The following is a 53,816-nucleotide window of genomic DNA, read 5'->3' on the forward strand; positions in this document are numbered from 1 at the left end:
GTCGAGTGGGAGATCGATTTGTTCGGCCGGCTCGGCCACCTGGCGCAATCGGCCCAGGCGCGCGCCGACGCGGCCCAGGCCGATCTCGCGCTGGTGCGGTTGACCGTGGCCGCCGATGTCGCGCGCCACTACTACCAGGGCCAGGGCCTGCAGCGCCGCCTGGCGCTGGCCCAGGGCCAGGCCGAGAGCTGGCGCGCCACGCTGGCGCTGCTGCAGTCGCGGCTGGCGGCGGGCAATGGCGCGCTGGACGCGGTGGAAAGCGCGCGCGCGGAACTCGCGCGCAGCGAGGCGGCGCTGGCGCCGCTGGCCACGGCGCGCGACCAGGCGCAGTTCCGGCTGGACGTGCTGACCGGCCAGCGCCCTGGCCACAGCCCGTTCGCGGCGCAGACGCTGGCGCCCGCGCCGCTGGCGCGGCAGCTGCCGCTGGGCGATGTCGATCGGCTGATACGCCAGCGGCCCGATGTGGTGCGCGCCGAGCGCCTGCTCGCGGCCAGCACTGAGGACGTGGGCGCGGCCACGGCCGAACTCTATCCACGCCTGAACCTGGGCGCGTTTGTAGGCTTCTTCGCGCTGCGCGGCGCCGACGCAGGCCTGGGAACGCGCGCCTTTGCGCTGGCGCCGGGGATCACCTGGCCGGCCCTGCGCCTGGGCAGCGCGCGCGCGCGGCTGCGCGGCGCCAGCGCGCTGTCCGAAGGCGCGCTGGCGCGCTACGAGCAGTCGCTGCTGCAGGCCCAGGAAGATGTGGAGAACGCGGTCACGCAGCTGGGTCGCCACCAGCAGCAGCTGGGCGCGCTGCTGGAGTCGGCCGCGCATGCCGAGCGCGCGCTGGCGATCGCCACGCGGCGCTACGCGGCGGGTGCGGGCAGCTATCTCGCGGTGCTGGAAAACCAGCGCACGCTGGCGGCGCTGCGCCAGGAAGCGGCCCAGGCCGAGACCGCCTCGTACCTGCATGTGATCGCGCTCTACAAGGCGCTGGGCTGGGGGCTGGAAACGGCGCGCGGCTGATGGCCGCGGCGCTCACAGCGGCAGGCTGGCGGGCGCCCGGCATTCTCCTGGCGACTGGTTGAACCAGCGCCGGAAAGCGCGGTGGAAGGTGCTCACGTCCTTGAATCCCAGGCCGTCGCTGACCGAGGCCACGGGCAGGCCCTGCTGGATCTGCTTGTAGGCCAGCTCCTTTCTCACGGTCTCCACCAGTTCGGTGAAGCTCGTGCCCTCGCGCTTGAGGCGGCGATAGAGCGTGGGGCGGGTGACATGCAGCGAGGCGCAGATGTCGTCGATGCGCAGTCCCCGGTGCAGATCGGACTGGATGTGCTGGCGGACCTTGCCGGTCAGCGCGTTGGTGACCGCCAACTGCTGGAAGGTCTGCAGCGCCCGCTCCTCGAGAATCTGCTTGAGGTAGGCGTTGGCGCTGTGAATGGGCCGGTGCAGGAATTCGCGCTGCAGGAGAATGCTGTTGCCTTGGGCATCGAAGCGGATGTTTGCGCCAAACACTTCGCGGTAGCGCTCGGCATATGCCGGGCGCGCAAAGGCGAATTCGCAGGCCGTGGGAACAGTCGGCGCGCCGGTCATCTCCGCGGTCCAGCGCAGCAGCGCGCTCATGCTGCGCTCCAGCGCCGCGCGCGGGTAGTTCTTGCCGGGCGCAAAGGAAAAGCCCAGCCGCAGCGTGTCGTCGTCGACGCTGGCCGTCCAGCTTTCCGAAGGGTTCATCAGCGCGATGTGGTCCTGGAACACCTGCAGGGCTTCGCCCAGGTGGTTGCACTGGAACAGCCAGCTGGCCAGCAAGCCGCGCGTCGCGGGGTTGTAGTGCTGGCCGACCAGCAGCCCGATATGCGGCAGCTGCGCGCTGCGCGCGGCCATCTGCCACAGCGCCAGCAGGCGCGACTCGTGCAGGCGCTGCTCGGGCACGGGCAGCGCGGTGCTGCTGCGATCGACCAGGGTCGCGCCGTCCAGTCCCGCGGCCCGCATCTCGGCCGGGGTCACGGCGCCCAGGGCCAGCAGCAGGTCGTGCAGGTCCAGCACGGCAACGGCAGACACTGTGGGGGCTCTGGCCATCTGTCGATCACTCCGGGGGTTGACTTCGAGGAGTGACTATAGCGCGCGGGCGCGCCGCCCGCATGCCGGCCGGCGCCAGGGGGCGGGCGCTCAGTCCGGTGGCGCGATCACCACCTGCAGGTCCTGCATTGCCGCCGTCAGAACCACCTGGCAGGAAAGCCGGGAGTTGTGCTGGAAGTGCGCGGATTCGGCCACCAGTTCCTGCTCGCCGGCGTTGCGCTCGCCCAGGGCCTCGAACCAGCCACCGACGAGGTAGACATGGCAGGTGGAGCACGAGCAGGCACCGCCGCAGATGGCCTCGATGTCGTCGCAGCCGCCGTTTCTCAAGGCCTCCATCAAGGTCTCGCCCTCGATGCCGTGCAAGGTGCTGAGCGCGCCGTCCAAGGCGGTTACTTCGATGCGGGGCATGCAGCTTCTCCGGGGGAAGGTAAGGGCGACACGCCGTCGGTGGTGGCGAATGCGCTGCGAAAGCCAAAGCGCTGCAGATGCTGTTCGAGCGCCTGGCTTCTGGCGGCCAGCGTGAGCGTGGCGAGATAGCCGTGCTGCGGGTCCTGCTCCACCCGGACCTGCAGCAGCGGCGTGGCGTGGGCCTGCGCCGCGCAGCGCACCACGTCCTCGATCTCCTGCATGACCAGCGCGGGCTTGAAGATCTTGCCTATGGCGGTCAGCGGCAGCGCGTCGACCAGCTGCAGCCGCCGGGGCATGGCTGCGGGCTCGGCGATTTCAGCGGCCAGATAGTCGAGCAGCTGCTGCGGCGTGACCGCTGCCGCGGCGCGCAGCTTGACGTAGACCGCGGGCAGCTCGCCGGCATGCGCATCGGGCCGGCCCACGGCCGCGGCCATCTCGACCGCCGGGTGGCGGTACAGCGGGTCCTCGATCAGCTGCGGGTCGATGTTGTGCCCGCCGCGAATGATCAGTTCCTTCTTGCGCCCCGTGAGCCAGAAGTAGCCGTCGCGGTCCTGGCGGCCCATGTCGCCGGTGTTGAACCAGCGCCGGCCGTCGCCCAGCTCGGGCCAGACGCCGCGGTTGTGCGCCTCCTGCAGATAGCCGCGAAAGACGTTCGGGCCGCTGATGGCGATCACGCCGATCTCGTCGGTGGCGCATTCGCCAAGATAGTTGCCCTGTGCGTCCAGGCGCAGCACGCGCATCTGCTGGTAGGGAAACCGCAGGCCTATGGAGCCTATGCGCGAGGCGCCGGCCAGCGGGTTGAGGCTGCTGGCGCAGGCGCCTTCGGTCAGGCCGTAGCCTTCGAGTATGCGCACGCCCGTGCGCGCCTCGAAGCGCCGGAAAAGCTCGACCGGCATAGGCGCGGCGCCGCACATGCCCAGCTCCAGGGAGCTGATGTCGAAGTCTTCGCAGGGCTGCTGCAGCAGGGCCGAATAGACCGTGGGCACGCCGCTGAAGAAGTGGATGCGGTAGTGCTCGACCAGTGCCCAGAAGCCTTCGAGCACGCCCGCGCCGCGGTAGCCCTGCGGCGTGCCGAGCACCACATGCGCGCCCGCCGACCAGGGCGCGAGCCCGGTGACCAGCTGGCCGTTGGCGTGAAACAGCGGCAGGCCGCAGAACAGCGTCTTTCCGGGCCGCAGGCCGTCGGCCATCATGCAGGTCATCGCATAGGCATCGAAGACTTCGTTCAGGTGTTCACGCACCGCAATCTTCGGCAGGCCCGTCGTGCCGCCGGTGCAGAAGTACGAGGACACCGCGTTCGGCTGGATGACGCGCGCGCCAAGCAGGCGGTCGCCTGCGTGCGCGGCCACGAAGGCGTCGTAGCCGGTCACGCTCAGCGCACGGCCCGCGGCATTTCGCAGGCCGGCGCCCGGCGGCGCGCCATCGGCCGCGCTCCAGCCCGGGGCATGGCGCGCGGCATCGACTTCGACCAGCAGCTCGGCGCTGTCCACGCGCTGCAGCGCCTGCCTGAGCTTTTGCGCCAGGTCGCTGCCCGGGGCCGGGGCCAGCGTCACCACCACCTTGGCGCGGGCGACCTGCAGCAGCTGTGCGATGGCATCGGCGCTGAGCAGGGGATTGACGGCCAGCACGATGCCATTGGCCTGCGCGCCCCACAGCACGAAATGGGTCTCGGGCAGGTTGGGCAGCACGTAGGCGACGACGTCGTCGGCCCCGTAGCCGCTGGCGTGCAGGGCATTGGCAAAGCGCCGGATCTCCTGCAGCAGCGCGCTATAGGTCCAGGTGGCGGGCGTGCGCATGGTCTGCATGCTGGGAAAGAACGACAGCGCCGGAAGCGCCGCGTGCCGGCGTTCGCTGCGCGCCAGCATCTCGTAGGTGCTGCTGGGCAAGTCGGCAGCGGCCAACGGACGGCGTTCGAACGCTTCGATGTCTGAAAGGTTTCTTAGAGTCAAGGCGGCCTCGTGTGGGGAATCAAACCGACAGCCAGTCTCGGGCGCCGCGGCGCGCACCGGAAGGGCTTCTGGCGTCATTCGCAGCGCGTTGCGGATCAACCTGCAGCGGCGCGCGCATCTGGCGCGGGCTTGCAACCGAAAGCCATGTGCTTTGACTCCGGCGACCTTGGTTGTCGCCAGCCTCCTGCCTAGCATGCAGACAGTGAAAACTGGCACCACGAAAGGCAAAAGCACATGTCGGAAATCTCGCAATCCCACCGGATCGACTCCCTGAAAAGCCTGCGCAAGCTGATTTCCGAGCCGCCGTCGATGATGAAGAAGCGGTTGCAGTCGCAGGTGGACGACTACTGCCAGACCATCATCGAGAAAGCCGCGGTATGCGCGCTGGGGTTTGCCGAGCCGGCGGCCGACATCGAGTTCCTCAATCTGCGCGACGCGCCGGTGGTGCATTCCCAGGGCGATCGCATTGCCATGAGCTGGCCGGCCGACAAGGCGCTGCCGCCGGTGCTGGCGCCGGGCAGCCGGCCGCGCTGCAGCCTGTACTTCATCATGCCCGGCATAGGCTTTGCGCTGCGCGCCAACGGGCGCTGCGCCGTGGTGCCAAAGGACGGCGCGCCGCTGCTCGAGTTCCAGGCCGACGCGCTGTTCCTGCACTGCTCGCGGGCCAAGGTGCGCGCCGAGTTCTGGCGCGCCCGCGGCGACGACTTCGCCGCCCGCGCCGCGGCCGCCGCTCCCGCTGCGGCCCGGCTGTCCGAAGAGGCATTGGCCTTCATTGCGCGCTCGCCCTACGTGCTGCTGCTCACGCGCAACGCCGACGGGGCGACGGAGCTGTCACCGCGCGGCGATCCCGACGGTTTCGTGCGCGTGCTGGGCGGCAACACATTGGTGATTCCGGAGCGCCCGGGCAACAAGGTGGCCTGCACGCTGAGCAACATTCTTGCGCAGGAGCAGGTGACGGCCAGCTTCGTGATTCCGGGCTGCGCGACGGTGCTGTCGGTGGCCGGCCGCGGCTGGCTCAGCGCCGACCGGCAGGTGCTGGAGCCGCTGGCGGTCAACGGCAAGGTACCCGCTGTCGGCATCGTGCTGCAGGTCGATCGCTTTCGTTTTCAGCACTGCCCCGAGCTGGTTGCCGCGGGCCTGTGGTCCAGCGCAACGCATCTGCGCGAAAGCGACATTCCCTCGTTTCCCAAGATGCTGGCCGAACACATGAACGGCCGCGGCCTGCTGGGCAAGGCCACGACCCTGGTGGTCGATGCCGTGGTCAAGCACGACCTGAAGAACCTTTACTGAAGAGGCAAACGATGACGCTCAGCGTGCAGGAATACCTCAGGGCCGATGCCACCGCCCTGGCGCAGATGGTGAGCGGCGGCGAAGTCAGCGCCGCCGAACTGCTGGAGATCGCCAGCGCGCAATTGCAGCGGCTCAACCCGGTGCTCAACGCCGTCAACCTGACCATGCTGGAGCAGGCGCAGCAAAGGCTGCACGGGCCCCTGCAGGGTCCGCTGGCCGGAGTTCCCCTCCTCATCAAGGACGCCATCCAGGACTATGCGGGCCTGCCCACGTCAAACGGCAGCCGCGCGTTCCGCCATGCACCAGCCCGCCAGCACTCGGCGGTCGTGCAGCGGCTGCTGGATGCGGGCGCGGTGATCATCGGCAAGACCAACACGCCCGAGCTGGCGCTCAAGGGCTTCACCGAGCCCGCGGCGTTCGGCATCACGCGCAATCCCTGGGATCTGTCGCGCACCCCCGGCGGCTCCAGCGGCGGCTCGGCCGCGGCCGTGGCGGCAGGCATCGTGCCCATGGCCGGCGCCAACGATGGCGGCGGCTCCATCCGCATTCCCGCGGCCTGCTGCGGGCTGTTCGGTCTGCGCCCGTCGCGCGGGCGCGTTCCGGCCGGGCCGGCGGTGGGGGAAATCTGGGAAGGGGCGTCCAGCGACCTGGTGGTCTCGCGCAGCGTGCGCGATGCGGCTCTGGCCCTCGATGTGCTGTCGGGGCCGGCCTGCGGCGATGCGTTTGCCATCGCGGCGCCCGCCAGTCCTTTCGCGCAGACGCTGGCGCACGATCCGGGGCGGCTGAGAATCGCCTTCTGCACCGAGTCCCCGCTGGGCACCGACGTGCACCCCGAAGCGGTGGCCGCGGTGCGCCACGCGGCGCAGCTGCTGGCCGCGCTCGGCCATGACGTGGTCGAGGCGCGCCCGCAGTACGACGGCCAGGCGCTGGCGCGCTGCTACCTCGAGATGTATTTCGGCCAGGTGGCGGCCACGCTGGCGGATGCGCGTGCGGCGGGCGCGCGCAGCGCCGATTTCGAGCTCGGCACGCGCCTGCTCGAAGCCCTGGGCAAGGCCGCAAGCGCGGGCGACTATGTGCGCAGCCACCGGCGCTGGAATGTCTTTGCGCGCGCGCTGGGCGAATTCCACACGCGCCATGATCTGTTTCTCACGCCCACGCTGGCCTGTCCTCCCGTGCGCCACGAGCAGACCGTGATGCCCGCAGCGCAGCAGCGCGGGCTGTCGTTCCTGCTGCGCAGCGGCGCGCTGGGCGTGCTGGCGCGGCTGGGAATGATGGAGAAGCCGCTGGCCGATCTGTCCGCGCAGAACCTGAGCTATGTGCCTTTCACGCAGCTGGCCAACCTGACCGGCACGCCCGCGATGAGCGTGCCGCTGCATTGGACGGCCGACGGCCTGCCCCTGGGCGTGCAGTTCATCGGGCCGTTCGGCAGCGAAGCCTTGCTGCTGCAGCTCGCGCACCAGCTCGAAGGCGCCCAGCCCTGGATGCAGCGCCTGCCCGCGCTGGCGCTGCAGGGAGCCGTGCAATGAGCGTCTGCATCATCGTCGGCGCCAGCCACGCCGGCGCCCAGCTGGCCTTCAGCCTGCGGCGCGAAGGCTGGAGCGGCGCCATCGTGCTGATCGGCGACGAGCCGGGCCTGCCCTACCAGCGCCCGCCGCTGTCCAAGGCGGCGCTGCAGGCGGCGCAGCCCTTCGAGCCCGCGCTGATCTACAGCGCGGGCGCCTATGAGAAGGCGGACATCGCCTGCCTGCCGGGCACGCGCGTCATCGCCCTCGATCGGCAGCGCAAGCGCGTGCTGCTTGCCGATGGCCGGGCACTGCATTACGACAAGCTGGCGCTGTGCACCGGCGCCAGCGCGCGCAGTCTGGCCCTGCCCGGCCGGGCGCTGGCGGGCGTGCATGATCTGCGCACGGCCGCCGATGCGCGCGCCATCGGCGCCGCGGTGCGCCCGGGCGGGCGCGCCGTCATTCTGGGCGGCGGCTACATCGGCCTGGAGACGGCCGCGGCATTGCGCGCGCGCGGCATGCAGGTCACCTTGCTGGAGCGGGGCGAACGGCTGCTGGAGCGCGTGGCCGCGCCCGCGACCGCCGCCTACTTCGAGCGCCTGCATGCGGCCCATGGCGTTGCCATCCGCAAGAACGTGCAGGCTGGCGCGCTGCTCGGCACGGCCGGGCGCGTCACGCAATTGCAGTGCAGCGACGGCCAGCTGCTGGCCGCCGACCTGGTGGTGCTGGGCGTGGGCGTGGCGCCCAACATGGCACTGGCGCAGCAGGCGGGTCTGGCCACCGGCGACGGCATCCTGGTCGATGAGTTTGCCCGCACGTCCGACCCCGACATCGTTGCCGCGGGCGACTGCGCCTTCCATCCCAACGCGCTGCTGGGCTTTTCCCTGCGGCTGGAATCTGTGCCCAATGCCGTGGAGCAGGCCGCAAGCGCCGCGGCCAGCGTCTGCGGCCTGCGCCGCGCCTATTGCGCCATGCCCTGGTTCTGGTCCGACCAGTACGACTGCCGGCTGCAGATCGCGGGCCTGCAGCGCGGCCACGAGCGGGTGCTGGTGCAGGCCGACGGCCCGGCCGAGGCACTGGTCGTCTGGTACATCAAGGACGAGCGCATCCTGGCCGCCGACTGCATCAACAGCCCGCGGCAGTTCATGCGGGCCAAAAAGCTGGTTGCCAGCCGCGCGCCGGCGGCGCGGCTGGTGGCTCTGGCCTGACGCCCTCCTGTGGATGGCATCTTTTCCGCACGGCCGGCGATCTTCAGCGCGCTTGCGGCGCCAGCGCGACACCCAGCCGGTTGAACGCGCCCAGCGTCGCCAGCACCGAGGCCGTGGCAATGCTTTCATGTATGCCCACGCCGAAGCGGCTGCCCGCCACATCCGGATGGGCCACTTCCACGATGCTCATTGCGCGCGCCTGGGCGCCGCCCTCCAGGCTGCGCTGCTCGTAGCTGTCCACGCGCAGCGCCGGGTCCAGCGCCGCGACCGTGGCCGCAATCGGGCCGTTGCCGCGGCCGCGGCGCTCGATCCCGCCGGTTCGCGCCATGTCGTCCAGCTGCAGGTTCAGCGTGTCGCCTTCGGCGCCTTCATGCAGGGTGTGGCCGAGGTAGCGGCAGCTGCCGCGCTGCAGCGCATCCAGATAGGTCTGCTGGAACAGCTGCCAGATCTGCGCGCTGGCGATCTCGGTTTCGCTGGCATCGGCGTGCTTTTGCACGATGGCGCTGAACTCGATCTGCATGCGCCGCGGCATCACCACGCCATGGTCGCGCTCGAGCAGGTAGGCAATGCCGCCCTTGCCGGACTGGCTGTTGACCCGCACGATGCTGTCGTAGGTGCGGCCCAGGTCCTTGGGATCTATGGGCAGGTAGGGCACGCGCCAGGGGCCGTCGGGCTGCTGCGCGGCAAAGCCCTTGGCAATCGCGTCCTGGTGCGAGCCCGAGAAAGCGGTGAACACCAGATCGCCGACATAGGGGTGGCGCGGATGGATGGGCAGCGCCGTGCACTCCTCGACGATGCGCGCCACGCCCGCGATGTCGGAGAAGTCCAGGCCGGGCGAAATGCCCTGCGTGTAGAGGTTCAGCGCCAGCGTCACCAGGTCCAGGTTGCCGCTGCGCTCGCCATTGCCGAACAGGCAGCCTTCGACGCGCTGCGCGCCGGCCAGCAGCGCCTGCTCGGCGCAGGCCACGCCGGTGCCGCGGTCGTTGTGCGGGTGCACCGACAGCACGATGTGTTCGCGCCGCTGCAGCCGCCGGTGCATCCACTCGATCTGGTCGGCAAAGACGTTGGCGGTCGACACCTCGACCGTGGTCGGCAGGTTGACGATCATGGGGCGGGCCGGGCCCGCGTCCCAGGCCGCGATGGCCGCGTTGCAGACCGCGAGCGAGACCTCGAGCTCGGCCATGCAGAAGGTTTCGGGCGAATATTGCAGCACCCACTGCGTCTCGGGCGCGGCGTCGGTGAGCTCGCGCAGCAGGCGCACATGCTGCTCCACCATGGCGATGATCTGCACCACGCTCAGGCCGAAGACCAGCTCGCGCCAGGCCGGCGCGATGGCGTTGTACAGGTGAACTATGACCCGGCGCGCGCCGCGCACGCTGCGCACCGTCTCGCGTATCAGGTCCTCGCGCAGCTGGGTCATGACCATAGGCGTCACGTCGTCGGGAATCAGCTGCTGGTCGACCAGCGTGCGCACGATGTCGAAGTCTGTTTTGGAAGCGGCCGGAAAGCCCAGCTCGATTTCCTTGAAACCCAGCCGTACGAGTTCGTTGAACAGCTTGAGCTTGCGCGCCCCGCTCATGGGCTCGAACAGCGCCTGGTTGCCGTCACGCAGGTCGGTGGACAGCCAGATCGGCGCCGCGGTGATGGTGCGCGCCGGCCAGCTGCGCTCGGGCAGATCGACGGGCGGCTGGGGACGGTACTTCTGTTGGGGATGGGAAAGCATGGGAAACCTCGTCAGGACATGAAGGACATGCCTGATTTCCCCTGCTGGCATACGCAGCTGGCTGGAGTCGGGGTCAGGGGAAATCAGGACAGGTCATGGCGCAGGCGGCGGCGCACTGACCCCGACGAGGGGTCAGCAGCGGTAGTCGCAGGGGGCGTTGCAGGTTCATGACGTGGATTTCAAGGAAGAAGCCCAGATTAATCGCCGGCCGCAAGGCGGGCTCCATACAATTGGACGATCCCTATATGCAAATGGACATTCGATCACAGGAGCGCGTTTGCCTTCCCATCCATTGCCCGAGGCCGACCCCCACGACCATTCGGCGTATTCCTCGTGGATGACAGGCGTGGCCGCCGACTATCCGGCCGGCTTTGCCGTCGATTTCCATCGCCATGCGCGCGGCCAGCTGCTGTGCGCGCTGGACGGGGTGATGGTGGTCGAGGCCACGACCGGCCGCTGGATCGTGCCGCCCACCACCGCGGTCTGGCTGCGGCCCCATGTCCGCCACCGCATCCTGATGCGCAGCGCGGCGCGCATCTGCAGCGTGCTGGTGCTGCCCGATGCCGCGCGCGCCCTGCCGGAAACCGACTGCGTGGTCCATGTGTCGCCGCTGCTGCGCGAGCTGATTTGCGCGGCGGCGGCCCTGGGCACGCAGGTCTGCGAGACGCCGCGCGGCGAGCTGCTCGCAGCCCTGCTGCTGCAGGAGCTGCGCGAGCCCGCGGCCCTGCCTTTCCATCTGCCCTGGCCCGACGACGCGCGCATGGCGGCGGTGTGCCGCGCGATCACCGACAACCCGGCCCAGGGGCGTTTGGCGCAGGACTGGGCGCAGTCGCTGGCGATGAGCGCCAAGACCTTCCACCGGCATTTCAGCAAGAGCACGGGAATGAACTTCGGCCAGTGGCAGCTGCAGGCGCGGCTGCTCGGGGCCATGGCGGCCATCGTCTGCGGCCAGCCCTTGATGCGCGTGGCGCTGGACTGCGGCTATGAAAGCCACAGCGCGTTCACGCAGGCGTTCAAGCGCCAGTTCGGCCTCACGCCGTCGAATTTTCTGCCCGCACCGCCGTCGCCACGCGCCTGACGCCCGGGGAGGGGGCCGCTCAAAGGCGTGCGCGATACGCCGCCGGCGTCTCGCCAAAGCTGCGCCGGAACAAGCCGATGAAGGCGCTTGCGGTCGAATAGCCCAGGTCCAGGGCGATGGCCGTCACGGGCATGCCCGCGGCAAGCATTTCCAGCGAGCGCATCAGGCGGGCGCGCTGCCGCCAGGCGGTGAAATTGAAGCCGGTCTCGAGCACGAAACGCCGGCTCAGCGTGCGCGAGCTGACGCCCGCCCAGTCCGCCCAGCGCTGCAGATCCCGGTCGTCGGCGGGGTCGGCGATCAGCGCCTGCGCGATGCGCTGCAGCCGTGGGTCACGCGGCAGCGGCAGGCCGAAGGGCTCGACGGGCAGGCTGCGGATCTCCTCGAGTATCAAGGCCGCAACATGCGAGCGCGCCGTCCCCAAGGGTTCCAGAGAGTCCGGGGCCCAGGAGCAGGCCCGCAGCACGGCCTCGCGCAGCAGGCCGGAGATGCGAATGGTGCAGGCCTGCTGCGGCAGGTCGGCGCAGGCGGCTTCGGCGACATAGACGCTCCAGCCGTTATACGGGCCGTGCGATCGGCCCGAATGGAGGGTGTGTGGCGGCAGCCACACGGCATGGATTGCGGGCACTATCCACATGCCGTTTTCCAGTCCCACCGACAGCAGTCCGCGCAGCGAACCGAACAGCTGACCGCGCGCGTGCCGGTGCGGGCCGGACGCCAGCTCCTCCTCCAGGCTTGCGCCGGCCGCCAGCACGATGGGGCCGGCCGGCATGTCGACGAAGTCGCGCAATTGCAGTATCGGATCGGACATGGTGAATATGGCGGCTGGGAGCTATTGAATGGCCGATGAAGTTTACAGCCGCCACAAGGTTTGTCCTTAGGCTGGAGGCCACATATTCAGGAGAGCCGCCCATGCGCGCACAGGACATCCTTCCAGACGACGTCAACGAAGTTCACATCAACGGCACGACCATACGCAAGGGCACGGTCGGCGCATTTCTCGCCAACGCCGCGGCCCTGGACGATCCCGCCCTCATGGGCCAGGACCGCCTTGCCGTGCTGAGCGCCATCGAAGCGGCGCTTCCCGCGCTGCGCGCGCTCGGGCTGTTCAACGTGCTGGAGATCAGGAATCCACAGCTGCGCGCCTTCGTGGAGGCGCGGCCATGACAGACCAGCCGGACCTGGACCAGCTCTATGCGCCGCCTTCCGAGATGATCCAGAAGGCGGTGCTCGACCGGCTGGTCGATTTCCACATGGAATACCTCAAGGTCGCGACCTTCTTCTGCCTGGCCACGGGCAGCGAGCGCGGCCTGGACGCCTCGCCGCGCGGCGGCCCTGCCGGCTTCGTGCATGTGCTGGATCCCCACACGGTGGCCTTTGCCGACTGGCCCGGCAACAACCGCATCGAGTCGCTGCGCAACCTCGAGCGCGACGAGCGCATCGCCATGCTGTTCCTGTTTCCCGGACTGGAGATCTTCCTGCGCATCAACGGCCGCGGCCGCGTGTCGACAGCCGTGGAACTGCTGGACGAGCTGCGGGAGAAAGAGCGCCGCCCCAAGACCGCGACCGTGGTGCGCATCGATGAGGTACTGCTGCACTGCGGCAAGGCCATCAACCGCGCGGGTCTGTGGAGCGAAGGCGCGAGGAGCGAGCGCGGCGCGCTGCCGACGGTGGGGCGCATGATGGCGGCGCTTGCCCGAATGGGAGACGCCCCGACCGAGATCGGTGAGGCGCAGGTCGAGGAGATCAACGCGCATTACGACCATGCTGTCCGGCATGACCTGTACTGACACCGGCGCCGCCTCTGCCGACGACGGCGCGCGTCTTCAGCCCGCCTTCAGCCGGCCTTCAGCCCAGACCCAGATTCCGTCGCTACCGTGACTCATTGCCTGCCCGGTCTCACCTTTCTGGTGTCAGAGCGCGCGGCGTCGATCTCGGGCTCCGAACATCTGAACGACGGCGGCACCGTGCCCACCGCCTGATGCCCGCGGCGCCTCAGAGCGTGAAGTCGTAATCCACCGTGATGGGCGCGTGGTCCGAGAACTTCACATCCTTGTAGATGTGCTCGGCGCGCGCCAGCGCGGCCGTGGCCGGCGTCGCCAGGTGGTAGTCCAGGCGCCATCCCACGTTGTTGGCATAGGCCTGGCCGCGGTTGCTCCACCAGGTGTAGCAGGCGTCGGTGGTGTCGGGGCAAAGGTGACGGTAAACGTCAATCAGGCCACCAGTAGGCTCGCTTGTGTGCAACAAAGTTGTCATCCAGCTGCGTTCCTCGGGCGTGAAGCCGCTGTTTTTCTGGTTGCTGCGCCAGTTTTTCAAGTCAATGTTCTGGTGGGCGATGTTGATGTCGCCGCACAGGATGAACTCGCGCTCGCCTTTCATGCGCATCAGATGCGTGTGCATTTCGGCGAGGAAGCGGAACTTCGCGCCCTGGCGCAGTTCGCCCGACGAGCCGCTGGGAAAGTACGCGCTGATGATCGACAGCTTGCGCGTGGGCGTGTCGAAGCGCGCCTCGACATAGCGGCCCTCGGCGTCGAACTCGTGCGAGCCGAAGCCTATGACCACGTCGCTGGGCTCGTGCCGGCTGTAGATGCCCACGCCCGAATAGCCCTTTTTCTCGGCAAAATGGAAGTGCCCGCGCAACTCGGCGAGCACTTCGAAGCGCCCGGCTATATCAGCGGCCTGGGCCTTGACTTCCTGCACGCAAATACAATCCGGCGCAGTGGCCGCGATCCAGGACTCGACGCCTTTGGTCGTGGCGGAGCGGATACCGTTGAGGTTGAGGCTGGTTAATTTGAACAAGGATGGATCCAATGGTGATAGGTGACGCGCGTCAGGACGACAAGAATCTTTTGGCGCTGGAATTTGTGCGGTTTGCGGTGGACGCAGGCGTGCTGCGCTTTGGCGAATTCAAGACCAAGGCCGGGCGCATGAGCCCATATTTCTTCAATGCGGGCCTGTTTGACGACGGCGCGAAAATGGGTCGGCTGGCAGAATTCTATGCAAAAGCCATCATTGCCAGCGGCGTCGAGTTCGACATGGTCTTCGGTCCGGCCTACAAGGGCATTCCCTTGGCCGCGACCGTGGCCGTGGAACTCGCGCGCCAGGGCCGCAACGTGCCGTTCGCCTATAACCGCAAGGAAGCCAAGGACCATGGCGAAGGCGGCAGCCTGGTCGGCGCGCCGCTCCAGGGCCGGGTGCTGATCATCGACGACGTGATGTCGGCGGGCACGGCCGCGCGCGAATCGATCGCGCTGATCAAGGCCGCGGGTGCGATTCCCCATGGCGTGGCGATTGCGCTGGACCGCCAGGAGATGGCCACCGAGAATGGCCAGGACGTGGCGCACAGCGCGGTGCAGTATGTGCGCCACCAGCTGGGCATGCAGGTCTGCACCATTGCCAACCTGGCCGACTTATTGCTTTATCTGGACCAGGGCAGTGGTGATGCAGGACAATCCATGCAGGAACACCATGCGCGCGTGCTGGCCTACCGCCAGCGCTATGGAGTCAACGACAAGGGGTAATCCGGTTCATGCATTTGGTGTCCATCATCGCGAGAGTCTGGGGGGCGGCCTTGGCCGCGGCGGCCGCCGTCGTGGCTTCTCCGGCGATGGCGCTGAATGCGCCCGAGGTGGGCATCTACAGCTGCACCGATGCCCAGGGCCGGCGGCTGACCGCCGACCGCCCGATCGCCGCCTGCGTGGACCGAGAACAGCGCCTGCTGGGGCCTTCGGGCGTGGAGCGCACGCGCATAGGCCCGACGCTCACCGAAGCCGAGCGCGAGGCCCAGGCCGCACAGCGCCGCCAGCAACTGCAGGCCGAGCAGCGCGCCAGGGACGAAATCCGGCGCCAGCGCGCGCTGGCCTACCGCTATCCCGACAAGGCCGCGCACGATGCCGAGCGCGCGGCGGCCCTGGCCCAGATCGACGATGTCGCGGCGCTGGCGCAGCGGCGTGTGGACGACCTGCGCACGGAGCGCCGCAGGCTCGATACCGAAATGGAGTTCTACGCCAAGGAGCCGGCGCGCGCGCCCGTGGCCTTGCGCCGCCAGATCGCGCAAAGCGACGAGGGGCTGGCCGAGCAGGCGCGCTATCTCGCGACCCAGGAGCAGGAAAAGCGCCGGCTGCAGCAGCGTTTCGACGCCGAGCTCACCCAGCTGCGCCAGCTGTGGGCTTCGCCCCCCTGAGGCGTTTTCAGCGCTGGCGCTTGCCGCCGCGCTGCTGCTCGGTCCTGAGCAGGCGCAGCACCAACTGCAGCATGAACGCCGCGCCCCAGGCAATCGCGCCTATGAACAGCGCCAGCGATACCAGCGTGTCGGTGCTCATCAACTGTGCCAGCGCCGCGTCGGTCAGAAAGCGTCCATAGCCGGAATAGGCGGCGTAGCCCCACCAGACCAGCGCGCCCACCGCGTAGGCCCAGGCAAGGCGCCGCGCCGTGCGCCCCTGGGGCGAAGCCGCGAGCACGGCCGAGGCCGCGCGCTGCACGCGCCAGACCGCGGCCAATGTGATGAACAGCGCGGCCAGCACCGAGGCATAGAGGCGGGCAAAAGGGTAATCAGACCAATCCATGGGGCCAGAGCATAAACGCTGGCCCCGACCCCGCAAGAGACCGGGCGTCAGGCGGTGGCTTGTGCGTCCTGCTGCGTGCTCAGCCAGCGCTCGAACGCCTGGCGCATGTCGGCGCCCAGCAGGTGCTGGAAGCTGCGCTTGTCGCTGAGGTACATGCAGTGGCGTATGACTTCATAGGGACTCATGGCGTCGGTAGGATGCAGCAGCTCGAAATGCTTCTTGTAGTCCTTGACGGTGCTGATGTGCGTGCGCATGCTCTGGTTGAAGCCGGTGCGCGTGAGTCCGGGGCGGAAACTGTTGATTTCCTGGGTGAAGCTGTCGACCTTGTGCGGTGCGAACTCGAAACCGTTGAAGAAATGGTTGGCGATGCGCAGAAAGCCGAAGGCATCGAGCTGCTGGCCGCGCGTGGCGGACGGCGCGCTCGCGAGTGCCGGAGTCGAGCCGTCTTCGTCGTGCGAAGTCTCGCTCGAGCGCGGCGCCGGAATGCTGGGCTGCTCCTCGGCTTCGAGTTCCTCGTAGGCGTTGGGGCTTTCGGCCTCGGCCAGTTCCTGGGCCGTGGCGTCGCGGATTTCGCGGAACTCGCGGTCGGCGAGCTCGAACAGCGCGGCCAGCGTGTTGATGCGGCGCTTGAGGCTGCCGGGAATCGACTTCTTGTACTTGATCTGGTGATCGAGCACGCTCCAGGAGTCCTGGATGATGGTGCGGATCTGCACTTCGACGCGCGAGTCGGCATAGGACGCGTACTCGGGCAGGTTGCGCCGGGCCGCGCCCAGGCGCAGGTCCAGATGCAGGCCCTTGTAGCCGAACTCGCCTTCGGTGCTTTCGAGCGAGGCCGACTTGTCGGTGGTATCTATGACTTCGAAATGCTCGGACAGCACTTTCTTGACGCGGTGCACTTCGTCTTCGTAGAGACACACGATGCGCAGGCCTATCAGGTCGGTCACATGCTCCTGGATCGTATAAGGCTGCTGTGTGGCTTCAAGCGCCAGCAGGTATTTGCTCTGGAACTTGTGGATGCACTCTTCCCTGTCCTTGACGCGGGCTTCTATCTTCGACAGCTGCAAGCCCGGAACCTGCTTGAGCAGCGAGCGAGCCAGCGCCGCGAAAGTCTCCTTGGCCTCTTCCAGCGAATCGAGGTGCTGGTCGTAGAACTGGCGAAAGAGCTTTTTCTCAAGCTTGAAATCCAAAGAGGGCATAGAAACGGGAAATCCTGGGAAAGAAAGGAGACAGGTCGCGGCGACGGGCAGCGACCTGCGGTGGCGCGGGGGCTGGCGCGGCCTGGGGTGTCAGACGGTGCGCCACACGGTGGCGCCGCTGCCTTGCGCGGGCAGCGCGTGTATGCCCAGCACCGGGGCATGGCGCTGCAGCTGTTCCTCGATCAGCGCAATCTCCTCGTCGGAGGCCGCGCCCTGGCTGTATTCGCTGGCAATGCCCGCGGCCGTGAACGAGGACGCATCGAACTTCTGCACGATGTGGCGGAGCTTGTCGAGATCGAGCTGGGCAATGGTGGTACTCATGGCTGTGTCCCTTTCTGTCATCGCAATCAAACCCGTTGCGACCGAGCCCATGCCGGTCGTTTCACCAGCATAGTGTAGGTCAGAGCGGGCATGACAGGGAGGCCTGGCGCTGCAGACGCGGCATGCGCTTACGCAGCGCAGAATGGGCAATGGTCCCGAAGGCCGCAACCGGATCGAGGTTATCGGCGTGCCGCAATCCTGCGGCAATTATTCCGTCCTGGCCAGTTCCTCCATCAGCGCCTCGCGGATCAGCGACGCAATGCGCGTCGCCAGATCGCCGCTGACCTGCCAGTGGCGCTGGTTGACCGACACCACAAAGCCATGCGCCATGTCGGGCACATGGCGGCTCAGCGCGTAGCAGATCGCCTGCTCGCGCACGCTTGCCAGACGGGCTTCGGGCACGGGGGCCGGACCTTCGAGGTCTTCCGAGTCCAGGCCGGAAGACCACATGCTCTGTTGGTGGAGATGAGCGGGCGCGAGGAGTGCGGACATACAGATGCTCCTGATATCTGAGCGTGAAAGGGGGCACAACGGTGTTTCTGCATGCAATGCCGCAACATCCGTGCCATCCGATTCAGCCGCACCAGCCCTTCCGGCCGAACTCCCAAGTATTTGATTTCATTGGGTTTTATCTGGCGCCGCAAGCATGTCGCGTGACGGCGTTACGTCGCTTGTCACGTTACCTGGGACGTAACGCCGGGGCGCACGGGCCAACCCATGTGTCGCCGGGCGGCCCCTAGCGCAGCTGGAGCAGCGCGCGAATCACGTCGCTGCGAGTGATCAGGCCCGCGAGCTGGTGGCCGCGCAGCACGGGAATGAAAGCCACGGTGTGCTGGGCCAACGTGCCCAGCAGCTCGCCCAGCGGCGTGGCCTCCTGCACGCAGATCTCCGGCGCGCGCATCAGCTTGCGCACGGTCGCGGCTGGCGTGCGCGGCTGCAGCAACTGCCGCCAGCGGCTGCGCCGGTGGCCTTCCCAGAGCCAGTCGAACAGGTCGGAGCGCAGCAGCAGGCCCAGCAGTTCGCCTTGCGCGCCGACCACGGGCAGGCTCTTGACCAGATGGCGGTGGAACAGGTCGGCGACGGTTTCCAGCGAGTCCGTGGGGGCTACGGTCAGCAGCTTGGCCGACATGACTTCGCCGCAGGTCACGGCCGCAAAGCGCCGCTGTATGGCCTGCTCTTCGGCCGCGGCCAGCAGTTCGCCCAGGTCGTCGGGGCTCAGGTTGTACGACTGGTCGAAGCGCGTGAGCAGGGCCGCGAGCTCATCGTTGCTCAACGCCAGCCGGCCCGCGGCCGGCGTGCGCGCCTGTGCGGGCGGCTTGTGGCGCAGCGGATAGATGCGGCGCGTCGCGCGGTGGTAGAACACGCCGGCCAGCACCAGCGCCAGGGTCAGCAAAAAGACGGTGGCAATCAGATGCCAGCCCAGCGGCACCAGCTTTGCCGCGGCCAGCACGACCAGCAAGGCCATCGCGCCGCCCGGCGGATGCAGCGCGCGGCACATCAGCATCACTGCAATCGCCCCGCCGACGGCAATGGCTTCGGGCCAGGGGCTGGGCAGGTGGGGCAGGGCGGCAAGCAGCAGCAGGGCCCAGAGCGCCGACAGCGTATTGCCCATGATTGCCGGCCAGGGCTGGGCCAGCGGGCTGTTGGGCACGGCAAACACCAGCACGGCGCTGGCGCCCAGCGGCGCGAACAGGAACAGCAGGCCGTGGGCCGCGCCTATCCAGACCAGCAGGCCCGACAGCGCCAGGCCCAGGGCCGCGCCCAGCGAGCTGTGCAGCAGTTCGCTGCTGGACGGGCGCTGGGCCAGCGGGCCCCAGCTGCCCAGGATGCGCGTGAGAGATTGCATGACGACGGGGCAACGCCGCAAGGCGCAGCCCGGAAAAGCGGCGCCCGCGGCTGCCCAGGCAGTCTGCGGGCGCTGGAACTCAGGCGAGTTTGGCCTTGAGTAGATCGTTGACCTGGCCAGGATTGGCCTTGCCCTTGGAGGCCTTCATCACCTGGCCGACCAGCGCGTTGAACGCCTTGTCCTTGCCCGCGCGGTATTGCTCGACGTTGCCGGGGTTGGCGGCGATGACTTCGTCAATGATGGCTTCGAGCGCACCGCTGTCGTTCATCTGCTTGAGGCCCTTGGCTTCGATGACGGCGTCGACGTTGTCGGCCTCACCAGCCCAGAGGGCTTCGAACACCTGGCGCGCGGCGTTGTTGCTGATCGTGCCGTCGGAGATGCGGGCGATGAGCTGGGCCAGCTGGGCGCTGCCCACCTTGGCGTCGGCAATGCCGATTTCCTCGGTGTTCAGGCGGCGCGAGATCTCGCCCATGATCCAGTTCGACGCCAGCTTGGCCTGGCCGCAGGCCTGGGCCACGGCCTCGAAATAGCTGGCCATGTCCTGGCTCTGGGTCAGCGTGGTCGCGTCGTACTCGGGCAGGCCGTAGTCGGCGACAAAGCGCGCGGCGCGCTGGCGCGGCAGCTCGGGCATGCCCGCGCGCACTTCGTCGACCCAGCTTTGCGCGACCACCAGCGGCGGCAGGTCGGGATCGGGGAAGTAGCGGTAGTCGGCCGCGTCTTCCTTGGTGCGCATGGCGCGCGTCTCGCCCGTGTCGGGGTTGAACAGCACCGTGGCCTGCTGGATGCTGCGGCCGTCCTCGATCTCCTCGATCTGCCAGCGGATCTCGTAGTCGATCGCCTGCTGCATGTTCTTGAAGCTGTTGAGGTTCTTGATTTCACGGCGCGTGCCCAGGGGTCCGCCGGGCTTGCGCACGGAGACGTTGGCGTCGCAGCGGAAACTGCCTTCCTGCATGTTGCCGTCGCAGATGCCAATCCAGGTCACGACCTTGTGCAGCTCGCGCGCATAGGCCACGGCTTCCTCGGTCGAGCGCATGTCGGGCTGGGTGACGATTTCCAGCAGCGGCGTGCCGGCGCGGTTCAGGTCGATGCCCGACTGGCCGATGAAGTCCTCGTGCAGCGACTTGCCCGCGTCCTCTTCGAGGTGGGCGCGTTCCAGGCGCACAGTCTTCTTTTCCTCGCCAAGGAAGAACGACACTTCGCCGCCCTGCACCACGGGAATTTCAAACTGGCTGATCTGGTAGCCCTTGGGCAGATCGGGGTAGAAGTAGTTCTTGCGCGCGAAGATGCTGCGCGGCGCAATCTTCGAGCCCAGCGCCAGGCCGAGCTTGATCGCGCATTCGACGGCCTTCTTGTTCATCACCGGCAGCGTGCCGGGCAGGGCCATGTCGACCGCGCAGGCCTGGGTGTTGGGCTCGGCGCCGAAGGCCGTGGCCGCACGGCTGAAGATCTTCGATTGGGTCGCGAGCTGGGCATGGGTCTCGAAGCCGATGACGACTTCGTAACCGTGAATGAGTTTGGCAGTCATGGGTAAGTGGTTCTCCCGGCGTGATTACAGGGCCAGGCCCGCGGGTTGGCGCAGGTGGAAATCGGTGGCTTGCTGGAAGCGGTGGGCTGCATTGAGCAGCTGGCCTTCGCGGAAGTAGTTGCCAATGAGCTGCAGGCCCACGGGCATGCCGCCGGCGCCGAAGCCCGCGGGCAGGCTCAGTCCGGGCAGGCCGGCCAGCGAGGCCGGCAGCGTGTAGATGTCGGCCAGGTAGTTGGCCAGCGGGTCGCTCTTGGCGCCCAGCTGCCAGGCGACCGTGGGCGCGGCCGGGCCGGCAATCACGTCGCAGTGCTGGAACGCGGCCTGGAAGTCGTCGGCGATCATGCGGCGGATCTTCTGCGCCTGCAGGTAGTAGGCGTCGTAGTAGCCTTCGCTGAGCACATAGGCGCCGATCATGATGCGGCGCTTGACTTCGTCGCCGAAGCCTTCGGCGCGCGTCTTCTTGTACATGTCGACCAGGTCCGTGTAGCCCTTGGCGCGGTGGCCGAACTTCACGCCGTCGAAGCGCGACAGGTTGGACGAGGCTTCGGCCGGGGCCAGGATGTAATAGACGGGAATCGACAGTTCGGTGCGCGGCAGCTCGATGGGCACCAGCTTGGCGCCGAGCTTCACGTACTCCTGCAGCGCGGCGTCCACGGCCGCGCGCACGTCAGCCGACAGGCCGTCGCCGAAGAACTCGGCGGGCACGCCTATGCGCAGGCCGGCGATGTCGTTGTTCAGCGTGGCGCCGAAGTTCTCGACCGGGCGGTCCAGCGACGTGGAGTCACGGTCCAGATCGGGCCCGCACATGGCGCTGAGCAGCAGCGCGCAGTCTTCGGCGCTGCGCGCCATAGGGCCGGCCTGGTCGAGGCTGGAGGCAAACGCGATCATGCCGTAGCGCGAAGCGCGGCCGTAGGTGGGCTTGATGCCCGTGATGCCGCAGAACGAGGCCGGCTGGCGGATAGAGCCGCCGGTGTCGGTGCCGGTCACGGCCGGCGCCAGGCGCGCGGCCACGGCCACGGCCGAGCCGCCCGACGAGCCGCCGGGAACGCGCGACAGGTCCCAGGGGTTGCGCACCGGCGCGGGGGCGTCGAAGCCTATGGGGGCCACGGCCGAATTCTCGTTGGCCGAGCCCATGGCGAATTCGTCGCAGTTGAGCTTGCCCAGCGTCACGGCGCCGGCCTCGGCCAGGCGCGTGACCACGGTCGCGTCGAACGGCGAGCGGTAGCCGGCGAGCATCTTCGAGCCCGCGGTGGTGGGGAAGTCGCGCGTGACGAAGATGTCCTTGTGCGCGATGGGCACGCCGGTCAGCGTGCCCGCATTGCCCGTGGCCAGCTGCGCATCAGCGGCGCGCGCCTGGGCCAGTGTGGCTTCTTCATTGAGCGCCACATAGGCGCCCAGCGTATGCTGCGCCTTGGCGCGGTCAAGAAAGTGCTGGGCGGTCTCGACGGCGGAAACCTGGCGGGTGCGCAGCTGTTCGGCGAGCGCGGTGACGCTCAGATCGTGCAGATCGGTGGAATGCGAAGTCATGCGGGGAAAGCCTTACTCGATCACTTTGGGAACCAGGAACAGGCCGCGCTCGACGGCCGGTGCGTTCAGTTGGTTGGCTTCGCGGTTGTTGGGCTCGCTCGCAATGTCCTCGCGCAGGCGCAATTGCACGTCTTCAATGGCCGCCACGGGGTGGGACAGCGGCGCGATGCCCGAAGTATCCACAGCCTGCATCTTCTCGACGATGCCGAAAAAGCCGTTGAGCTGGGAGAGCATGCGCTCACTCTCGGCGGAGGATAGTTCAAGCCGTGCCAGATTGGCGATGCGCTCGATGTCTTGAGAGGTCAGTGCCATAGGGTTTTAGAAAGAGGAAACCAGAAGTAAAGCTGTGATCCGGGTCAAGTCGGCAGGGGTTATTCACAGGGGATACGGTATTATCTCGGCTTTGCCGCATTACCATCTTTTAGGCGGTATTTGCAGCATTGAACCCAATTGCACTCCCACCCCCCCTGATACCTGGCGATGGCCGGCCGACGCGCCGACCGTGCCTGAGAGGACTTTTGAATGTTCGGAGCTTTTCGTCGGTATTTCTCCACCGACCTGGCCATTGATCTTGGCACAGCAAATACGCTTATTTTCGCCCGTGACAAAGGCATTGTCCTGGACGAACCCTCGGTAGTCGCGATCCGCCACGAAGGCGGCCCGCACGGCAAGAAGGTGATCCAGGCCGTGGGCCGCGAGGCCAAGGCCATGCTCGGCAAGGTGCCCGGCAACATCGAAGCCATACGCCCGATGAAGGACGGCGTCATTGCCGACTTCGTGATCACCGAGCAGATGATCAAGCAGTTTATCAAGATGGTGCACCCGCGGAACATTTTTGCTCCCAGCCCGCGCATCGTCATCTGCGTGCCCTGCGGTTCGACCCAGGTCGAGCGCCGCGCGATCAAGGACGCGGCCGAAGCCGCGGGTGCGCGCACCGTGCGCCTGATCGAGGAACCCATGGCCGCGGGCATTGGCGCCGGCCTGCCGGTGTTCGACGCCTCGGGCTCGATGGTGGTTGACATCGGCGGCGGCACGACCGAAGTCGGCGTGATCTCGCTGGGCGGCATGGTCTACAAGGGCTCGGTGCGTGTCGGCGGCGACAAGTTCGACGAAAGCATCATCAGCTACATCCGCCGCAACTACGGCATGCTGATCGGCGAGCCCACGGCGGAACTCATCAAGAAGCAGATCGGCTCGGCCTTCCCCGGCTCCGAAGTGCGCGAGATCGAAGTCAAGGGCCGCAACCTTTCCGAAGGCGTGCCGCGCAGCTTCACGATTTCCAGCAATGAAGTGCTGGAAGCCCTGACCGAACCGCTCAACCAGATCGTCTCGGCCGTGAAGAACGCGCTCGAGCAGACGCCGCCCGAACTGGGCGCCGACATCGCCGAGCGCGGCATGATGCTGACCGGCGGCGGCGCACTGCTGCGCGACCTCGACCGCCTGCTGGCCGAGGAAACCGGCCTGCCGGTGCTGGTCGCCGAAGAACCGCTGACCTGCGTGGTGCGCGGCTGCGGCATGTCGCTCGATGAGCTTGACCGCTACGGAAGCATTTTCGTCAGCGAGTGAACCCGACGGCATTGCGGCAGAGGGCGAGAAGTGAATGACATGCAGGCGCACCATTTTTCACTGCATGCGGCGCATGCAGCGCAGGGGCACGCCTGATGCCTATCGGAACCGTTGACCGGCGCGCGCCCTCGCTGTTTCGCCAGGGCCCTTCGCTGCTGTCGCAAGTGGCGTTCTACAGCGCGCTGGCGCTGTTCCTGATGGTCGCCGACGCGCGCTTCAAGCTGACCGAGCCGGTGCGCCAGGTCGTCGCCAGCGTGCTCTACCCCGTGCAGTGGCTGGTGGTCCAGCCCGTGGCCCTGTTTCAGCAGGGCGCTGACTACATGCAGTCGATGGAACAGGCCCAGGCCCAGGCCCGCGCTGCCGACCAGCGGCTGGTGCAGGTCGCGCAGAGCGCGCACCTGGCCGAGCAGCTGCTCGACGAGAACCTGCATCTGCGCGCCTTGCTGGCGCTGCGCGAGCATCTGGTCAGCCCCGGCCAGGCCGCCGAAGTGGTGCACGACACTCCCGATCCCTATACCCGCCGCGTGGTCATAGACCGCGGCCAGACCTCGGGCATCGCGCTGGGCTCGCCCGTGCTCGACGCCAACGGCGTGCTGGGCCAGGTCACGCGGGTCTATGCGCTGCGCAGCGAAGTCACGCTGCTGATCGACCGTGACCAGGCGATTCCCGTCTTCAACCCGCGCACCGGCGCGCGCAGCGTCGCCTATGGCGACCCTGCGCCCGGCGGCGGCGGCAATATCGAACTGCGCTTCGTTCCCAGCAATGCCGATGTGGTCGAGGGCGACCTGCTGACCACCAGCGGCGTCGACGGCGTCTACCCTGCGGGAATTCCCGTGGCACGCGTGCTGCGCGTGGAGCACCGCGCCGACTCCGCGTTTTCGCGCATCTATTGCGAGCCCATGGCGCGCGTCCAGCAGGCGCGCCATGTGCTGGTGCTGCCGCCCGTGCTGGCCGTCGACGACGCGCCCACAGCGCAGGCGCCCGTGGCGCCTGCCGCGGCGGCCAAGCCCGCAGCACCCGCTGCCAAGGCCGCGGCCCCGGCACGCGCAGTTCCCCCCAAAACCGGCGAGAAAACCGCCACGCCCGCGCCCGCCCCAGCGGCAGCGCGCGCACGCCAGGAGACTGCGCGATGATCATGCCGCGCGGTCAACCCTTGCTGCTGCCGGTCAACCCGGTGTTCATGGGCGCGAGCCTGGTCGCGGCGCTGGCCGTCAACATGCTGCCACTGGGCCGCGTCGCCTGGATGCCCGATCTGCTGATGATGCTGATCGCGTTCTGGAGCGTGCACCAGCCGCAGCGCGTGGGCATGGGGCTGGCCTTCATGTTCGGCCTGTGCATGGATGTGCAGCACAGCGCCTTGCTGGGTCAGCACGCGCTGGTCTATTGCCTGCTGGTGTTCGGCGCGGTGAGCATGCGCCGCCGCCTGCTGTGGTTCAGCCTGCCGGTGCAGGCGCTGCAGATGCTGCCGCTGTTCTTCATGGCGCATGCCGTGGCGCTGGTCGTGCGCATGATCAGCGGCGGTGTCTTTCCCGGCTGGAGCATGGTGATCGCGCCGTTGGCCGAAGCCCTGCTCTGGCCGCTGATCAGCATGGTGCTGCTCGCACCGCAGCGGCGCGCGCCCGACGCCGACGAAAACCGGCCGCTCTGATCATGCTGCGGATAAAGCCCTGGCCTGCCCGCTGCGCGAGGTGCGCCGCATGATGGAAGTCATAGACTCCGAAGCCGAACAGTCGCGTTTCCGACTGCGGATCTGGGTGGTCGCGGCCGTGGTGCTGCTGGCGTTCTGCCTGCTTGTCTGGCGGCTGCTGGTGCTGCAGGTGGTGCGCCACGAAGACCTGGCCGAACGCGCCGAAAGCAATCGCACGGCGGTCGTGCCCATCGTGCCCAACCGCGGCCAGATCCTCGACCGCAACGGTGTGGTGCTCGCGACCAATTACGCCGCCTATACGCTGGAGATCACGCGCTCCAAGGTCAAGGACCTCGAAGCGACGATAGATGAACTCGCGACCCTGGTCGAAATCACGCCGCGCGACCGGCGCAAGTTCAAGCGCCTGGTCGATGACTCGAAGAACTTCGAGTCGCTGCCCATACGCACCCGCCTGAGCGACGAGGAAGTCGCGCATTTCGCCGCCCAGCGCTATCGCTTTCCCGGCGTCGACATCAAGGCCCGGCTGTTTCGCTCCTACCCGCTCGAAGAGACGGCCAGCCATGTGATCGGCTACATAGGCCGCATCAACCAGCGCGAGAAGGAAGTGATAGAGGACTCCGAGGACGCGGCCAATTACCGCGGCACCGAAGTCATAGGCAAGCTGGGCATAGAGCAGAGCTACGAAAAGGACCTGCACGGCCTCACGGGCTGGGAGCAGCTCGAGACTTCGGCCGGCGGCTATGCGGTGCGCAAGCTCGGCAGCCGCGCCGCGACGCCCGGCGACAGCCTGGTGCTGTCGCTCGACATCCGCCTGCAGCGCATGATCGAGCAGCTCTACGGCAACCGCCGCGGTGCGCTGGTCGCGATCGACCCGCGCAACGGCGAAGTGCTGGCCATGGTCAGCCGCCCGGCGTTCGACCTGAACCTGTTTGTCGACGGCATAGACCAGGAAAGCTGGACCCAGCTCAACGAGTCCATAGACCGTCCCATGCTCAACCGCGCGCTGCGCGGCACCTACCCGCCGGGCTCGACCTACAAGCCTTTCATGGCGCTGGGCGCGCTCGAGCGCGGCGCGCGCCGCACCGACAGCATCACGCAGGACAACGGCAGCTGGACCTTCGGCGGCCACACATTCCGCAGCGGCCACCCCAACGGCCCCGTCGACCTGCACCGCGCCATCGTCAAGTCGAGCAACGTGTATTTCTACCAGCTGGCCAACGACATGGGTGTCGATGCCATGCACGATTTCATGAAGCCGCTGGGCTTTGGCCAGATCACCGGCCTGGACGTGCGCGGCGAAGCGCGCGGCGTGCTGCCCAGCCAGGAGTGGAAGCGCAACACCTATAAGCGCCCCGAGCAGAAGAAATGGTATGCAGGTGAAACCATTTCGCTGGGCATTGGCCAGGGCTACAACAATTTCACGCTGCTGCAGCTCGCGCATGCGACGGCCACGCTGGCCAACAGCGGCGTCAAGCACCAGCCGCATCTGGGCCTGGGCAAGATCGATGCACTGACCCGGCGCTACCAGCAGCTGCCCCAGCCCGCAGGTATAGATTTGGGCTACAAGCCGCAGAACGTCGAAGCCGTGCGCCGCGCGGTCGCGGCCGTGACCGTCGACGGCACGGCGCGCGGCATTTTCGCGGGAGCGCCCTATACCTCGGCCGGCAAGACCGGCACGGCCCAGGCCGTGGGCGTGGGGCAGAAGGACAAATACAACGCGGCCAAGCTCAGCGAATACCAGCGCGACCACTCGCTCTACATGGCCTATGCGCCGGCCGACAAGCCCACCATTGCGCTGGCGCTGATTGTCGAGAACGCGGGCTTTGGCGCCGCAGCTGCAGGGCCGATCGCGCGCCGCGTGTTCGACTACTGGCTGCTGGGCCAATATCCGAGCGAGGAAGACATTGCTTCGGTGCGCTCGGGCCAGGCGCGCCTGCCCATGGGCCAGCCGCGCCGCGCCAACGACATCGCCGTGCCCGCCGACAGCGTGGCCGTCGAAGGCCTGCCGCGCAAGCCGCTGCCCGATCCTTTCCCTGCAGCCGCGCCCGCCGATGCGGCTGCGCGTCCTGCGGCAGCGGCGCAAAAGCCGCTGATTCCGGCCGCAGCCGCGGTCGGCTGGGTGCCCGAAGACTGACAGCGCCCAGCGCTAGCCGCCCATGCGGCCGATGAAGGCGCGGATGCGCTCGTTGGCCGGCTGACCGAAGAATTCGGCCGGCGGGGCTTCATGCGCAATGCGCCCCTGGTCGAAGAACAGCACGCGGTCGGCGACTTCGCGTGCAAAGCCCATCTCGTGCGTCACGACGATCATGGTCATGCCCGCGCGCGCGAGCTCGCGCATCACGTCCAGCACTTCCTGCACCATCTCCGGGTCCAGCGCCGAAGTCGGCTCGTCGAACAGCATCACCTTGGGGTTCATCGCCAGCGCGCGCGCAATCGCCACGCGCTGCTGCTGCCCGCCCGACAGCTGCCAGGGGTACTTGGCGCTGTGCTCCTGCAGGCCCACGCGGCGCAGCAGGGCCATGGCCTGGGCATTCGCCTGGGCGCGCGGCGTGCGGTGGATGCGCCGCGGCGCGAGCGTCAGGTTGTCGAGCACCGTCATGTGACCGAACAGGTTGAACTGCTGGAACACCATGCCCACGTCGGTGCGCTGCTGCTGCAGCGTGGCTTCATTCGGCCCCACGGCAACGCCCGCAATGGTGATGGTGCCGCTGTCGTGCGGCGCGAGCCGGTTGATGGCGCGCAGCAGCGTGGACTTGCCCGAGCCCGAGGCGCCGATGATCACGCTGACTTCGCCCGTGCGGAACTGCGTCGACACGTCGCGCAGCACCGGCTGGCCGCCAAAGGATTTGCAGACCCGGTCGATGACGATGTAGGGCGCGCCACTCATTGCGCTCGGCCTTCGATGTCGAAGCGGTATTCGATCGCCTGGGTCGCCTGGGTCACGAGCGTGGTCAGCACCAGATAGGTCAGCGCCACCGTGCTGAGCGTGGCGATGGGCTGGAAAGTCGTCGACTGCAGGCGGTTGCCGACATTGGTCAGCTCGACCACGCCTATCGCATAGGCCAGCGACGAATCCTTGAGCAGCGCGACGAAGTTGCTGACCAGCGGCGGCAGCGCCATCTTGAACGCCTGGGGCATGACCACGTCGAGAAACACATGGCGCCGGCCCAGGCCCAGCGCGCGTGCGGCCTCGGTCTGGCCCTGGGGCACGGCCAGCAGGCCGGCGCGAATCGCTTCGCTGTTGTAGGCGCCCGCATTGAGCCCCAGCGCCAACACCGCCGCCGCGAACTCGGGCAGGCGCAGTCCGGGGATGAGCAGCGGCAGCGCAAAATAGACGAACAGGATCTGCACCAGCAGCGGCGTGCCGCGTATCACCCAGAGGTAGAAGCGCGCACCCCAGCGCAGCAGCGTCCAGCGTGACGTGCGCGCCAGCGCCGTCGCCGTGCCCAGCAGCAGCCCCAGGCCGCCGCTGACCAGCGTGAGCCACAGCGTGGTGCGCGCGCCGTCGGCAAATATCTGCGCGCTCGAGCCTATGGGTTCGGGCAGCCAGGAAAACAGCCAGCCCAGCGCGGCCACGACCAGCACCAGCAGCAGCAGCGCCGTGACCAGCGTCGCGTTGCTGCGCTGCAGGCGCGTCCAGTGTGCGGGCCAGAAGGCAATGGGCATGGGATGCCTTGTGTGTGGCCGGCTCAGCGCGGTGCGGGGCAGCGTATGTCTTCCTGGAAGTACTTCTGCGCGACCTTGGCATAGCTGCCGTCGGCCATCACGGCCTGCAGCGCCTGCGACCAGGCGTCAGCCAGGCCGGTGTTGCCCAGCGCCATGGCCGCCGCAATGCGCTCGACGGTGACCATCTCGCCCAGATGAAAGCCCGCTGCGGGAGACTTGCGCAGCAGCTCCTTGGCGACGAAGCGGTCGGTGACCATGGCATCGACGCGCTTGGAAACCAGCGCGCTGCGCGCATCGGCATCGGTGGGGAAGTTCTTCACCGCCTGCACGCCCGGCAGGCGCTGGACTTCGGCCGCATAGGTTGTGCCGGTCTGCACCGCGATGAGCTTGCCCTTGAGATCGCTGGCGCTGCGCAGCTTGGGCGTCAGCGAGACGATGGTGCCGCCCGAGCAATAGTGCGGCGCGGCAAAGGTCACGGCCTTGGCGCGCTCCGGCGTGATCGCATGCGAGGCAATGACCACGTCCCAGCGGTCCTGCTGCAGTCCCGTGAGCAGCGCATCGAAGCCCAACGCCTTCCATTGCGGCTGTAGCCCCATCTTGTGCGCCACGAGTTCGGCGATTTCGACCTCGAAACCGGTGAGCTGCTTGCCCTGGAAGAAATTGAACGGCGCGTAGTGGCCCTCGGTCGCGATGCGCAGCGTGCCCTCCTTGCGCACCGATTCCAGCGGCCGCGCCTGCGCGGCGGTGGCGGCCACGCACAGCGCGGCCAAAAGCGTGACGGCGGGCAGAATTCTCATGCGCATCTCCTGGAGGACAGGGCTTGACCCCTGCCGCCATGATCGCGCCTGCCACCGGCCCGGCGCAACCCGGAAAAGTTCGCATCGCCTTGCCTTATGCGGCCTACATGGCTTGCAAGTGCTTGCTGACTTGGAGTGCGCTCAGCGCAGAAAGGCGTCGTAGCCGGTCTTGAGGATCAGCACGCTGACCACGAGAATGAAGATGCTGCGCACGAAGCCCGTGCCATGGCGCAAGGCCATGTAGGTGCCGAGCATGCTGCCCATGACGTTCGCCAGCGCCAGAGGAAGCGCGAAATGCCACCAGACATGGCCCTTGAGGCTGAACAGCACGATGGCCGCGACATTGGTCGCGATGTTGAGCAGCTTGGCCGAGACCGAGGCGTTGAGGAAGTCGTAGCCCAGCAGGCGCACGAACAGGAACACGAAGAAGCTGCCCGTGCCCGGGCCGAAGAAGCCGTCGTAGAAGCCAATCACCAGGCCTATGGTGCAGGCCATCAGCGTTTCGGCGCGGCCCGTGAAGCGCGGCGCGTGGTTGCGGCCCATGTCCTTCTTGAGCAGCGTGTAGATCAGCACCAGCACCAGCACCACCGGCAGCAGCTTGCGCAGGAAGTCCGATGAGATGACGGTCACCGCCCAGGCACCGGCAAACGAGCCCGCGAAGCTCACCAGGATGGCCGGGGTCAGCGGGCCCCAGGGAATGCGCACGCGCCGGCCATATTGCCAGGCCGACATGGTCGTGCCCCAAACCGATGCACTTTTGCCCGTGCCCAGCAGCGTGGCCGGGGGCGCATGGGGAAACGCCGCGAAAATCGCCGGCACGAGGATCAAACCACCCCCGCCAACGATGGCATCGACAAACCCGGCCAGCATAGAAGCCAGCGAAACAAAGAGCCATTCCATAGGGCCGAGATTGTCGCACCGTCAGGGTGCATGCCGGCCCGGGGGACGCCCAATAAAAAAGCGCCGGACTGGGCCGGCGCTCTGTAAAGGCATCTCGCTGTATGCTTTTTGAATATTGGTCTATTTCTATGTCGAGTAGTGTCTCCTCGGCCCCTCTTCGTCGCACCGAGGTGCACTTGAGTGGTTGGACTGTACTGCTTGCACTCGCTTGGTGCATTGGGAGTTTCCCGGAGTGAACAGGTATCCAGGGGAGGCTCAATATGTATCTAGTGTGACTGTTTGCAAATAAAAGCGCGTATTTGCAGCGGTTTTGGCACGTCCTGTGCTTGCCTGCCTGTCAGCAACCACTCTTTCCCGGAGGCATGGCATGGACATGACAGGCAGGCAAGGCTTATCCAGGCGCGGCCGCGCAGCGCGGGCCGCTGGCGGGCTCACGGGGGGCGCGGCGTTCGCCAGCTGGGTGCTGCCCGCCAGCGCCGCAGGCGAGAGCGCCGCGGCCAGCGCTCCGCTGACGGCCCCGGCCATGGTTCCGATGGGCGCGCTCAACGGCGCCGACACCGGCTGGCTCATGGTCTGCACAGCCTTGGTGCTGCTGATGACGCTGCCCGGCGTGGCGCTGTTCTATGCGGGCATGGTGCGGCGCAAGAACGTGCTCAACACGCTGGCCAGCGTGCTGCTCGTGGCCTGCGTGGTCAGCGTGCTGTGGTTCGCGGCTGGCTATTCGCTGGCGTTCACACCCGGCGACGGCATTCTTGGCGGCTTGTCGCGCCTGGGTTTCGCCGGCCTGGACCCCGACTGGGCAGGCCAGCGGGTCAGCGTGAGCCATATGGCGCCCAACGTGCCCGAAGCGGCCTTCGCGATGTTCCAGCTGTCGTTCGCGGTGATCACGGCGGCGCTGCTGGTGGGCGCGCTGGTCGAGCGCATGCGGTTCACGGCGCTGCTGGTGTTCATCGCCTTGTGGACCTTGGCCGTCTACGTGCCGGTCGCGCACTGGGTCTGGGAGCCCGGTGGCTGGCTCGCGCGCCTGGGCGCGCTGGATTTCGCCGGCGGCACGGTGGTGCATGTCAATGCGGGCGCGGCGGGCCTGGCCTGCGCCTGGTATCTGGGCCCGCGCCAGGGCTATGGCCGCGAAGCCTTCGAGCCCTACAACCTGGGCTGGACCATGCTGGGCGCGAGCCTGCTGCTCATTGGCTGGTTCGGCTTCAACGCCGGCTCGGCGCTGGCCGCCGACAGCCGCGCAGCGCTGGCGCTGGCCGTGACGCATCTGGCGGCCGCGGGCGGCGCGCTCGGCTGGCTGATTGCCGAATGGCTGCTGCGCCGGCGCGCTTCGCTGCTGGGCCTGTGTTCGGGACTGGTCGCGGGGCTGGTGGCGATCACGCCCGCGGCCGGCTATGTGGGCCTGGGCCCGGCGCTGCTGATCGGCCTGATCGCGGGCGCGGTCTGCTACTGGGGCGCGACCGGGCTCAAGCGCGCGCTGGGCGCCGACGATGCGCTCGACGTGTTCGGCGTGCATGGCGTGGGCGGCATTGTCGGCTCGCTGCTCACGGGCGTTTTTGCCAGCCGTACCATCGCCGGCGTGCAGGGGCAGATCGGCACGCAGATGCTGACGGTGCTCGTGGTCGCGGTGTTCAGCTTTGTCGCCACCGGCGTGCTGCTGTGGCTGACCGACCGTATCGTGGGACTGCGCGTGTCCGATGCCAGCGAGCAGACCGGGCTCGATCTGTCGCTGCACCGCGAGCGCCTGGGCTGAGAGCAGGTACCCGTGCGGCGACGCGCGGGCGTTGAATCCAGAAGCAGGAGTTTGCGATGCTTGACAGTGAAAGACTGGCCGTGGCCGCCCATGTGCACGTGCTGCTGCGGCGCAAGACCGGGCGCGTGACCGACACCGAATGGATGGCCTGCAATGCCGATTACGCGCGCGAAGTGGTACGCTTTTGCCGCCTGCGCGCCCAGCAGGACGCGCTGCCCGAACTCGGCGAATGGGCGGACAAGCTCGAGCGCGCGATGCAGCTCGCGCCGGCCGCGTTGCCCGCGGGCTTTGCAGCCGCTCCCGCGCTGAGCCGCACGCCGCCCGCGGGCGGCGTCGAGCGCTATGTGGGCGGCATACGCTAGTTCAGGCCACCACGGGAATGCGTGCCTCGGGCGCGGGTTCCTGCACGGCGCTGACGGCCGGCTGACCCTTGCGTATCCATTCGGCGACCTTCTCGGCCATCATCAGCGTGGGCGAGTTGGTGTTGCCGCTGGTGATGGTGGGCATCGCGCCCGCGTCGACCACGCGCAGCGCGGCAATGCCGCGCACGCGCAGCTGGCTGTCGAGCACGGCCATGGGATCGTCGTCACGCCCCATCTTGGTCGTTCCCACGGGGTGGAAGATGGTCGTGGCGATATCGCCCGCCAGGCGCGCGAGCTCCTCGTCGGTCTGGAACTGCACGCCGGGCTTGTACTCCTCGGGCGCGAAGCGCGCCAGCGCGGGCTGGGCGACGATGCGCCGCGTGAGTCGCAGGCTGTCGGCCGCGACCTGGCGGTCTTCGTCGGTGCTGAGGTAGTTGGGCGCGATCGCCGGCGCCTGGCGGTAGTCGGCGCTGCGGATCTGCACCGTGCCGCGGCTCGTGGGGTTCAGGTTGCAGACGCTGGCGGTGAACGCCGGGAACGCATGCAGGGGCTCGCCAAACGCGTCCAGCGACAGCGGCTGCACGTGGTATTCGAGGTTGGGGTGGGGCAGTTCGGGGCGGCTGCGCGTGAACGCGCCGAGCTGCGACGGTGCCATGCTCATAGGCCCGCTGCGCTTGAACGCGTACTCCATGCCTATCTTTGCCTTGCCCAGCAGGCTGGAGGCGAGCACATTGAGCGTGGGCGCGCCCTGCACCTTGAATACCGTGCGGATCTGCAGATGGTCCTGCAGGTTGGCGCCCACGCCGGGCAGGTCCTTGACCACGGGAATGCCATGCTTTTGCAGCAGCGCCGCCGGGCCTATGCCCGACAGCTGCAGCAGCTGCGGCGAATTGATCGCGCCCGCGCAGACCAGCACTTCGCAGGTCGCGTGCACGGTCTCGAGGCCGTCGCCGGTCGCGACTTCGACGCCGGTGCAGCGCTGGCTGCCGTCGGCCTGGGTCTCGACGATCAGCCGCGTCGCCTGGGCCATGGTCCACATCTCGAAATTCGCGCGGCCGTAGCAGGCGGGGCGCAGAAAGGCCTTGGCCGTGTTCCAGCGCCAGCCGGCCTTCTGGTTGACTTCGAAATAGCCCACGCCTTCGTTGTCGCCACCGTTGAAGTCGTCGCTGGCCGGAATGCCGCTTTGCTGCGCGGCCTGCGAAAACGCGTCGAGGATGTCCCAGCGCAGGCGCTGCTTCTCCACGCGCCACTCGCCCGTGCTGCCGTTGGTCTTGTTGCCGTGCAGGCCCTTGAAGCGCGCGTCGGCAGGAGCATCGGTTTTTGCGTCCGCGTCCAGCCGCCAATGGTCTTCGTGGCGCATGAAATGCGGCAGGCTGTTTTCCCAGCGCCAGGCGTCGTCGCCCGTGAGTTGGGCCCACTGGTCATAGTCGCGCGCCTGGCCGCGCATGTAGATCATGCCGTTGATGCTGCTGCAGCCGCCCAGCGTCTTGCCGCGCGGATAGCGCAGGCTGCGGCCGTTGAGCCCGGGCTCGGCTTCGGTCTGGTAGAGCCAGTCGGTGCGCGGATTGCCTATGCAGTAGAGATAACCCACGGGGATGTGGATCCAGTGGTAGTCGTCCTTGCGCCCGGCCTCGATCAGCAGCACGCGCTTGCTGCGGTCGGCGCTCAGGCGGTTGCACAGCAGGGCGCCGGCCGTGCCGCCCCCGATGATGATGTAGTCGAAAGTGGTGTCGCTCATGGGTCCGGGTTGCTAGGCGCTGGGTTGGAGAGGCTCAGACCCATTGTCCGTATAGACAGCCCCCTGTCGATAGGGAAAGCGCGCGGAGCGCTCGAGCACGCAGGCCTTTTTGCTTCCACGGCCCAGCCGCTTGCGCTAGAGTGCACAACGAGGTCGCGTCCTGCGCGCCGGGGCTTGCGTAATGTGCAAAACTGGATGCCGCCGGTTGCCGACCGGCCCGGTTTCCATTTCGCCGCCACTGACTCTTGATGCCGCCTTCGCTTGCCCCTTCTGTTGCGCTCGATTCCTCCGCCTCGGGCCGCGCCCTGACAACGGGCGACTGGACAGCCGCGAGCTTTGCCGACCGCGCGCAATGGCGCCGACTGCAGCGCGAGCTGCAGGCCGTGTCCGGCGCCTCCGTCTGGGATCTGACCGGCATGGCGCGTCTCGACTATGTGGGCGCGCAGATCCTCTGGTGCCATTGGGGCGGAAAGTGGCCGGCGCAGTGCGAGATCAGCGACGCCCAGCGCGAAATCCTCGCGCATGTCGAAAAGTACAGCCAGTGCGAAAAGCCGCCCGCGCCCGCCTGGCACCCTCTGCAACAGATCGATCAGCTGGGCGTGCTGGTGCTTTCGGGCTGCAGCCACCTCAAGGAGCTGGTCGAGTTGATAGGCCAGTTGCTGCTTGACTTCATTCGCATGCTGCGCCGTCCGCAACGCGCACCCTGGCGCGATGTGTCGGGCCATCTCTACAGCATGGGCACGACCGCGCTGCCTATCACAGCGCTCGTGGGCTTTCTGATCGGCGTGGTGCTGGCCTATCTGATGGCCTTGCAGCTGCGCCAGTTCGGCGCCGAATCGTTCATCGTCAACATCCTGGGCATTTCGCTGATACGCGAACTCGGCCCCATGCTGGCCGCAATCCTCGTCGCCGGCCGTTCGGGCTCGGCGATCACCGCGCAGATCGGCGTGATGCGCGTCAACGAGGAACTCGACGCGATGCAGGTCATGGGCATTCCCCATGGCTTCCGGCTGGTGCTGCCGCGCGCGCTGGCGCTGGCGCTGGCCATGCCGCTGATCGCGGTCTGGACCACGCTGGCGGCGCTGGCCGGCGGCATGCTGGCCGCAGATATCACCATGGGCATCACGCCCGCCTATTTCGCCCAGGCGCTGCCCGCGGCCGTGGACGCGGCCAATCTGTGGCTTGCCATGGGCAAGTCCATGGTGTTCGGCGTGCTGATCGCGCTGATCGGCTGCCATTGGGGCTTGCGCGTCGAGCCCAACACCCAGAGCCTGGGCCGGGGCACGACGGCGTCGGTGGTGTCGGCGATCACCATGGTGATCATCGTCGACGCGCTGTTCGCCATTCTTTTCAAAGACGTGGGCATCTGACGCGATGACAAGCACCGAAACGACCCGCGCGCAACACGCGCCCGACGCCCCGGCTTCCGCCCCCGTGGTGCGCATCGAAGGGCTGTGGAGCGTTTTCGGCCAGGGCGACAAGGCGTTTGCCGTGCACCAGGACCTGGACCTGGTGGTCGAGCGCGGCGAGATGCTGTCCATCGTCGGTGGCTCGGGCACGGGCAAGACCGTGCTGCTGCGCCAGATGCTGGGACTGCTGGCGCCGACCAAGGGCACGGTCGAAGTGCTGGGCCGGCCGGCGTCCGAAATGGGGCGCGAGGGCGCGGCCAGCCGTGTGGGCATGCTGTTTCAGCACGGCGCGCTGTTCTCGGCGTTCAGCGTGCTCGACAACATTGCCTTTGCGCTGCGCGAGCAGGGCAGCCTGCCCGACGACCTGATCCGCGACGCGGCCCTGGTCAAGCTGCAGATGGTCGGGCTCAAGCCCGAGCATGCGACGCGCATGCCGTCCGACCTCTCGGGCGGCATGATCAAGCGTGTGGCGCTGGCGCGCGCGCTGATCATGGATCCGCCGCTGCTGCTGCTCGACGAACCCACGGCCGGGCTCGATCCCACGAGCGCCGACGAGTTCTGCGCGCTGCTGCGCGAGCTGCACGCGGCGCTGGGGCTGACGCTGGTCATGGTGACCCATGACCTCGATACCTTGTTCGCACTGTCCTCGCGCGTGGCCGTTCTGGCCGAGAAGAAGGTGCTGGTCACGGGGCCGCCGCGCGAAGTCGCGGACTATGACCATCCCTTTATCGAAACCTTTTTCCGGGGAGAGCGGGGCCGGCGTGCCATGGCGCCCCTGAGCAGCGACCACGCGGTCGCAGGAGAAACCTGATGGAAAACAAGTCGCATGCCATGGCGGCCGGGCTGTTCGTGGTGCTGGTGGCGGCATTGCTCGCCGGCCTCTCGATGTGGCTGACCCGGGACCGCAGCCAGTACAACCAGTACGAACTGACCACCAAGGACGGCATTGGCGGCCTGCAGCCCCAGGCCGCCGTGCGCTACAAGGGCGTGCCCGTGGGCAAGGTGGTGCACATCGGCTTCGATCCCCAGGCCGCGGGCAATGTGCTGATACGCATTGCCGTGGGCACGGAAACGCCGATTTCGCCCACCACCTTTGCCGTTCTCGGCTACCAGGGCGTCACCGGCCTGGCCCATGTGCAGTTGGACGATGCCGCCGAACCCCAGCCGCAGCTGCCGCCGGGCGCCAGCGGCCTGCCGCGCCTGTGGCTCAAATCCTCGCCGCTGAGCATGCTCGCCGACCAGGGTCCGGCGCTGCTGGGCCGCGTCGATGAAGTCACGCGCCGGCTCAACGACATGCTGGGCGACGAAAACCAGCAGCGCTTCAGCAGCGCGCTGGAGAACATTGCCGGCGCCGCTGCCGGCGTGCGCGATCTCACGGCCGGCGTGCAGCAGACGCTCAGCAGCAGGCTCGATCCGGCGCTGGCCGATATTCCCGCGCTCACGGCCGACGCGCGCAAGGCCCTGCAGTCGCTGGACCAGGCCGGCAAGAGCACGGCCGCGGTCGCCAATGATCTGGGCCAGACCGTGCAGCGCATCAATGCGCCCGATGGGCCGCTGGAACAGATCGCCACCGGCACGCAGGCGCTGGTGCGCGCCGCCGACGGCCTGGGCCGCACCACCTTGCCCCATGTGAGCCGCGCCGCCGACGACGTGTCGCGCGCCGCGCGCCAGCTCGGCGCCGCCGCGGGCGGCTTCAGCGACAACCCGCAATCGGTGATCTACGGCAGCGGCAACGCCGTCCCCGGCCCCGGCGAACCCGGTTTTGCGGCCCCTACCCCCACGCCTTAGGAATCCGCCATGTCCGTTTCTTCGTTCGCGACTGCGCGCACCAACGCCCTGCGGCTTGCCGTTTCCGTCGCCTGCCTGTGGCTTGCAGGCTGCTCGGTGCTGCCCAAGCCGCCCGCCCAGCCCGTGCGCTACGACTTCGGCCCCGAGCCTGTCGCCGCTGCGCCCGCGTCCCAGGCCCAGCGCCCGGCGATCGCGCTGGCCGAAGTCGAAGCGCCTGGCCTGCGCGACTCCGAAACTTCCGTGCTCTACCGTCTGGCCTATGCCGATGCCCAGGTGGTGCGCCCTTATCAGCTCGCGCGCTGGACGCGGCCGCCCGTGCAACTGGTGCAGCAGCGCCTGAGCAGCGGCCTGGGCCGCGACCGCGCCGTGCTGCTGGGCGGCGACGGCACGGCCCAGCCCAAGGTGCAGGGCCAGTCGCCCGCGGTGCTCAAGGTCGAGCTGGAGGAATTCAGCCATGTGTTCCTGTCGGCGCAGGAGAGCGTGGGCTGGGTGCGGCTGCGCGCTTCGCTCGTCGACCGGCAGCCGCAGGGCGATGTGCTGCTGGGGCAGACGACCTTCATCGCGCAGCAGCCCGCGGCCGGCGCCGACGCGGCCAGCGGCGTGCGCGCGCTGACCCAGGCGACCGACAAGGTCGTGGCCGACATGCAGGCCTGGCTGCAGCAACTAGGGCGTTGAAGCCGGCCCTGTGCCCGTTTGGCGTAGGCAGTTGCTGACGGCGCTTGCCTGTTCTCTCCCTACGCGGCCTGGGCTGCGCTTCTTCTAAAGTCCTCCCAGCCTTTGCGCATGCTATTGATCAATCCTGGTCGATTGCGATAATTTATTGCCTGGACCCATCCGCATTCGCGCATGACCATGCGCGCGCAGGTGAGAAAAAGGAGTGAACTATGCAATCCCTGCGCAAGGTGCGTGTGCTTTTGAGCGTGTGCGTTTTTACCTCGCTGGCGGCCCTGGGCAGCGCTGCCCTCGGTTCGGCGGCGTCGGAGCAGATGGCCGCGAAGCGGCGGATTTCACTGCAGTTCAGAGAGGACATGCAGGACTGTGAAAACCGCCATGGCGATGCCGCCGAGCTTTGCGAGCGCTGGGCCCACGGCTGGGCCGAAGTCGCCAAGGCGGATCTGGAAACCCGGCGCCAGCGCCTGGCCCAGGGCCGGCCGGCCCGCGCGGCCCATGCCGACAAGTTCGCCCAGGCTCGCTGCAATGCCCTGTCGGGCCGGGGCAGGGAGCGCTGCACTGGCAGTGCAGCGCGCACCTCCGGCTAGCGCATCGCCAGCACCGGAAACATCTTGGTCAGCCCGCCGGCCATGACTTCGACCGCGAGCGCGGCCAGTATCAGTCCCATCAGCCGGGTCATGACGTTGATGCCGGTGCGACCCAGCACGCGCGCAATCGGCTGCGCCAGCGAAAAGCAGATGGCGGTCGCCAGCGCCACCACCACGCCGTAGCCTATCAGCGCCAGGTGTTGCCAGATGTCCTTGGCCTGATCGGCATAGATCACCACCGTCGACATCGCGGCCGGCCCGGTCAGCAGCGGAATGGTCAGCGGAACCACCGCAATGCTGTTGCCCATGGCGGCCTTTTCGACGCCCGCCTCCAGCGTCGCTGCGCTCGGTCGGTCTTCGGCCGGGCGCGCATTGAGCATGTTCATCGCGCTGATCAGCAGCAACAGGCCGCCGCCAACCTGAAAGCTCTGCAGCGAGATGTTGAAGAAGTCGAGCACCTGCAGTCCGAGCAACGCGCAGGCCGAGATCACGCAGAACGCGCTGAAGGACGCGGTGCGTATGGTGTCGCGCCGCTGGGCGTCGCTGAAGCCCTGGGTGTAGTGGATGAAGAACGGAATGATGGCCAGCGGATTGACGATGGCCACCAGCGTGATCAGCGGTTTGAGGTCCATCAGTGCGGGCCTCCGCGGAACTCGATGGGGCCGGTCTGAACTGGCGTCTGGTGCGTCATGCGGTCTCCTGTGAAAATGCACGTTGATCGCGCATTGCTGCGCCATTACAGCACCTGTCGCCCATCGGCGGCGTGTCAATCCAACATCGAACGGAGCACAGCATGGGAAGTTTTGTCAATCTGACCTCGACCGACGGTTTCAGCGCCCCCGCGTGGGTGGCGGTGCCTGACGGCCCGGTGCGTGGCGCCATCGTGGTGCTGCAGGAGATCTTCGGCGTCAACAGTCATATCCAGGCCGTGACCGAGCGCTTCGCGGCGCGTGGCTATGTGGCCGTGGCACCGTCGCTGTTCGCGCGCGTGCAGCCCGATGTGGACCTGGGCTATGCGCCGGCCGACATGGAGCGCGGCATGGCGCTCAAGGCCGCGACCGAAGCCCTGCCCGCGCCGGGCGCGATGGCCGAAGTGCAGGCGGCGATCGCGCATGCCGCGGCGATCAGCGGCGGCAAGGTCGGCATCGTGGGCTTCTGCTGGGGCGGCCTGATGACCTGGCGCGCGGCCTGCACGCTGCCCGGCCTGGCCGCGGCCGTCGCCTATTACGGCGGTGGCATGACCACGCCGGCCGAAGTGGCGCGGGCGCCGCAATGCCCGGTGCTCGCGCATTTCGCGCGCCAGGACCATTGGATCTCCGTGGATTCGGTCCAGGCCTTCGGCCGGGCCCACCCTGAAGTTGAAATCCATCTGTACGACGCCGACCACGGCTTCAACTGCGACCAGCGCGGCGCCTATGACGAAAGCAGTGCGCTGGTGGCGCGCGATCGCACGCTGGCCTTCTTCGACCGGCATCTGGCCTGAGGATTTCTACGGCGCGCGTTCCAGCCGGTCCAGATAGCGCTTGCGCCAGAAGAAGGAAATCAGCACCAGCGACACCACGCCCATGCCGGCGACGGCCCACCAGAAGCCGTCCTGCTTGTGCACCAGCGGAATGAACTCGAAATTCATGCCGAACACCGCGGCAATCAGGTTCAGCGGCAGGAACACGGCGGTGATCGTGGTCAGCGTGCGCATGATGTCGTTGGCGCGGTTGCTCTGCAGCGAGAAATGCATCTGCACCGCGGTCTCGGCACTTTGCTCGAGGCGGCGCACATGGTGGACCACGCGCTCGATATGCTCAAGCACGTCGCGCGAGCGCACCTTGAGCAGTTCGCGTTCGCGCTGCAGGGTGGGCATGGACTCGGCGGGCCAGGCGTCGAGCGCCTCTATCCATTCCTGGATCGCGGCGCGCTGGTCCTCGCAGATCTCGTCAAGCTGGTGCAGCGCCAGGCGCGCGTCGAGAATGGCGCTCCAGTTCGAGATCCGCGCCTTGGGCTCGAGCAGTGCCGACTGCCAGTGATCGAGCTGGCGCGTGAGGTCGCGCCGCAGCTCCAGATAGCCATCGACCATGTGGTTGACCAGACGCAGCATCAGGTCGGCCGGGCTGTTGGTGCGCTTGGCCGGGCCGCCGCGCGCGTCTATGGGCTGCTCCGACAGCAACCGCAGCAGGAAATAGGCGTGCACCGGGCAGTCGTCGGGGTGAACGGTCAGCAGCAGCTGGTCGAACACCACCATGCCCACGGGCCGCGTGACGATGCGCGTGAGCACCGGCGGGCCGTGCAGCGCCCTGGCATCGGCGGGCGCGGCGTCGCCGCTTTCGGCCGAGGCCAGCCGCTGGAACACCAGCAGGTCGTACTGCGAGGTCGCGTCGTAGTTCGACGGCAGCTGGGCGTTGAGCAGATCGGAGACATGCAGGTCGACCAGCGGTACGCGGCACAGCCGCAGCAGCATCGACTGCAGCGCAGGCAACTGGGCCGCGAACTCGGAGCGCGTGCACGAGACCCAGTAGAAGCCCGTGGCCGCCGGCGGGGCCAGCGGCAGCTCCTCGCCCAAGTCCTGGGCCGGACCGGTGGCGGCGATGTGGAGGGTGCGCATGGCCCGGAATTCGCTCAGCGCTGCTGCAGCTTTTTCGCAGCGTCGATAGCGAAGTACGTGAGCACGCCATCGGCGCCCGCGCGCTTGAAGGCCAGCAGGCTTTCGAGCATCACCGCGTCGTGGTCCAGCCAGCCATTGGCCGCGGCCGCCTTGATCATCGCGTACTCGCCCGAGACCTGGTAGGCGAAGGTCGGCACCTTGAACTCGTCCTTGACGCGGCGCACGATGTCCAGATACGGCATGCCGGGCTTGACCATCACCATGTCGGCGCCTTCGGCCAGGTCGAGCGCGACTTCGCGCAGCGCTTCATCGCTGTTGCCCGGGTCCATCTGGTAGACGTTCTTGTCGGCCTTGCCGAGCGCGCCGCGCGTGCCCACGGCATCGCGAAACGGCCCGTAGAACGCGCTCGCGTACTTGGCGCTGTAGGCCATGATGCGGGTGTGGATGTGGCCGTGGTTTTCCAGCGCTTCGCGCACCGCACCAATGCGCCCGTCCATCATGTCGCTGGGCGCGACGATGTCCACGCCGGCTTCGGCATGGGTCAGCGCCTGGCCGACGAGGATTTCGACGGTCTCGTCATTGATGATGTAGCCCGTGGCGTCGAGCACGCCGTCCTGGCCGTGGCTGGTGTAGGGGTCGAGCGCCACATCGGTCATCACGCCCAGGTCGGGAAACTCCTTCTTGAGCGCGCGTACCACGCGCGGAATCAGGCCGTCGGGATTGAGCGCCTCCTTGCCGTCGGGCGTCTTGAGCGCGGCGTCGATGGCCGGAAACAGCGCCAGCACCGGGATGCCCAGTTGCACGCATTCCTCGGCCACGGGCAGCAGCAGGTCCAGGCTCAGGCGGTCCACACCGGGCATGGACGTGACGGCTTCGCGCCGCTGCGTTCCTTCGTGCACGAACACCGGATAGATCAGGTCGTGGGCCGTCACCAGGTTCTCTCGCACCAGATTGCGCGTGAACGGATCGCGGCGCAGACGACGCGGGCGGTTGAGGGGAAACGGGGTAGGGCTGGAAAGATGCATAACGAAAATTGTGCCCCATTCGCCATTCCGCAGGGGCGGGGAGCGGCAAAACCTGCGACTGCGGGGCTGGCAACTTGGCAGCGCGCAAGCATTGGCGTACGGTTTTGCGCCCGCGCGGGCCGGCGGGGCGGGCCGCGCCCGTACACTGGGCATATGCTATGGGTCAAAGCTTTTCATATCGTGTTCGTTGCGAGCTGGTTCGCGGGACTGTTCTATCTGCCGCGTATCTTCGTGAATCTGGCCATGGTCACTCCGGGTTCGGTCGCCGAGCGCGAGCGGCTGATCCTGATGGCGCGCAAGCTGATGCGCTTCACCACGCTGCTTGCGGTGCCGGCGCTGCTGCTGGGCCTTTGGCTGTGGCAGGGCTATGGCATAGGCCGCGGCCCGGGCAACGGCTGGATGCATGCCAAGCTGTTCATCGTGCTGCTGGCGCTGGGCTACCACCATGCGTGCGGCCGGCTGCTGCGCAAGTTCATCGATGACGTGAACCAGCGCAGCCACCGCTGGTACCGCTGGTTCAATGAAGTGCCGGTGCTGCTGCTGGTCGCCGCAGTCGTGCTGGTGGTCGTCAAGCCCTTTTGAGTGAAGCTCGGAGCCGCCGCGCAGTGCACAAGACTTCTGCCTGGCCACTGGCGCTCGTTTACTCGGCGCTGATTTTTTTCGCGAGCCTGTTTCCTTTCACGGGCTGGCGGGCCCAGGGCATCAATCCCTGGGTGTTTTTCACGGCCACCATTCCTCCGCCCTACTGGACCTGGTTCGACGTCAACATGAACGTCGTCGGCTACGCGCCGCTGGGCTTTCTGCTGGCGCTGGCCTTGCAGCGCTCGGGCATGCCGCGCGCGGCCGTGCCCGTGGCGGCACTGGCCGGAACGCTGCTGTCGGCATCGATGGAGTTCCTGCAGATCTATCTGCCGCGGCGCGTGCCGTCGAACATGGACCTGGTGCTTAACGCCAGCGGAACACTGATAGGCGGGCTGCTCGCGCTGGCGCTCGAACGCCTGGGTGCGCTCGAGCGCTGGAGCGTGTTTCGCGCGCGCTGGTTCAGCGCGCAGGCGCGCGGCGCCATCGTGCTGCTGGTGCTGTGGCCCATGGCGCTGCTGGTGCCCGCAGCCGTGCCGTTCAGCCTGGGCCAGGTTTTTGAACGCCTCGAGTCGGCATTGACCGAGCTGCTCGAAGACACGCCTTTCCTTGAATGGCTGCCGCTGCGTGAGGCTTCGCTGGTGCCGCTGTCGCCGGCCGGCGAGCTGCTGTGCGAGCTGCTGGGTCTGCTTGCACCCTGCCTGCTGGCCTACTGCGTGGTGCCGCATATCGGCCGGCGCGCGGTGCTGGCCGTGCTGGGCGTGGGGCTGGGCATTGCGGCCACGGCGCTGTCATGGGCGCTGAGCTACGGCCCGGCCCATGCCTGGGAGTGGCTTGGCGTGCCGGCCCAGCTCGCGATCTGGTTCGCGCTGGCGCTGGCCGCGGCGCTGATCGCGCTGCCCGGGCGCGCCTGCGCGGCCGTGCTGCTGCTGGTGCTGATGTGGCAGCTGAGCCTGCTCAACCAGGCGCCGACCAGTGCCTATTTCGCGCAGACGCTGCAGACCTGGGAGCAGGGCCGCTTCATCCGCTTCTACGGGCTGGGACAATGGCTGGGCTGGATCTGGCCCTATGCGACGCTGGGCTATGTGCTGCTCCAGGTGGCGCGCCGCGACCGGCCGCGCCGCCCCGCCTGATTCAACCTGTGCCACCCGGACCGGCCTGCGCGTGCGGGCAGCGTTCGGGATCGCACGCCTAAAATGGACACCCATGAGCGACCAAACTTCCGACCAGAGCGCAGGCGGCTACTACAGCCGTCACATATTCTTCTGCCTGAATGAGCGGCCCGGAGGTGAGGACTGCTGCGCGCTGCACGGCGCCAAGGCCGGATTCGACCGTTGCAAGTCCCAGGTCAAGGCCGCGGGCCTGTCCGGCCCCGGCAAGGTGCGCGTCAACAAGGCCGGTTGCCTGGACCGCTGCGCGGGTGGCCCGGTCGCCGTGGTCTATCCCGAAGGCACCTGGTACACCTTCATCGACGACAGCGACATTGATGAAATTGTCGAATCGCATCTGAAGAACGGGCAGATTGTCGAGCGTTTGCTCACACCGCCGGAACTTGGCCGCTGAAACCCACTCCATCCGAGCAACCCTTGTTTTTTCAGGCGCGCGTCTGCCCCGGGCGCGCGCCGCTTCCACGGAATCCGAACTTGAACGCACAGACTGAACGCTTGACCCTGACGGGCGCCGCCGGCGCCATCGAGGCGCTGCGCGACGCCGCTGTACTGAACGCGGGCCAGCCACTGCGCGGTGTGGCCGTCATCGCCCACCCCCATCCGCTGTTTGGCGGCACCATGGACAACAAGGTCGTGCAGACCCTGGCGCGTGCCTTCGTGCAAAGTGGCTTCACCGCCGTGCGCTTCAACTTCCGTGGCGTGGGCGCGAGCGCCGGCACGCATGACGCAGGCCAGGGCGAGCTCCAGGATCTGCTGGAAGTCGTGCGCCAGGTCGCGCCCGAAGGCCCGATCGCGCTGGCCGGCTTCTCGTTCGGCGCGTTCGTGACCAGCCACGCGCTGGCCCGGCTCTGGCCCGAAGGCCGGGTCGAGCGCGCGGTGCTGGTCGGCACGGCCACCAGCCGCTTCAGCGTCGCGCCCGTGCCCGCCGAGGCGCAGCAGCGCACGCTGGTCGTGCATGGCGAAGCCGATGACACCGTGGAGCTGGCGTCGGTCATGGACTGGGCGCGCCCGCAGATACTCCCTGTCACAGTTGTCCCCGGAGGCGGTCATTTCTTTCACGGACAATTGCCGCTGCTCAAGAGCCTGGTGGTCCGCCACCTGCTGCCGGGTCTGTGACGCCTTCAGGTTGGCGGCCGCAGCCGCCAGCCACGCTTCGTCGCTCGCTGCATTGGCGGGCGTTTTTTCAGCTATTCCCCCGAGCTTTACATGACCCCGATTTTCAACACCTTGCGTGTTATTGCCGTTACCGTGGCAATGGCGCCCGCGTTGGCGCCCACATTTGCGCTGGCCCAGATCAGCCAGCCCCAGCCTCCCGAAATCGCCGCGCGCAACTACCTGCTGATCGACGTCACCGCCAACCAGGTCCTGGGCGCCAAGGACATCGATGTGCCCATCGAGCAGGCCTCGCTGACCAAGCTGATGACCGGCTATCTGGTGTTCGACGCACTGCGCGCCAAGAAAATCACGCTCGAGCAGCGCTTCCCGGTCAGCGAACGCGCCTGGAAAATGCCCGGTTCGCGCATGTTCATCGACCCCAAGATGCAGGTGCCCGTCGATGACCTGATCAAGGGCATGATCGTCCAGTCGGGCAACGACGCCACCATGGCGCTGGCCGAAGGCGTGGGCGGTTCGCAGGAAAACTTCGTGCGCCTGATGAATGAACAGGCCAAGGCCCTGGGCATGAAGGGCACGAACTACAAGAACCCCGAAGGCCTGACCGAGCCCGGCCACCTGACCACGGCGCGCGACCTGTCCATCCTGGCCCAGCGCCTGATGCAGGAGTTCCCCGAGTACATGCACTACTACGCGACCAAGCAGTACCACTACGAAGGCACGCCCGCGTCCAACGGCACCAACCGCAACACGCTGCTGTTCCGCGATCCCACGGTCGACGGCCTCAAGACCGGCCACACCGCGGCCGCCGGCTACTGCCTGGTGTCGACCGCCAAGCGCACCATGCCCCAGGTGGGCGAGCGCCGCCTGTTGTCTATCGTGCTCGGTGCTGCGAGCGCGAATGCGCGCGCCACCGAAAGCCAGAAGCTGCTGAACTGGGGCTATACCGCGTTCGACTCGGTCAAGCTGTTCGACGCCGGCCAGCCCGTGGCCACGCCGGAAGTGTGGAAGGGCCAGGCCGGCACCATCCAGATCGGCCAGCCGCACGCCATCGTCGTGACCGTGCCTGCGGGCTCGGCCGGCAAGCTCAAGACCGAAGTCGTGCGCCAGGATCCGCTGATCGCGCCGTTCACCAAGGGCCAGTCCATGGGCACGCTCAAGGTCACGCTGGACGGCCAGGCTGTTGCCGAAGTGCCACTGGTGGCGCTGGAAGCCGTCGAGCAGGCAGGCTTCTTCGGCCGCCTCTGGGACGCCATCCGCCTCTGGATAAAGTAAGCATTCGATGCAGCTGTCTAGCAGCCCAGTACATGCAATGCATTCAGGGCTGCTGGCAGACCGGCTTGCTTTGATGCGCCCAAGCTGCTACAGTCGAATGCTTTTCGGAAATTCCGAAGGGATTCACGTTTTCGTTTTTTACGTTTAGGGACGTATACATGCCAACCATTAACCAGCTCGTTCGTCAGGGGCGCTCGGTCGAAACGATCAAGTCCAAGAGCCCTGCGATGGAAAACTCTCCACAGCGCCGCGGCGTGTGCACACGTGTGTACACCACGACGCCTAAGAAGCCTAACTCCGCTCTGCGTAAGGTCGCCAAGGTGCGCCTGACCAACGGTTTCGAGGTCATTTCGTACATCGGCGGTGAAGGCCACAACCTGCAGGAACACAGCGTCGTGCTGGTTCGCGGCGGTCGTGTCAAGGATTTGCCAGGTGTTCGCTACCACATCGTCCGTGGTTCGCTCGACTTGCAAGGCGTCAAGGATCGCAAGCAATCGCGCTCCAAGTACGGTGCCAAGCGTCCCAAGAAGGCCTAAGCCTTTTTGTAGACAGATTTTCGGTGTTTGTCCTGCCGGGCAGGTAGTTCAAACGTAGTGACCCCAAGCGCAAGTGTTTTGCGTGGGTCGAGTAAGTGGGAGTCCTGTTGACCCCCGCGGTGTCTGAAAAGATGCCAACTGAAGCAAAGATAGAGGTAAAAAATGCCACGTCGTCGCGAAGTCCCCAAACGTGAAATTCTGCCGGATCCTAAGTTCGGCAACGTAGAGCTGTCCAAATTCATGAACGTGATCATGGAAGGCGGCAAGAAGGCAGTTGCAGAGCGCATCATTTATGGCGCCCTGGAACTGATCCACAAGAAGCACCCCGATAAGGATCCTCTGGAAGCCTTCGTGGTTGCTATCAACAACGTGAAGCCCATGGTGGAAGTCAAGTCCCGCCGCGTGGGTGGTGCAAACTACCAAGTGCCTGTTGAAGTGCGCCCTGTCCGTCGCCTGGCTCTGTCCATGCGCTGGCTCAAGGAAGCCGCTCGCAAGCGCGGTGAAAAGTCCATGGCTCAACGCCTGGCCAACGAGCTGCTGGAAGCGACCGAAGGTCGTGGCGGCGCGATGAAGAAGCGTGACGAAGTGCACCGTATGGCCGAAGCCAACAAGGCTTTCAGCCACTTCCGCTTCTAAACGGCGTTAGCGCTTTCTTGACACGGGGCCGCTCGCAAATATTTGCCTGCGGCCTTGTCTCGATTCAGAGCGCCCCCAAATTAACTGTTGCCCACTTTGTTGGAGTGGCAGTGATTCTCCAGATGATCAATTAAGGATCCACCATGGCTCGCAAGACCCCCATTGAGCGCTACCGCAACATCGGTATTTCCGCTCACATCGACGCAGGTAAGACAACCACCACCGAGCGTATCCTGTTCTATACCGGCGTGAACCACAAGCTGGGCGAAGTGCACGATGGCGCTGCCACCATGGACTGGATGGAGCAAGAGCAAGAGCGCGGCATCACGATCACTTCCGCTGCCACGACCTGCTTCTGGTCGGGCATGGACCACTCGTTCCCCGAGCACCGCTTCAACATCATCGACACCCCCGGCCACGTTGACTTCACGATTGAAGTCGAGCGCTCGATGCGCGTGCTGGACGGCGCCTGCATGGTGTACTGCGCCGTGGGCGGCGTGCAGCCTCAGTCGGAAACCGTGTGGCGCCAAGCCAACAAGTACAAGGTTCCTCGCCTGGCCTTCGTGAACAAGATGGACCGTACCGGTGCCAACTTCTTCAAGGTCGTCGAGCAGATGAAGCTGCGCCTGAAGGCTTCGCCCGTGCCAATCGTCGTGCCAATCGGCGCCGAAGACAACTTCGAAGGCGTGGTCGATCTGGTCAAGATGAAGGCCATCTACTGGGACGAAAAGTCGCAGGGCATGAAGTTCGAATACCGCGAAATCCCCGCCGACCTGATCGACGTGGCGAACGAGTGGCGCGAAAAGATGGTCGAAGCCGCGGCTGAAGCCAGCGAAGAGCTGATGAACAAGTACTTGGAAGAGGGCACGCTCTCCGAAGAGGAAATCATGAGCGGCCTGCGCACGCGTACCCTGGCTGTTGAAATCCAGCCCATGCTGTGCGGCTCGGCCTTCAAGAACAAGGGCGTGCAGCGCATGCTCGACGCCGTGATCCAGTTCCTGCCCGCTCCCGTGGAAGTGCCTGCTATCGAAGGTACCGATCCCGAGAACGAAGAAAAGAAGCTGACCCGCAAGGCCGACGACAGCGAGAAGTTCGCTGCGCTGGCGTTCAAGCTGATGACCGACCCGTTCGTGGGCCAGTTGACCTTCGTGCGCGTTTACTCGGGCGTCTTGACCAAGGGCGACACCGTCCTGAACGCGGTCAAGGGCAAGAAGGAACGTATCGGCCGTATCGTGCAGATGCATGCCAACGAACGCCTGGAAGTCGAAGAAATTCGCGCCGGTGACATCGCTGCCTGCGTGGGCCTGAAGGACGTGACGACCGGCGAAACGCTGGCCGACATCAACGACCCCATCATCCTGGAACGCATGGTCTTCCCCGAGCCCGTGATTGCCCAGGCTGTGGAACCCAAGACCAAGGCCGACCAGGAAAAGATGGGCATCGCCCTGTCGCGCCTGGCCGCTGAAGATCCGTCGTTCCGCGTGCGTTCCGACGAAGAATCGGGTCAGACCATCATCGCCGGTATGGGCGAGCTGCACCTGGAAATCATTGTCGACCGCATGAAGCGCGAATTCGGCGTTGAAGCCAACGTCGGCAAGCCACAAGTGGCTTACCGCGAAACCATCCGCAAGACCGTCGAAGATGCCGAAGGCAAGTTCGTGCGTCAGTCGGGCGGTAAGGGCCAGTACGGTCACGTGGTGCTGAAGATCGAACCCAACGAAGCCGGCAAGGGCATCGAGTTCGTCGACGCGATCAAGGGTGGTGTGGTTCCGCGCGAATTCATCCCAGCGGTCGAAAAGGGTATCAACGAAGCCGTCACGCAAGGCGTGCTGGCCGGCTACCCCGTGGTTGACGTCAAGGTCACGCTGCACTTCGGTTCGTACCACGATGTGGACTCGAACGAACTCGCGTTCAAGATGGCTGCCATCTTCGGTTTCAAGGAAGGTTGCCGCAAGGCCAACCCCGTGATCCTGGAACCCATGATGTCCGTGGAAGTGGAAACTCCCGAAGACTACGCCGGTACCGTGATGGGCGATCTGTCCTCGCGTCGCGGCATGGTCCAGGGCATGGACGACATGGTCGGTGGCGGCAAGGCCATCAAGGCCGAAGTCCCACTGTCGGAAATGTTCGGTTACGCCACCTCGCTGCGCTCGGCAACGCAAGGTCGCGCTACCTACACGATGGAGTTCAAGCACTACGCTGAAGCTCCCCGTAACGTTTCGGAAGCCATCATGGCTGCTCGTACGAAGTAAAATAGGTTTTTGCCCGTCTGCTGTCCGCAAGGATGGCCGGCGGGCTTGCCAGGTCTGCGATTGAGTGCCTCCCTGTTTCCTGTGCGGGGGGAATCAGCAATTCGATGCAGACGTTAAACATCACACAGGTTTTGCTCTTTTGGAGAAATCTCATGGCAAAAGGTAAGTTCGAACGCACCAAGCCCCACGTCAACGTGGGCACCATCGGTCACGTTGACCACGGCAAGACAACCCTGACGGCTGCTATCGCTACCGTCCTGTCGGCCAAGTTCGGCGGCGAAGCCAAGAAGTACGACGAAATCGACAAGGCGCCTGAAGAAAAGGCTCGCGGTATCACCATCAATACCTCGCACGTCGAATACGAAACCGCTGGCCGTCACTACGCTCACGTTGACTGCCCAGGCCACGCCGACTATGTGAAGAACATGATCACCGGCGCTGCTCAAATGGACGGCGCTATCCTGGTTTGCTCGGCCGCCGACGGCCCAATGCCCCAGACCCGCGAGCACATCCTGCTGGCCCGTCAGGTTGGCGTTCCTTACATCATCGTGTTCCTGAACAAGTGCGACATGGTTGATGACGAAGAGCTGCTGGAACTGGTGGAAATGGAAGTCCGCGAGCTGCTGGACAAGTACAACTTCCCTGGCGACGACACCCCGATCATCCGTGGTTCGGCCAAGCTGGCTCTGGAAGGCGACAAGGGTCCTCTGGGCGAACAAGCCATCGAAAAGCTGGCCGACGCTCTGGACACGTACATCCCTGAGCCAGAGCGCGCAGTGGACGGCGCTTTCCTGATGCCCGTGGAAGACGTGTTCTCGATCTCCGGTCGTGGTACCGTGGTGACGGGCCGTATCGAGCGCGGCATCATCAAGGTCGGCGAAGAAATCGAAGTCGTCGGTATCCGCGACACGCAAAAGACCACCTGCACCGGCGTGGAAATGTTCCGCAAGCTGCTGGACCAAGGTCAAGCCGGCGACAACGTTGGCCTGCTGCTGCGCGGCACCAAGCGTGAAGACGTCGAGCGCGGCCAAGTGCTGTGCAAGCCCGGTTCGATCAAGCCCCACACCCACTTCACCGCTGAAGTGTACGTGTTGAGCAAGGACGAAGGCGGCCGCCACACGCCTTTCTTCAACAACTACCGTCCCCAGTTCTACTTCCGTACCACGGACGTGACCGGTGCGATCGAGTTGCCTGAAGGCAAGGAAATGGTCATGCCTGGCGACAACGTGTCGATCACGGTCAAGCTGATTGCCCCCATCGCCATGGAAGAAGGCCTGCGCTTCGCCATCCGCGAAGGTGGTCGTACGGTCGGCGCTGGTGTGGTTGCCAAGGTCCTGGCTTAATTCTTAGCATCACTAGGAATTAACCATGTCCAAGCAAAAAATCCGCATCCGCCTGAAGGCGTTTGACTACAAGCTGATCGACCAATCGGCTGCCGAAATCGTCGACACCGCCAAGCGCACCGGCGCGATCGTCAAGGGTCCCGTGCCCCTGCCGACACGCATGAAGCGTTTCGACATCCTGCGTTCGCCGCACGTCAACAAGACCAGCCGCGATCAGCTCGAAATCCGTACCCACCAGCGTCTCATGGACATCGTGGATCCCACGGACAAGACTGTCGACGCGCTGATGAAGCTGGACCTGCCAGCTGGCGTGGACGTCGAAATCAAGCTGCAATAAGTTCCTGAAGGCTCTTTCGAGAGCCTAACAAGGTCTTGATCTAACGCGAACTTGCTTGAAAAAGCAGTTCGCGTTAGAATTTGGGGCTTCGCCTTTTAGGGCGGAGTTTTATTAACCTTCTTTCGTGCGCCGGGTCTTTTTGGACAAGGGTGCAACGCTGGGCCAATTGCAGTTACAGCGGCGAAAGTTTTGGAGCAAACAAATGAGTCTGAGCAACTCCCTGGGGTTGCTGGGTCGCAAGGTGGGCATGATGCGTCTGTTCACTGATGACGGGGACGCAGTGCCCGTCACGGTGGTGGATGTGTCCAACAACCGTGTGACTCAGGTCAAAACCCAAGAGAACGATGGCTACGTGGCCCTGCAGGTCACGTTCGGTTCGCGCCGCGCTTCGCGCGTGACCAAGCCACAAGCCGGCCACCTTGCCAAGGCAGGTGTCGAAGCCGGTGAAGTGACCCGCGAATTCCCCGTGACGGCCGAAGTGGCTGGCAAGTACGCCGCTGGCGCTACGCTGCCTGTCGCCGAACTGTTCGCTGTGGGCCAGAAGGTGGACGTGCAAGGCACTTCCATTGGTAAGGGCTTCGCTGGCACGATCAAGCGTCACAACTTCCGTTCGCAGCGCGCTTCGCACGGTAACAGCCGTTCGCACAACGTCCCTGGTTCCATTTCGATGGCACAAGATCCAGGCCGCGTGTTCCCCGGCAAGAAAATGACGGGTCACATGGGCGACGAGACCGTGACGACGCAAAACCTCGACGTGGTTCGCATTGACGAAGCACGCCAACTGCTCTTGATCAAGGGCGCTGTTCCGGGCTCCAAGGGTGGCTTCGTGATGGTGCGTCCTGCAGTCAAGGCTAAATCTTCTCAAGGAGCGAACTAATGCAGCTCGAACTCCTGAATGAACAAGGCCAGGCAGCATCGTCGTTCGATGTGCCCGAAACTGTGTTCGGTCGTGAATTCAACGAAGACCTGATCCATCAACTGGTCGTCGCCTACCGTGCCAACGCACGCCAAGGCACGCGCGCCCAGAAGGATCGCGAGCAAGTCCGTCACTCGACGGCCAAGCCGTTCAAGCAAAAGGGTACGGGCCGCGCTCGTGCCGGTATGACCTCCTCGCCTCTGTGGCGTGGCGGCGGTCGCATCTTCCCGAATCTGCCTGAAGAAAACTTCACGCAGAAGATCAACAAGAAGATGTACCGCGCTGGCATGGCTTCCATCCTGTCGCAGCTGGCCCGTGAAGGCCGTCTGGCAGTCGTGGATTCGCTGACGCTGGATACGCCCAAGACCAAGGTGCTGGCCGACAAGTTCAAGGCCATGAACCTGGCTGAGTCCGTGATGGTGATCGCTGACGAAGTGGACGAAAACCTGTACCTTGCTTCCCGCAACCTGAAGAACGTGTTCGTTGTCGAACCACGTTATGCCGACCCCGTGTCGCTGGTGCATTACAAGAAAGTGCTCGTCACCAAGGGTGCAATCGACAAACTCAAGGAGATGTTCGCATGAGCACACTCAAGTTTGACGAAGGTCGTCTGATGCAAGTGCTGGTCGCTCCCATCGTGTCCGAAAAGGCCACCATGGTTGCTGAAAAGTCCAACGTCGTGACGTTCAAGGTGCTGCAGAGCGCTACCAAGCCCGAAATCAAGGCCGCTGTGGAATTGATGTTCAAGGTGGAAGTCGCCAAGATCTCTGTGCTGAACACCAAGGGCAAGGCCAAGCGCTTTGGCAAGACCATGGGTCGCCGCGACAACGTTCGCAAGGCCTACGTCATGCTCAAGCCAGGTCAAGAGCTGAATCTGTCTGGGGAGGCCGCTTAAATGGCAGTCATCAAACTCAAGCCCACGACGCCTGGTCAACGCGGTGCCGTCAAGGTCACGCGCGATCACCTGCA

57 protein-coding genes (2 of these 57 running past the window's edge) are annotated in these 53,816 nt (G+C 66.5%); 35 read left to right on the top strand and 22 right to left on the bottom strand.

From position 1 onward, the window contains the following. Positions 1–1,005 carry the 3' portion of an efflux transporter outer membrane subunit gene (locus ACSVDO_RS01020; RefSeq protein ID WP_489594629.1) on the top strand. It extends 411 nt beyond the left edge of the window, so 1,005 of the gene's 1,416 nt are visible here — the last part of the coding sequence; its start codon lies off the left edge, out of view; the stop codon is at positions 1,003–1,005. 12 nt (positions 1,006–1,017) lie between these two features. Here ACSVDO_RS01020 and ACSVDO_RS01025 read toward each other — a convergent pair whose 3' ends face one another. The 3 genes from ACSVDO_RS01025 to ACSVDO_RS01035 all read right to left on the bottom strand — a co-directional run bounded on the left by ACSVDO_RS01025 (position 1,018) and on the right by ACSVDO_RS01035 (position 4,409). Continuing rightward, a complete protein-coding gene (locus ACSVDO_RS01025; protein WP_489594630.1) occupies positions 1,018–2,034 on the bottom strand; it encodes an AraC family transcriptional regulator in 1,017 nt (338 codons plus the stop codon). A gap of 108 nt (positions 2,035–2,142) precedes the next feature. Next, on the bottom strand, positions 2,143–2,460 hold the full coding sequence (locus ACSVDO_RS01030) for a 2Fe-2S iron-sulfur cluster-binding protein (RefSeq protein ID WP_489594631.1): 318 nt from the start codon (positions 2,458–2,460) through the stop codon (positions 2,143–2,145). Further along, the gene (locus ACSVDO_RS01035) at positions 2,442–4,409 is read right to left on the bottom strand and encodes an acyl-CoA synthetase (RefSeq protein ID WP_489594632.1); all 1,968 of its coding nucleotides are present in this window, start codon (positions 4,407–4,409) and stop codon (positions 2,442–2,444) included. The genes ACSVDO_RS01030 and ACSVDO_RS01035 overlap by 19 nt, the downstream gene beginning before the upstream one ends. A gap of 234 nt (positions 4,410–4,643) precedes the next feature. Here ACSVDO_RS01035 and ACSVDO_RS01040 point away from each other — a divergent pair, with 234 nt between their 5' ends. From ACSVDO_RS01040 to ACSVDO_RS01050, 3 genes are read left to right on the top strand one after another with little or no spacing between them, the layout of a single operon-like run. After that, positions 4,644–5,699, top strand: a complete 1,056-nt coding sequence (locus ACSVDO_RS01040; RefSeq protein WP_489594633.1) for a pyridoxamine 5'-phosphate oxidase family protein — start codon at positions 4,644–4,646, stop codon at positions 5,697–5,699. An 11-nt stretch (positions 5,700–5,710) separates the two neighbouring features. Next, positions 5,711–7,225 (top strand): amidase, encoded by a 1,515-nt coding sequence (locus tag ACSVDO_RS01045; protein WP_489594634.1) that lies wholly within the window; start codon positions 5,711–5,713, stop codon positions 7,223–7,225. After that, positions 7,222–8,409 carry an NAD(P)/FAD-dependent oxidoreductase gene (locus tag ACSVDO_RS01050; RefSeq protein ID WP_489594635.1) on the top strand — a complete coding sequence of 396 codons (1,188 nt, stop codon included), beginning with the start codon at positions 7,222–7,224 and terminating at the stop codon, positions 8,407–8,409. The genes ACSVDO_RS01045 and ACSVDO_RS01050 overlap by 4 nt, the downstream gene beginning before the upstream one ends. Before the next feature lie 43 nt (positions 8,410–8,452). Here the strand turns inward: ACSVDO_RS01050 and ACSVDO_RS01055 are convergent, their stop codons facing one another. Then, positions 8,453–10,132: a 2-isopropylmalate synthase gene (locus ACSVDO_RS01055; RefSeq protein WP_489594636.1), complete on the bottom strand. Its 1,680-nt coding sequence runs from the start codon at positions 10,130–10,132 to the stop codon at positions 8,453–8,455. 277 nt (positions 10,133–10,409) lie between these two features. On the opposite strand from ACSVDO_RS01055, the gene ACSVDO_RS01060 reads away from it, so the two are divergent. Next, a complete protein-coding gene (locus ACSVDO_RS01060; RefSeq protein ID WP_489594637.1) occupies positions 10,410–11,210 on the top strand; it encodes an AraC family transcriptional regulator in 801 nt (266 codons plus the stop codon). Positions 11,211–11,229: 19 nt separating this feature from the next. Here ACSVDO_RS01060 and ACSVDO_RS01065 read toward each other — a convergent pair whose 3' ends face one another. Further along, a complete protein-coding gene (locus ACSVDO_RS01065) occupies positions 11,230–12,018 on the bottom strand; it encodes an AraC family transcriptional regulator (RefSeq protein ID WP_332536872.1) in 789 nt (262 codons plus the stop codon). A gap of 101 nt (positions 12,019–12,119) precedes the next feature. Here ACSVDO_RS01065 and ACSVDO_RS01070 point away from each other — a divergent pair, with 101 nt between their 5' ends. Further along, positions 12,120–12,374: a hypothetical protein gene (locus tag ACSVDO_RS01070; RefSeq protein ID WP_332536874.1), complete on the top strand. Its 255-nt coding sequence runs from the start codon at positions 12,120–12,122 to the stop codon at positions 12,372–12,374. Next, a complete protein-coding gene (locus ACSVDO_RS01075; protein WP_332536875.1) occupies positions 12,371–12,997 on the top strand; it encodes a pyridoxamine 5'-phosphate oxidase family protein in 627 nt (208 codons plus the stop codon). The genes ACSVDO_RS01070 and ACSVDO_RS01075 overlap by 4 nt, the downstream gene beginning before the upstream one ends. 205 nt (positions 12,998–13,202) lie before the next feature. On the opposite strand, the gene ACSVDO_RS01080 is transcribed toward ACSVDO_RS01075, so the two are convergent. After that, positions 13,203–14,006, bottom strand: coding sequence for an exodeoxyribonuclease III (locus ACSVDO_RS01080; protein WP_489594638.1), 804 nt, complete (start codon positions 14,004–14,006; stop codon positions 13,203–13,205). An 11-nt stretch (positions 14,007–14,017) separates the two neighbouring features. Between ACSVDO_RS01080 and pyrE the strand changes: the two genes are divergently transcribed. Beyond that, positions 14,018–14,728 carry an orotate phosphoribosyltransferase gene (gene pyrE / locus ACSVDO_RS01085; protein WP_332536878.1) on the top strand — a complete coding sequence of 237 codons (711 nt, stop codon included), beginning with the start codon at positions 14,018–14,020 and terminating at the stop codon, positions 14,726–14,728. A gap of 8 nt (positions 14,729–14,736) precedes the next feature. Beyond that, positions 14,737–15,390, top strand: a complete 654-nt coding sequence (locus ACSVDO_RS01090) for a DUF4124 domain-containing protein (RefSeq protein ID WP_489594639.1) — start codon at positions 14,737–14,739, stop codon at positions 15,388–15,390. Positions 15,391–15,397: 7 nt separating this feature from the next. Here the strand turns inward: ACSVDO_RS01090 and ACSVDO_RS01095 are convergent, their stop codons facing one another. The 8 genes from ACSVDO_RS01095 to gatC form a co-directional block, all read right to left on the bottom strand. Continuing rightward, on the bottom strand, positions 15,398–15,772 hold the full coding sequence (locus tag ACSVDO_RS01095) for a hypothetical protein (protein ID WP_332536880.1): 375 nt from the start codon (positions 15,770–15,772) through the stop codon (positions 15,398–15,400). 47 nt (positions 15,773–15,819) lie between these two features. Continuing rightward, the gene (locus ACSVDO_RS01100) at positions 15,820–16,968 is read right to left on the bottom strand and encodes a GTP pyrophosphokinase (protein WP_332536882.1); all 1,149 of its coding nucleotides are present in this window, start codon (positions 16,966–16,968) and stop codon (positions 15,820–15,822) included. A gap of 90 nt (positions 16,969–17,058) precedes the next feature. Then, positions 17,059–17,289 (bottom strand): hypothetical protein, encoded by a 231-nt coding sequence (locus ACSVDO_RS01105; RefSeq protein WP_332536884.1) that lies wholly within the window; start codon positions 17,287–17,289, stop codon positions 17,059–17,061. Positions 17,290–17,496: 207 nt separating this feature from the next. Continuing rightward, positions 17,497–17,739, bottom strand: coding sequence for a hypothetical protein (locus ACSVDO_RS01110; protein ID WP_489594640.1), 243 nt, complete (start codon positions 17,737–17,739; stop codon positions 17,497–17,499). Positions 17,740–18,025: 286 nt separating this feature from the next. Next, positions 18,026–19,135 (bottom strand): HPP family protein, encoded by a 1,110-nt coding sequence (locus ACSVDO_RS01115; RefSeq protein WP_489594641.1) that lies wholly within the window; start codon positions 19,133–19,135, stop codon positions 18,026–18,028. A 79-nt stretch (positions 19,136–19,214) separates the two neighbouring features. Then, positions 19,215–20,660, bottom strand: coding sequence for an Asp-tRNA(Asn)/Glu-tRNA(Gln) amidotransferase subunit GatB (gatB, locus tag ACSVDO_RS01120; protein ID WP_332536888.1), 1,446 nt, complete (start codon positions 20,658–20,660; stop codon positions 19,215–19,217). A gap of 24 nt (positions 20,661–20,684) precedes the next feature. Beyond that, positions 20,685–22,187 carry an Asp-tRNA(Asn)/Glu-tRNA(Gln) amidotransferase subunit GatA gene (gatA, locus tag ACSVDO_RS01125; RefSeq protein ID WP_332547933.1) on the bottom strand — a complete coding sequence of 501 codons (1,503 nt, stop codon included), beginning with the start codon at positions 22,185–22,187 and terminating at the stop codon, positions 20,685–20,687. A gap of 12 nt (positions 22,188–22,199) precedes the next feature. Continuing rightward, entirely contained in the window at positions 22,200–22,499 is a 300-nt protein-coding gene (gene gatC, locus ACSVDO_RS01130; RefSeq protein ID WP_332536892.1) for an Asp-tRNA(Asn)/Glu-tRNA(Gln) amidotransferase subunit GatC, read from the bottom strand. Positions 22,500–22,709: 210 nt separating this feature from the next. Between gatC and ACSVDO_RS01135 the strand changes: the two genes are divergently transcribed. The 4 genes from ACSVDO_RS01135 to mrdA all read left to right on the top strand — a co-directional run bounded on the left by ACSVDO_RS01135 (position 22,710) and on the right by mrdA (position 27,535). Next, positions 22,710–23,753 (top strand): rod shape-determining protein, encoded by a 1,044-nt coding sequence (locus tag ACSVDO_RS01135; protein WP_213301347.1) that lies wholly within the window; start codon positions 22,710–22,712, stop codon positions 23,751–23,753. Positions 23,754–23,848: 95 nt separating this feature from the next. Next, the gene (gene mreC, locus ACSVDO_RS01140) at positions 23,849–24,886 is read left to right on the top strand and encodes a rod shape-determining protein MreC (RefSeq protein WP_489594642.1); all 1,038 of its coding nucleotides are present in this window, start codon (positions 23,849–23,851) and stop codon (positions 24,884–24,886) included. Further along, complete coding sequence (mreD, locus tag ACSVDO_RS01145; protein WP_489594643.1) at positions 24,883–25,401, top strand: rod shape-determining protein MreD; 519 nt, start codon at positions 24,883–24,885, stop codon at positions 25,399–25,401. The genes mreC and mreD overlap by 4 nt, the downstream gene beginning before the upstream one ends. A 49-nt stretch (positions 25,402–25,450) precedes the next feature. Further along, complete coding sequence (mrdA, locus tag ACSVDO_RS01150; protein ID WP_489594644.1) at positions 25,451–27,535, top strand: penicillin-binding protein 2; 2,085 nt, start codon at positions 25,451–25,453, stop codon at positions 27,533–27,535. Between the two features lie 12 nt (positions 27,536–27,547). Here the strand turns inward: mrdA and ACSVDO_RS01155 are convergent, their stop codons facing one another. The 4 genes from ACSVDO_RS01155 to ACSVDO_RS01170 form a co-directional block, all read right to left on the bottom strand. Further along, complete coding sequence (locus ACSVDO_RS01155) at positions 27,548–28,288, bottom strand: amino acid ABC transporter ATP-binding protein (protein ID WP_332536900.1); 741 nt, start codon at positions 28,286–28,288, stop codon at positions 27,548–27,550. Then, on the bottom strand, positions 28,285–29,067 hold the full coding sequence (locus ACSVDO_RS01160; RefSeq protein ID WP_332547934.1) for an amino acid ABC transporter permease: 783 nt from the start codon (positions 29,065–29,067) through the stop codon (positions 28,285–28,287). Before ACSVDO_RS01160 ends, ACSVDO_RS01155 begins: the two co-directional genes overlap by 4 nt. A 23-nt stretch (positions 29,068–29,090) precedes the next feature. Further along, positions 29,091–29,864 (bottom strand): ABC transporter substrate-binding protein, encoded by a 774-nt coding sequence (locus tag ACSVDO_RS01165; RefSeq protein ID WP_489594645.1) that lies wholly within the window; start codon positions 29,862–29,864, stop codon positions 29,091–29,093. Between the two features lie 141 nt (positions 29,865–30,005). Beyond that, positions 30,006–30,764, bottom strand: coding sequence for a sulfite exporter TauE/SafE family protein (locus ACSVDO_RS01170; RefSeq protein ID WP_332536905.1), 759 nt, complete (start codon positions 30,762–30,764; stop codon positions 30,006–30,008). Positions 30,765–31,131: 367 nt separating this feature from the next. Here ACSVDO_RS01170 and ACSVDO_RS01175 point away from each other — a divergent pair, with 367 nt between their 5' ends. Beyond that, positions 31,132–32,514, top strand: coding sequence for an ammonium transporter (locus ACSVDO_RS01175; RefSeq protein WP_442881476.1), 1,383 nt, complete (start codon positions 31,132–31,134; stop codon positions 32,512–32,514). A gap of 56 nt (positions 32,515–32,570) precedes the next feature. After that, positions 32,571–32,876: a hypothetical protein gene (locus ACSVDO_RS01180; protein ID WP_332536907.1), complete on the top strand. Its 306-nt coding sequence runs from the start codon at positions 32,571–32,573 to the stop codon at positions 32,874–32,876. Between the two features lies 1 nt (position 32,877). On the opposite strand, the gene ACSVDO_RS01185 is transcribed toward ACSVDO_RS01180, so the two are convergent. Beyond that, positions 32,878–34,614: a GMC family oxidoreductase gene (locus ACSVDO_RS01185; protein ID WP_489594646.1), complete on the bottom strand. Its 1,737-nt coding sequence runs from the start codon at positions 34,612–34,614 to the stop codon at positions 32,878–32,880. Positions 34,615–34,862: 248 nt separating this feature from the next. On the opposite strand from ACSVDO_RS01185, the gene ACSVDO_RS01190 reads away from it, so the two are divergent. The 5 genes from ACSVDO_RS01190 (at position 34,863) to ACSVDO_RS01210 (ending at position 39,070) form a co-directional block, all read left to right on the top strand. Then, positions 34,863–35,984 (top strand): MlaE family ABC transporter permease, encoded by a 1,122-nt coding sequence (locus tag ACSVDO_RS01190; protein ID WP_489594647.1) that lies wholly within the window; start codon positions 34,863–34,865, stop codon positions 35,982–35,984. Between the two features lie 4 nt (positions 35,985–35,988). Further along, positions 35,989–36,834: an ABC transporter ATP-binding protein gene (locus ACSVDO_RS01195; RefSeq protein WP_489594648.1), complete on the top strand. Its 846-nt coding sequence runs from the start codon at positions 35,989–35,991 to the stop codon at positions 36,832–36,834. Continuing rightward, the gene (locus tag ACSVDO_RS01200) at positions 36,834–37,811 is read left to right on the top strand and encodes an MlaD family protein (RefSeq protein ID WP_332536914.1); all 978 of its coding nucleotides are present in this window, start codon (positions 36,834–36,836) and stop codon (positions 37,809–37,811) included. Before ACSVDO_RS01195 ends, ACSVDO_RS01200 begins: the two co-directional genes overlap by 1 nt. A 9-nt stretch (positions 37,812–37,820) precedes the next feature. Then, complete coding sequence (locus tag ACSVDO_RS01205; protein ID WP_332536916.1) at positions 37,821–38,486, top strand: ABC-type transport auxiliary lipoprotein family protein; 666 nt, start codon at positions 37,821–37,823, stop codon at positions 38,484–38,486. A gap of 209 nt (positions 38,487–38,695) precedes the next feature. Continuing rightward, positions 38,696–39,070: a hypothetical protein gene (locus ACSVDO_RS01210; RefSeq protein ID WP_489594649.1), complete on the top strand. Its 375-nt coding sequence runs from the start codon at positions 38,696–38,698 to the stop codon at positions 39,068–39,070. On the opposite strand, the gene ACSVDO_RS01215 is transcribed toward ACSVDO_RS01210, so the two are convergent. After that, positions 39,067–39,702 (bottom strand): MarC family protein, encoded by a 636-nt coding sequence (locus tag ACSVDO_RS01215; protein ID WP_332536920.1) that lies wholly within the window; start codon positions 39,700–39,702, stop codon positions 39,067–39,069. The two genes, ACSVDO_RS01210 and ACSVDO_RS01215, sit on opposite strands and share 4 nt — an antisense overlap. 161 nt (positions 39,703–39,863) lie before the next feature. Here ACSVDO_RS01215 and ACSVDO_RS01220 point away from each other — a divergent pair, with 161 nt between their 5' ends. After that, positions 39,864–40,553: a dienelactone hydrolase family protein gene (locus ACSVDO_RS01220; RefSeq protein WP_489594650.1), complete on the top strand. Its 690-nt coding sequence runs from the start codon at positions 39,864–39,866 to the stop codon at positions 40,551–40,553. Between the two features lie 6 nt (positions 40,554–40,559). Here the strand turns inward: ACSVDO_RS01220 and ACSVDO_RS01225 are convergent, their stop codons facing one another. Next, positions 40,560–41,666, bottom strand: coding sequence for a magnesium transporter CorA family protein (locus tag ACSVDO_RS01225; RefSeq protein ID WP_489594651.1), 1,107 nt, complete (start codon positions 41,664–41,666; stop codon positions 40,560–40,562). A 14-nt stretch (positions 41,667–41,680) separates the two neighbouring features. Beyond that, positions 41,681–42,691, bottom strand: coding sequence for a porphobilinogen synthase (hemB, locus tag ACSVDO_RS01230; protein ID WP_489594652.1), 1,011 nt, complete (start codon positions 42,689–42,691; stop codon positions 41,681–41,683). A gap of 153 nt (positions 42,692–42,844) precedes the next feature. On the opposite strand from hemB, the gene ACSVDO_RS01235 reads away from it, so the two are divergent. The 14 genes from ACSVDO_RS01235 to rplB form a co-directional block, all read left to right on the top strand. Beyond that, positions 42,845–43,273: a CopD family protein gene (locus tag ACSVDO_RS01235; protein WP_489594653.1), complete on the top strand. Its 429-nt coding sequence runs from the start codon at positions 42,845–42,847 to the stop codon at positions 43,271–43,273. Positions 43,274–43,296: 23 nt separating this feature from the next. Beyond that, entirely contained in the window at positions 43,297–44,403 is a 1,107-nt protein-coding gene (locus ACSVDO_RS01240; RefSeq protein WP_489594654.1) for a VanZ family protein, read from the top strand. A gap of 73 nt (positions 44,404–44,476) precedes the next feature. Further along, the gene (locus ACSVDO_RS01245) at positions 44,477–44,833 is read left to right on the top strand and encodes a (2Fe-2S) ferredoxin domain-containing protein (protein WP_489594655.1); all 357 of its coding nucleotides are present in this window, start codon (positions 44,477–44,479) and stop codon (positions 44,831–44,833) included. Between the two features lie 80 nt (positions 44,834–44,913). Continuing rightward, positions 44,914–45,555, top strand: coding sequence for an alpha/beta hydrolase (locus ACSVDO_RS01250; protein WP_332549938.1), 642 nt, complete (start codon positions 44,914–44,916; stop codon positions 45,553–45,555). Between the two features lie 90 nt (positions 45,556–45,645). Then, positions 45,646–46,827, top strand: coding sequence for a D-alanyl-D-alanine carboxypeptidase family protein (locus tag ACSVDO_RS01255; protein ID WP_332682464.1), 1,182 nt, complete (start codon positions 45,646–45,648; stop codon positions 46,825–46,827). A gap of 158 nt (positions 46,828–46,985) precedes the next feature. After that, a complete protein-coding gene (rpsL, locus tag ACSVDO_RS01260; RefSeq protein ID WP_159911512.1) occupies positions 46,986–47,363 on the top strand; it encodes a 30S ribosomal protein S12 in 378 nt (125 codons plus the stop codon). Between the two features lie 162 nt (positions 47,364–47,525). Further along, positions 47,526–47,999 (top strand): 30S ribosomal protein S7, encoded by a 474-nt coding sequence (gene rpsG / locus ACSVDO_RS01265; protein ID WP_261500499.1) that lies wholly within the window; start codon positions 47,526–47,528, stop codon positions 47,997–47,999. A gap of 143 nt (positions 48,000–48,142) precedes the next feature. After that, complete coding sequence (fusA, locus tag ACSVDO_RS01270; protein ID WP_332682460.1) at positions 48,143–50,251, top strand: elongation factor G; 2,109 nt, start codon at positions 48,143–48,145, stop codon at positions 50,249–50,251. 152 nt (positions 50,252–50,403) lie between these two features. Then, on the top strand, positions 50,404–51,594 hold the full coding sequence (tuf, locus tag ACSVDO_RS01275) for an elongation factor Tu (protein WP_489594656.1): 1,191 nt from the start codon (positions 50,404–50,406) through the stop codon (positions 51,592–51,594). A gap of 25 nt (positions 51,595–51,619) precedes the next feature. Continuing rightward, entirely contained in the window at positions 51,620–51,931 is a 312-nt protein-coding gene (gene rpsJ, locus ACSVDO_RS01280) for a 30S ribosomal protein S10 (protein WP_005796953.1), read from the top strand. Between the two features lie 202 nt (positions 51,932–52,133). Next, on the top strand, positions 52,134–52,808 hold the full coding sequence (rplC, locus tag ACSVDO_RS01285; RefSeq protein WP_489594657.1) for a 50S ribosomal protein L3: 675 nt from the start codon (positions 52,134–52,136) through the stop codon (positions 52,806–52,808). Beyond that, entirely contained in the window at positions 52,808–53,431 is a 624-nt protein-coding gene (gene rplD / locus ACSVDO_RS01290) for a 50S ribosomal protein L4 (protein WP_159917961.1), read from the top strand. Before rplC ends, rplD begins: the two co-directional genes overlap by 1 nt. Beyond that, the gene (rplW, locus tag ACSVDO_RS01295) at positions 53,428–53,742 is read left to right on the top strand and encodes a 50S ribosomal protein L23 (protein ID WP_159917962.1); all 315 of its coding nucleotides are present in this window, start codon (positions 53,428–53,430) and stop codon (positions 53,740–53,742) included. The genes rplD and rplW overlap by 4 nt, the downstream gene beginning before the upstream one ends. Further along, a protein-coding gene (gene rplB, locus ACSVDO_RS01300) for a 50S ribosomal protein L2 (RefSeq protein WP_159917963.1) crosses the window boundary here: on the top strand, positions 53,743–53,816 show its 5' end (the start). Its footprint extends 751 nt past the window's final position; 74 of the gene's 825 nt are visible here — the first part of the coding sequence; its start codon is at positions 53,743–53,745; the stop codon falls past the right edge of the window.

This window comes from Comamonas sp. DB36, from assembly GCF_057914905.1.

Coding starts and splice junctions, on each gene's coding strand:
- ACSVDO_RS01160 (WP_332547934.1), bottom strand. CDS start 29,067: ATGCCCATTGCCTTCTGGCCCGCACACTGGACGCGCCTGCAGCGCAGC.
- ACSVDO_RS01075 (WP_332536875.1), top strand. CDS start 12,371: ATGACAGACCAGCCGGACCTGGACCAGCTCTATGCGCCGCCTTCCGAG.
- ACSVDO_RS01040 (WP_489594633.1), top strand. CDS start 4,644: ATGTCGGAAATCTCGCAATCCCACCGGATCGACTCCCTGAAAAGCCTG.
- ACSVDO_RS01255 (WP_332682464.1), top strand. CDS start 45,646: ATGACCCCGATTTTCAACACCTTGCGTGTTATTGCCGTTACCGTGGCA.
- ACSVDO_RS01200 (WP_332536914.1), top strand. CDS start 36,834: ATGGAAAACAAGTCGCATGCCATGGCGGCCGGGCTGTTCGTGGTGCTG.
- rpsL (WP_159911512.1), top strand. CDS start 46,986: ATGCCAACCATTAACCAGCTCGTTCGTCAGGGGCGCTCGGTCGAAACG.
- ACSVDO_RS01215 (WP_332536920.1), bottom strand. CDS start 39,702: ATGGACCTCAAACCGCTGATCACGCTGGTGGCCATCGTCAATCCGCTG.
- mreD (WP_489594643.1), top strand. CDS start 24,883: ATGATCATGCCGCGCGGTCAACCCTTGCTGCTGCCGGTCAACCCGGTG.
- ACSVDO_RS01065 (WP_332536872.1), bottom strand. CDS start 12,018: ATGTCCGATCCGATACTGCAATTGCGCGACTTCGTCGACATGCCGGCC.
- ACSVDO_RS01090 (WP_489594639.1), top strand. CDS start 14,737: ATGCATTTGGTGTCCATCATCGCGAGAGTCTGGGGGGCGGCCTTGGCC.
- pyrE (WP_332536878.1), top strand. CDS start 14,018: ATGGTGATAGGTGACGCGCGTCAGGACGACAAGAATCTTTTGGCGCTG.
- rplD (WP_159917961.1), top strand. CDS start 52,808: ATGCAGCTCGAACTCCTGAATGAACAAGGCCAGGCAGCATCGTCGTTC.
- ACSVDO_RS01190 (WP_489594647.1), top strand. CDS start 34,863: ATGCCGCCTTCGCTTGCCCCTTCTGTTGCGCTCGATTCCTCCGCCTCG.
- rpsG (WP_261500499.1), top strand. CDS start 47,526: ATGCCACGTCGTCGCGAAGTCCCCAAACGTGAAATTCTGCCGGATCCT.
- rplC (WP_489594657.1), top strand. CDS start 52,134: ATGAGTCTGAGCAACTCCCTGGGGTTGCTGGGTCGCAAGGTGGGCATG.
- gatA (WP_332547933.1), bottom strand. CDS start 22,187: ATGACTTCGCATTCCACCGATCTGCACGATCTGAGCGTCACCGCGCTC.
- ACSVDO_RS01115 (WP_489594641.1), bottom strand. CDS start 19,135: ATGCAATCTCTCACGCGCATCCTGGGCAGCTGGGGCCCGCTGGCCCAG.
- ACSVDO_RS01175 (WP_442881476.1), top strand. CDS start 31,132: ATGGACATGACAGGCAGGCAAGGCTTATCCAGGCGCGGCCGCGCAGCG.
- ACSVDO_RS01165 (WP_489594645.1), bottom strand. CDS start 29,864: ATGAGAATTCTGCCCGCCGTCACGCTTTTGGCCGCGCTGTGCGTGGCC.
- ACSVDO_RS01210 (WP_489594649.1), top strand. CDS start 38,696: ATGCAATCCCTGCGCAAGGTGCGTGTGCTTTTGAGCGTGTGCGTTTTT.
- ACSVDO_RS01045 (WP_489594634.1), top strand. CDS start 5,711: ATGACGCTCAGCGTGCAGGAATACCTCAGGGCCGATGCCACCGCCCTG.
- ACSVDO_RS01030 (WP_489594631.1), bottom strand. CDS start 2,460: ATGCCCCGCATCGAAGTAACCGCCTTGGACGGCGCGCTCAGCACCTTG.
- tuf (WP_489594656.1), top strand. CDS start 50,404: ATGGCAAAAGGTAAGTTCGAACGCACCAAGCCCCACGTCAACGTGGGC.
- mrdA (WP_489594644.1), top strand. CDS start 25,451: ATGATGGAAGTCATAGACTCCGAAGCCGAACAGTCGCGTTTCCGACTG.
- fusA (WP_332682460.1), top strand. CDS start 48,143: ATGGCTCGCAAGACCCCCATTGAGCGCTACCGCAACATCGGTATTTCC.
- ACSVDO_RS01095 (WP_332536880.1), bottom strand. CDS start 15,772: ATGGATTGGTCTGATTACCCTTTTGCCCGCCTCTATGCCTCGGTGCTG.
- ACSVDO_RS01205 (WP_332536916.1), top strand. CDS start 37,821: ATGTCCGTTTCTTCGTTCGCGACTGCGCGCACCAACGCCCTGCGGCTT.
- gatB (WP_332536888.1), bottom strand. CDS start 20,660: ATGACTGCCAAACTCATTCACGGTTACGAAGTCGTCATCGGCTTCGAG.
- ACSVDO_RS01100 (WP_332536882.1), bottom strand. CDS start 16,968: ATGCCCTCTTTGGATTTCAAGCTTGAGAAAAAGCTCTTTCGCCAGTTC.
- hemB (WP_489594652.1), bottom strand. CDS start 42,691: ATGCATCTTTCCAGCCCTACCCCGTTTCCCCTCAACCGCCCGCGTCGT.
- ACSVDO_RS01110 (WP_489594640.1), bottom strand. CDS start 17,739: ATGTGGTCTTCCGGCCTGGACTCGGAAGACCTCGAAGGTCCGGCCCCC.
- ACSVDO_RS01135 (WP_213301347.1), top strand. CDS start 22,710: ATGTTCGGAGCTTTTCGTCGGTATTTCTCCACCGACCTGGCCATTGAT.
- ACSVDO_RS01155 (WP_332536900.1), bottom strand. CDS start 28,288: ATGAGTGGCGCGCCCTACATCGTCATCGACCGGGTCTGCAAATCCTTT.
- ACSVDO_RS01170 (WP_332536905.1), bottom strand. CDS start 30,764: ATGGAATGGCTCTTTGTTTCGCTGGCTTCTATGCTGGCCGGGTTTGTC.
- ACSVDO_RS01055 (WP_489594636.1), bottom strand. CDS start 10,132: ATGCTTTCCCATCCCCAACAGAAGTACCGTCCCCAGCCGCCCGTCGAT.
- ACSVDO_RS01070 (WP_332536874.1), top strand. CDS start 12,120: ATGCGCGCACAGGACATCCTTCCAGACGACGTCAACGAAGTTCACATC.
- ACSVDO_RS01180 (WP_332536907.1), top strand. CDS start 32,571: ATGCTTGACAGTGAAAGACTGGCCGTGGCCGCCCATGTGCACGTGCTG.
- gatC (WP_332536892.1), bottom strand. CDS start 22,499: ATGGCACTGACCTCTCAAGACATCGAGCGCATCGCCAATCTGGCACGG.
- ACSVDO_RS01105 (WP_332536884.1), bottom strand. CDS start 17,289: ATGAGTACCACCATTGCCCAGCTCGATCTCGACAAGCTCCGCCACATC.
- ACSVDO_RS01245 (WP_489594655.1), top strand. CDS start 44,477: ATGAGCGACCAAACTTCCGACCAGAGCGCAGGCGGCTACTACAGCCGT.
- ACSVDO_RS01235 (WP_489594653.1), top strand. CDS start 42,845: ATGCTATGGGTCAAAGCTTTTCATATCGTGTTCGTTGCGAGCTGGTTC.
- mreC (WP_489594642.1), top strand. CDS start 23,849: ATGCCTATCGGAACCGTTGACCGGCGCGCGCCCTCGCTGTTTCGCCAG.
- ACSVDO_RS01195 (WP_489594648.1), top strand. CDS start 35,989: ATGACAAGCACCGAAACGACCCGCGCGCAACACGCGCCCGACGCCCCG.
- rplW (WP_159917962.1), top strand. CDS start 53,428: ATGAGCACACTCAAGTTTGACGAAGGTCGTCTGATGCAAGTGCTGGTC.
- rpsJ (WP_005796953.1), top strand. CDS start 51,620: ATGTCCAAGCAAAAAATCCGCATCCGCCTGAAGGCGTTTGACTACAAG.
- ACSVDO_RS01220 (WP_489594650.1), top strand. CDS start 39,864: ATGGGAAGTTTTGTCAATCTGACCTCGACCGACGGTTTCAGCGCCCCC.
- ACSVDO_RS01185 (WP_489594646.1), bottom strand. CDS start 34,614: ATGAGCGACACCACTTTCGACTACATCATCATCGGGGGCGGCACGGCC.
- ACSVDO_RS01050 (WP_489594635.1), top strand. CDS start 7,222: ATGAGCGTCTGCATCATCGTCGGCGCCAGCCACGCCGGCGCCCAGCTG.
- ACSVDO_RS01225 (WP_489594651.1), bottom strand. CDS start 41,666: ATGCGCACCCTCCACATCGCCGCCACCGGTCCGGCCCAGGACTTGGGC.